Annotated in this window: 47 protein-coding genes; 24 read left to right on the top strand and 23 right to left on the bottom strand. The window is 73.0% G+C overall.

The annotated features are described in order from the left end of the window. Positions 1–100 precede the first annotated feature (100 nt). Complete coding sequence (locus tag ABZY57_RS08180; protein WP_356509355.1) at positions 101–1,465, bottom strand: MFS transporter; 1,365 nt, start codon at positions 1,463–1,465, stop codon at positions 101–103. 355 nt (positions 1,466–1,820) lie between these two features. On the opposite strand from ABZY57_RS08180, the gene ABZY57_RS08175 reads away from it, so the two are divergent. Further along, complete coding sequence (locus tag ABZY57_RS08175) at positions 1,821–2,729, top strand: DUF3027 domain-containing protein (protein ID WP_356509353.1); 909 nt, start codon at positions 1,821–1,823, stop codon at positions 2,727–2,729. A gap of 64 nt (positions 2,730–2,793) precedes the next feature. Here ABZY57_RS08175 and ABZY57_RS08170 read toward each other — a convergent pair whose 3' ends face one another. From ABZY57_RS08170 to ABZY57_RS08160, 3 genes are all read right to left on the bottom strand, one after another. Further along, positions 2,794–4,056: an acyltransferase gene (locus tag ABZY57_RS08170; RefSeq protein WP_356509351.1), complete on the bottom strand. Its 1,263-nt coding sequence runs from the start codon at positions 4,054–4,056 to the stop codon at positions 2,794–2,796. A gap of 91 nt (positions 4,057–4,147) precedes the next feature. Beyond that, entirely contained in the window at positions 4,148–5,101 is a 954-nt protein-coding gene (locus tag ABZY57_RS08165) for an NAD(P)-dependent oxidoreductase (RefSeq protein ID WP_356509349.1), read from the bottom strand. Between the two features lie 53 nt (positions 5,102–5,154). Beyond that, the gene (locus ABZY57_RS08160) at positions 5,155–6,051 is read right to left on the bottom strand and encodes a glycosyltransferase (protein ID WP_356509347.1); all 897 of its coding nucleotides are present in this window, start codon (positions 6,049–6,051) and stop codon (positions 5,155–5,157) included. A 239-nt stretch (positions 6,052–6,290) separates the two neighbouring features. Between ABZY57_RS08160 and rfbB the strand changes: the two genes are divergently transcribed. Beyond that, the gene (gene rfbB / locus ABZY57_RS08155; protein WP_356509345.1) at positions 6,291–7,268 is read left to right on the top strand and encodes a dTDP-glucose 4,6-dehydratase; all 978 of its coding nucleotides are present in this window, start codon (positions 6,291–6,293) and stop codon (positions 7,266–7,268) included. Next, on the top strand, positions 7,265–8,632 hold the full coding sequence (locus tag ABZY57_RS08150) for a hypothetical protein (protein WP_356509343.1): 1,368 nt from the start codon (positions 7,265–7,267) through the stop codon (positions 8,630–8,632). The genes rfbB and ABZY57_RS08150 overlap by 4 nt, the downstream gene beginning before the upstream one ends. A gap of 33 nt (positions 8,633–8,665) precedes the next feature. On the opposite strand, the gene ABZY57_RS08145 is transcribed toward ABZY57_RS08150, so the two are convergent. Next, a complete protein-coding gene (locus ABZY57_RS08145; RefSeq protein WP_356509341.1) occupies positions 8,666–9,673 on the bottom strand; it encodes a WD40 repeat domain-containing protein in 1,008 nt (335 codons plus the stop codon). A gap of 76 nt (positions 9,674–9,749) precedes the next feature. On the opposite strand from ABZY57_RS08145, the gene ABZY57_RS08140 reads away from it, so the two are divergent. Continuing rightward, on the top strand, positions 9,750–10,442 hold the full coding sequence (locus ABZY57_RS08140) for a GDSL-type esterase/lipase family protein (RefSeq protein WP_356509339.1): 693 nt from the start codon (positions 9,750–9,752) through the stop codon (positions 10,440–10,442). Between the two features lie 59 nt (positions 10,443–10,501). Next, the gene (locus ABZY57_RS08135; protein ID WP_356509337.1) at positions 10,502–11,491 is read left to right on the top strand and encodes an aldo/keto reductase; all 990 of its coding nucleotides are present in this window, start codon (positions 10,502–10,504) and stop codon (positions 11,489–11,491) included. Positions 11,492–11,602: 111 nt separating this feature from the next. Here the strand turns inward: ABZY57_RS08135 and thpR are convergent, their stop codons facing one another. The 3 genes from thpR to ABZY57_RS08120 form a co-directional block, all read right to left on the bottom strand. Continuing rightward, positions 11,603–12,193 carry an RNA 2',3'-cyclic phosphodiesterase gene (gene thpR, locus ABZY57_RS08130; RefSeq protein WP_356509335.1) on the bottom strand — a complete coding sequence of 197 codons (591 nt, stop codon included), beginning with the start codon at positions 12,191–12,193 and terminating at the stop codon, positions 11,603–11,605. Positions 12,194–12,362: 169 nt separating this feature from the next. Further along, positions 12,363–13,715: an MFS transporter gene (locus tag ABZY57_RS08125; RefSeq protein WP_356509333.1), complete on the bottom strand. Its 1,353-nt coding sequence runs from the start codon at positions 13,713–13,715 to the stop codon at positions 12,363–12,365. A 24-nt stretch (positions 13,716–13,739) separates the two neighbouring features. Further along, entirely contained in the window at positions 13,740–14,177 is a 438-nt protein-coding gene (locus ABZY57_RS08120) for a MarR family transcriptional regulator (protein WP_356509331.1), read from the bottom strand. A gap of 119 nt (positions 14,178–14,296) precedes the next feature. Here ABZY57_RS08120 and ABZY57_RS08115 point away from each other — a divergent pair, with 119 nt between their 5' ends. After that, positions 14,297–14,479 (top strand): ribbon-helix-helix protein, CopG family, encoded by a 183-nt coding sequence (locus tag ABZY57_RS08115; protein ID WP_150519118.1) that lies wholly within the window; start codon positions 14,297–14,299, stop codon positions 14,477–14,479. Positions 14,480–14,523: 44 nt separating this feature from the next. Here the strand turns inward: ABZY57_RS08115 and ABZY57_RS08110 are convergent, their stop codons facing one another. Then, entirely contained in the window at positions 14,524–15,930 is a 1,407-nt protein-coding gene (locus tag ABZY57_RS08110) for an NCS2 family permease (RefSeq protein ID WP_356509329.1), read from the bottom strand. 136 nt (positions 15,931–16,066) lie between these two features. Here ABZY57_RS08110 and ABZY57_RS08105 point away from each other — a divergent pair, with 136 nt between their 5' ends. Continuing rightward, the gene (locus tag ABZY57_RS08105) at positions 16,067–16,366 is read left to right on the top strand and encodes a DUF2530 domain-containing protein (RefSeq protein ID WP_356509327.1); all 300 of its coding nucleotides are present in this window, start codon (positions 16,067–16,069) and stop codon (positions 16,364–16,366) included. Positions 16,367–16,499: 133 nt separating this feature from the next. Next, entirely contained in the window at positions 16,500–18,974 is a 2,475-nt protein-coding gene (locus tag ABZY57_RS08100) for a cation-translocating P-type ATPase (RefSeq protein WP_356509325.1), read from the top strand. Positions 18,975–19,002: 28 nt separating this feature from the next. On the opposite strand, the gene ABZY57_RS08095 is transcribed toward ABZY57_RS08100, so the two are convergent. Beyond that, a complete protein-coding gene (locus tag ABZY57_RS08095) occupies positions 19,003–20,187 on the bottom strand; it encodes an MFS transporter (protein ID WP_356509323.1) in 1,185 nt (394 codons plus the stop codon). 108 nt (positions 20,188–20,295) lie between these two features. Here ABZY57_RS08095 and ABZY57_RS08090 point away from each other — a divergent pair, with 108 nt between their 5' ends. Continuing rightward, entirely contained in the window at positions 20,296–21,309 is a 1,014-nt protein-coding gene (locus ABZY57_RS08090) for a DUF5937 family protein (RefSeq protein ID WP_356509321.1), read from the top strand. A gap of 66 nt (positions 21,310–21,375) precedes the next feature. On the opposite strand, the gene ABZY57_RS08085 is transcribed toward ABZY57_RS08090, so the two are convergent. Beyond that, positions 21,376–24,528 (bottom strand): molecular chaperone Hsp90, encoded by a 3,153-nt coding sequence (locus ABZY57_RS08085; protein ID WP_356509319.1) that lies wholly within the window; start codon positions 24,526–24,528, stop codon positions 21,376–21,378. A gap of 167 nt (positions 24,529–24,695) precedes the next feature. On the opposite strand from ABZY57_RS08085, the gene ABZY57_RS08080 reads away from it, so the two are divergent. After that, positions 24,696–25,280, top strand: coding sequence for a TerD family protein (locus tag ABZY57_RS08080; protein ID WP_356509317.1), 585 nt, complete (start codon positions 24,696–24,698; stop codon positions 25,278–25,280). Positions 25,281–25,296: 16 nt separating this feature from the next. Here the strand turns inward: ABZY57_RS08080 and ABZY57_RS08075 are convergent, their stop codons facing one another. From ABZY57_RS08075 to serC, 3 genes are all read right to left on the bottom strand, one after another. Next, positions 25,297–25,950 carry a class F sortase gene (locus ABZY57_RS08075; protein WP_356509315.1) on the bottom strand — a complete coding sequence of 218 codons (654 nt, stop codon included), beginning with the start codon at positions 25,948–25,950 and terminating at the stop codon, positions 25,297–25,299. Further along, positions 25,943–26,740, bottom strand: a complete 798-nt coding sequence (locus ABZY57_RS08070) for a hypothetical protein (protein ID WP_356509313.1) — start codon at positions 26,738–26,740, stop codon at positions 25,943–25,945. Before ABZY57_RS08070 ends, ABZY57_RS08075 begins: the two co-directional genes overlap by 8 nt. 374 nt (positions 26,741–27,114) lie before the next feature. After that, positions 27,115–28,233 (bottom strand): phosphoserine transaminase, encoded by a 1,119-nt coding sequence (gene serC, locus ABZY57_RS08065; RefSeq protein ID WP_356509311.1) that lies wholly within the window; start codon positions 28,231–28,233, stop codon positions 27,115–27,117. Positions 28,234–28,328: 95 nt separating this feature from the next. On the opposite strand from serC, the gene ABZY57_RS08060 reads away from it, so the two are divergent. Together ABZY57_RS08060 and ABZY57_RS08055 are read left to right on the top strand one after the other, a co-directional pair. Further along, the gene (locus ABZY57_RS08060; RefSeq protein WP_356509309.1) at positions 28,329–31,064 is read left to right on the top strand and encodes an FAD-binding and (Fe-S)-binding domain-containing protein; all 2,736 of its coding nucleotides are present in this window, start codon (positions 28,329–28,331) and stop codon (positions 31,062–31,064) included. Between the two features lie 47 nt (positions 31,065–31,111). Continuing rightward, on the top strand, positions 31,112–32,122 hold the full coding sequence (locus ABZY57_RS08055; protein ID WP_356509307.1) for an EamA family transporter: 1,011 nt from the start codon (positions 31,112–31,114) through the stop codon (positions 32,120–32,122). On the opposite strand, the gene ABZY57_RS08050 is transcribed toward ABZY57_RS08055, so the two are convergent. The 4 genes from ABZY57_RS08050 to ABZY57_RS08035 form a co-directional block, all read right to left on the bottom strand. Continuing rightward, positions 32,083–32,898 carry a hypothetical protein gene (locus tag ABZY57_RS08050; RefSeq protein WP_356509305.1) on the bottom strand — a complete coding sequence of 272 codons (816 nt, stop codon included), beginning with the start codon at positions 32,896–32,898 and terminating at the stop codon, positions 32,083–32,085. The genes ABZY57_RS08055 and ABZY57_RS08050 overlap by 40 nt on opposite strands. A 124-nt stretch (positions 32,899–33,022) precedes the next feature. Next, positions 33,023–33,931, bottom strand: coding sequence for a hypothetical protein (locus tag ABZY57_RS08045; RefSeq protein WP_356509303.1), 909 nt, complete (start codon positions 33,929–33,931; stop codon positions 33,023–33,025). A 135-nt stretch (positions 33,932–34,066) separates the two neighbouring features. Beyond that, positions 34,067–34,309 (bottom strand): hypothetical protein, encoded by a 243-nt coding sequence (locus ABZY57_RS08040; RefSeq protein WP_356509301.1) that lies wholly within the window; start codon positions 34,307–34,309, stop codon positions 34,067–34,069. Positions 34,310–34,471: 162 nt separating this feature from the next. Further along, on the bottom strand, positions 34,472–35,554 hold the full coding sequence (locus tag ABZY57_RS08035; RefSeq protein WP_356509299.1) for a WYL domain-containing protein: 1,083 nt from the start codon (positions 35,552–35,554) through the stop codon (positions 34,472–34,474). Between the two features lie 95 nt (positions 35,555–35,649). Between ABZY57_RS08035 and ABZY57_RS08030 the strand changes: the two genes are divergently transcribed. Beyond that, positions 35,650–35,853 (top strand): hypothetical protein, encoded by a 204-nt coding sequence (locus ABZY57_RS08030; protein ID WP_356509297.1) that lies wholly within the window; start codon positions 35,650–35,652, stop codon positions 35,851–35,853. A 21-nt stretch (positions 35,854–35,874) separates the two neighbouring features. Here ABZY57_RS08030 and ABZY57_RS08025 read toward each other — a convergent pair whose 3' ends face one another. After that, positions 35,875–36,558, bottom strand: a complete 684-nt coding sequence (locus tag ABZY57_RS08025) for an HAD-IA family hydrolase (protein ID WP_356509396.1) — start codon at positions 36,556–36,558, stop codon at positions 35,875–35,877. A gap of 324 nt (positions 36,559–36,882) precedes the next feature. Between ABZY57_RS08025 and ABZY57_RS08020 the strand changes: the two genes are divergently transcribed. The 7 genes from ABZY57_RS08020 (at position 36,883) to ABZY57_RS07990 (ending at position 45,999) form a co-directional block, all read left to right on the top strand. Then, the gene (locus ABZY57_RS08020; protein WP_356509295.1) at positions 36,883–37,698 is read left to right on the top strand and encodes a TIGR03084 family metal-binding protein; all 816 of its coding nucleotides are present in this window, start codon (positions 36,883–36,885) and stop codon (positions 37,696–37,698) included. A gap of 68 nt (positions 37,699–37,766) precedes the next feature. Further along, positions 37,767–39,521 (top strand): acyclic terpene utilization AtuA family protein, encoded by a 1,755-nt coding sequence (locus ABZY57_RS08015; protein ID WP_356509395.1) that lies wholly within the window; start codon positions 37,767–37,769, stop codon positions 39,519–39,521. Further along, on the top strand, positions 39,518–41,116 hold the full coding sequence (locus tag ABZY57_RS08010) for a carboxyl transferase domain-containing protein (protein ID WP_356509293.1): 1,599 nt from the start codon (positions 39,518–39,520) through the stop codon (positions 41,114–41,116). Before ABZY57_RS08015 ends, ABZY57_RS08010 begins: the two co-directional genes overlap by 4 nt. 8 nt (positions 41,117–41,124) lie before the next feature. Then, positions 41,125–43,098 carry a biotin carboxylase N-terminal domain-containing protein gene (locus ABZY57_RS08005; RefSeq protein ID WP_356509291.1) on the top strand — a complete coding sequence of 658 codons (1,974 nt, stop codon included), beginning with the start codon at positions 41,125–41,127 and terminating at the stop codon, positions 43,096–43,098. Further along, on the top strand, positions 43,095–44,270 hold the full coding sequence (locus ABZY57_RS08000) for an acyl-CoA dehydrogenase family protein (RefSeq protein WP_356509289.1): 1,176 nt from the start codon (positions 43,095–43,097) through the stop codon (positions 44,268–44,270). Before ABZY57_RS08005 ends, ABZY57_RS08000 begins: the two co-directional genes overlap by 4 nt. 368 nt (positions 44,271–44,638) lie before the next feature. Beyond that, entirely contained in the window at positions 44,639–45,382 is a 744-nt protein-coding gene (locus ABZY57_RS07995; protein WP_356509287.1) for an enoyl-CoA hydratase family protein, read from the top strand. Beyond that, the gene (locus ABZY57_RS07990; RefSeq protein WP_356509285.1) at positions 45,370–45,999 is read left to right on the top strand and encodes a TetR/AcrR family transcriptional regulator; all 630 of its coding nucleotides are present in this window, start codon (positions 45,370–45,372) and stop codon (positions 45,997–45,999) included. Before ABZY57_RS07995 ends, ABZY57_RS07990 begins: the two co-directional genes overlap by 13 nt. Before the next feature lie 128 nt (positions 46,000–46,127). On the opposite strand, the gene ABZY57_RS07985 is transcribed toward ABZY57_RS07990, so the two are convergent. After that, positions 46,128–47,234, bottom strand: coding sequence for a citrate synthase 2 (locus tag ABZY57_RS07985; protein ID WP_356509283.1), 1,107 nt, complete (start codon positions 47,232–47,234; stop codon positions 46,128–46,130). A gap of 237 nt (positions 47,235–47,471) precedes the next feature. Here ABZY57_RS07985 and pdxH point away from each other — a divergent pair, with 237 nt between their 5' ends. Further along, a complete protein-coding gene (gene pdxH, locus ABZY57_RS07980; RefSeq protein ID WP_356509393.1) occupies positions 47,472–48,095 on the top strand; it encodes a pyridoxamine 5'-phosphate oxidase in 624 nt (207 codons plus the stop codon). 261 nt (positions 48,096–48,356) lie between these two features. Here pdxH and iscB read toward each other — a convergent pair whose 3' ends face one another. Continuing rightward, positions 48,357–49,925 carry an RNA-guided endonuclease IscB gene (gene iscB / locus ABZY57_RS07975; protein ID WP_356509391.1) on the bottom strand — a complete coding sequence of 523 codons (1,569 nt, stop codon included), beginning with the start codon at positions 49,923–49,925 and terminating at the stop codon, positions 48,357–48,359. Positions 49,926–50,229: 304 nt separating this feature from the next. Here iscB and ABZY57_RS07970 point away from each other — a divergent pair, with 304 nt between their 5' ends. Then, entirely contained in the window at positions 50,230–51,540 is a 1,311-nt protein-coding gene (locus ABZY57_RS07970) for a PAS domain-containing protein (protein ID WP_356509281.1), read from the top strand. 65 nt (positions 51,541–51,605) lie between these two features. On the opposite strand, the gene ABZY57_RS07965 is transcribed toward ABZY57_RS07970, so the two are convergent. Next, positions 51,606–52,361, bottom strand: coding sequence for an SIS domain-containing protein (locus ABZY57_RS07965; protein ID WP_356509279.1), 756 nt, complete (start codon positions 52,359–52,361; stop codon positions 51,606–51,608). A gap of 269 nt (positions 52,362–52,630) precedes the next feature. On the opposite strand from ABZY57_RS07965, the gene ABZY57_RS07960 reads away from it, so the two are divergent. Continuing rightward, complete coding sequence (locus ABZY57_RS07960; protein WP_356509277.1) at positions 52,631–53,323, top strand: metal-dependent transcriptional regulator; 693 nt, start codon at positions 52,631–52,633, stop codon at positions 53,321–53,323. Positions 53,324–53,651: 328 nt separating this feature from the next. Next, the gene (locus ABZY57_RS07955; RefSeq protein ID WP_356509275.1) at positions 53,652–54,557 is read left to right on the top strand and encodes an alpha/beta hydrolase; all 906 of its coding nucleotides are present in this window, start codon (positions 53,652–53,654) and stop codon (positions 54,555–54,557) included. Positions 54,558–54,756: 199 nt separating this feature from the next. Here ABZY57_RS07955 and ABZY57_RS07950 read toward each other — a convergent pair whose 3' ends face one another. Then, positions 54,757–57,102 (bottom strand): AfsR/SARP family transcriptional regulator, encoded by a 2,346-nt coding sequence (locus ABZY57_RS07950; RefSeq protein WP_356509273.1) that lies wholly within the window; start codon positions 57,100–57,102, stop codon positions 54,757–54,759. Positions 57,103–57,263 lie beyond the last annotated feature (161 nt).

Here is a 57,263-nt window from a genome sequence, read left to right as displayed (position 1 = left end):
CCGGGCCCCGCGCCTCACACGCCGGCGGGGCGGATTCGGCTGGTGCCCGTCCCCCTTCCGTGCGGGCAGCGCCCGCAGGGGCCCCGCGCAGCGGCCCCCGCTACGCCACCCGGGGCCGCGAGGACGTGGAGTGCTGGTGGCGCGGGGACGTGAGGAAGCCGCGCAGCGCCATCGTCGTGCCCATGGCCACCATCGCCGCGGCGACGCACATGCCGAGGACGCCGTTGAGGGGGAGGGCGATGCCGATCGCGCCGCCCAGCACCCAGGCCACCTGGAGCAGGGTCTCGGAGCGGGCGAAGGCCGACGTGCGGACGGCCTCGGGCACGTCGCGCTGGATCATCGCGTCCAGCGAGAGCTTCGCGAGGGCCTGGCAGAAGCCGGCCGTCGCGCCCAGGACGGCCATGAACACCCCGCTGAAGAAGACCGCCGCGAGGACGGCCACCGCGAGGGTCAGGGACAGGACGGCGGCGATGATCGCCTCGGGAGCCCGGGCCCGGAGCCAGGCCCCGACGGCGGTCCCGCAGGCGTTGCCGACGCCCGCCGAGACGCCCACGATGCCCAGGGACACCGCCGCGCTCTGCCCGGCGAGCGGGTGCTCGCGCAGCAGGAACGCCAGGAAGAAGATCAGGAACCCGGACAGCCCGCGCATCGAGGCGTTCGCCAGCAGTCCGCACAGCACCGGCCGGCTGACCGTCCGCAGCCCGGGCCGCTTCGAGTGCGCCTCGTGGGTGGAGAGCCGGGCCCGGCGTTCGCCCTTCGCCTCGTCCACCTTGTGCGGCAGCGTGAACGCCGCGAAGGTCCCCCAGATGAAGATCGCGCACGCCCCGTAGAGCGGCCACGGTGGACCGATCGTGTGCAGGGCGGCGCCCACGGGTGCGGCGGCGCCGGTGGCGAGCAGGCCGGCCAGGGTCACCCGGGAGTTCGCCTTGACCAGGGAGAACCCCGGTGGGAGGAGTCGGGGGACCACGGCGCTGCGCACCACCCCGTAGGCCTTGGAGGCGACGAGCACCCCGAGGGCGGCCGGGTACAGCTCCAGCCCGCCCGTGGCGACCGCCCCCGACATCATCACGGCCAGCAGGGCCCGGGTGAGCATCGCGCCGGCCATCGCGGCCCGCCGCCCGTGCGGCAGCCGGTCCAGCAGCGGGCCGATCACCGGGGCCAGCAGGGTGAAGGGGGCCATCGTGATGGCGAGGTACAGGGCCACCCGGCCGCGTGCCTCGTCCGTGGGGACGGAGAAGAAGACGGTGGAGGCGAGCGCGACTGTGATCATCACATCACCGGCGCCGTTGATCGCGTGCAGCTCGATCAGTTTGCCGAGGCCCGATTCACCCGCCCCGTGGGCGTGGGTGGCCCGCCGGATCCCGCGCGCCGTACCGGTGAACGGCAGGTGCAGGGCACGCCCGACGGCCCGGCCGGCCCGCCTGGCCGGTCCCGAGCCGTCATCGGACGACCGTACGGGTGCCACGTGGCCATAGTGCCCCACTCGGCCCCCCGGGACCCTTCCCGGCGCGTCGCGGGGACCCGGCCGGGCGTCGGGCCGGCCGCGGGTGTCCGCGAATCGGACCTTGCATGTGGGCCGAAGGCTCCGGAGGAGGTAGCGTGCGTAGCGCGCCACCGGCGGCTGCTCCTGGCCGCGCGCCTCTTCGCGATCCCGCAGAATGGATCGCAGGTAGGTGCGCCCTGGAACCCGATCGGGCGCGGACGTCGACGCGGCCCCCTGGTCCGCTCCGCCCGCGCTACGTAGGGACAGCCGACGGGTCGTTGTGGACGACAAGTACGGACGGCGCACTCGTGAGACGGCGTAGGAGAGAACGAGACCTGTGAGTGCTGCGACGACGCGAAGCCGTACCCCCGACCGCCTGTGCGTCGAGGCGGTAGCCCTCGCCCGAGCGGCGGCCGAAGAGGCCGCCCACCCCGGAGTGGTGGGCGAGCACACCGCCGCCGTCGCGGAGGGTGACCGGGTCGTCACGCACTTCTTCGAGTGCAAGGACCCCGGTTACCGCGGCTGGCGCTGGGCCGTGACGGTGACGCGTGCGGCCCGTGCGAAGAACGTCACCCTCGACGAAACGGTGCTGCTGCCGGGCGACGACGCCCTGCTGGCACCCGAGTGGGTGCCGTGGAGCGAGCGGCTGCGGCCGGGCGACATGGGCCCGGGGGACCTGCTCCCCACGGACGCCGAGGACCTGCGGCTGGAAGCCGGCTGGTCGGGCGAGGACGCCCCGCCGCCGAACTCGGTGGTGTCCACCGAGATGGCCGAGCTGGTCGAGGCGGAGGACGCCGACGTCACCGACCGCGCGGTGGTGCCCGTGCGCGGCTCCATCACCTCGGTGGCGGAGGAACTGGGCATGCGCAGGGCGCGGGTGCTCTCGCGCTACGGACTGCACAGTGCGGCCGACCGCTGGGACGAGTCCTTCGGCGCGAAGACCCCGATGGCGCAGGCGGCCCCGGCCTCGTGCGTCTCCTGTGGCTTCCTCGTCGCCATCGGCGGGTCCCTGGGCCAGGCCTTCGGCATCTGCGCGAACGAGTTCGGACCGGCGGACGGCCGGCTGGTCTCCCTGTCCTACGGCTGTGGCGGCCACTCGGAGGCCGCGGTCATGCCGAAGCCGCCGCGACCGGCGCCGCCCGTCCTGGACTCCGTGGGCTCGGACGAGTTCCAGCTGCGCCCGGCCCCCGACTCCGGCTCGGTCCTCATCACGGACCCCCTGGCCCCGGACCTCGGCCACTCCTGACCGTAGAGGGCGGCGGCGGGCCCGCTCGGGTCCGGCCGCCGACCACGCCGGTCCTCCCACCGCGTCAGCCGGTGGTGGCCGTCGGGGCGGGCTCCGGTTCGCCGACGGCGGGACGGGGCTCCGGCCGTGGCCGCACCGCGGTGCTCCCGCGCCGCCCCGGTCCGCGGACGAACCGCGGCGTCCAGTTCTTCAGCTTCATGGCCTGCGACTCGACCAGGTGCCACGACAGCGCCGCCAGCAGCAGCGTGCCGGCCATGGCCAGCAGCAGGAAGACGGGCTTGCCGTACCTGGCGTAGCCCAGCAGGGCCAGCGCCTGCTCCACCGTGAAGCCGTAGATGTAGATCCCGTACGAGTAGTCCCGCTCGCGCCCGATCCTGCGGAACGGCCGCGGCAGCCGGATCGCCAGCCACAGCAGCAGGTACGCGAACGCGGGGTAGCCGAGGACGAAGACCCCGCCGCAGACCAGCGTGCCGCCGAGCACCGCAGCGCAGATCAGCGCCAGCCCGTCGTGGACCGGCACCCGGTCGCGGTACAGCTGGAACGTGGCGCCGATCAGGAACACGAAGCACAGGTGGATGAGGAAGTGCACCGACATGGAGCCCAGCAGCGGCACCTGCACCGCGGCCCTCATGTCACCGGGGATGCCGCGCGGCGAGGGGGCGGTGACCCAGTCCCGCAGGATCAGGAGGCCGAGGACGGCCGCCGTCAGCGGGACGAGCCTGCGGGCCCGCCGGAGCGCACCGGAGGCGGCCAGCAGGCCGACCATCACGTAGCAGAAGACCTCGTACTTGAGCGACCACAGGGCGCCGTTGACGCCGGGGTCGAAGTTGGTTCCGCGGGCCTTTCCCTCGCTCAGCACACCGGAGATGTCCCAGTGGGTGCTGACCGAGGTGTTCCACGTGCCCTGGAGGTAACTGACCGGTCCCTCGCGGTGGTTCCAGTACCCGTCCGTCGTGCCGTGCAGGTGCGCGTACAGCAGCGGGAGGACGACCAGCGCGGAGACGAGGAGCGATCCCCACAGACCGGGCAGGATGCGCAGGGCGCGGTGCCAGGCGTAGCGGCCGCAGGTGCCGCGGGCGCCACTTCCCGTGATCATGAATCCCGACAGGACGAAGAAGCCGACGACGGCCATCTTGCCGACGTCGGTCTGTGCACCGCTGTACGTCCACAGCGGGTCCAGGGGCCCCCACCCGATCGGCCACACGTGGGAGAGCACGACCGACGAGGCGAGGACCAGGCGCAGTACGCCGAAGCTGTTGGCCCGCGGCGAGTACAGCTCGCCGAGGGTTCCGCGCCGGCCGGGCAGGACGGGTGCGCTGCGAGACATGGGGGAGTCAGACTTCCTTGGAGGAGGTGCGCGCCGGGTGCTCGGCGGCGTGCCTACGGGGACGTCCCGGCCCGGGGACCGGCGGTCCCGCTCAGACGCCGACCGGGCACACGGCGGCCCACAGTTCGGCGACGGCGTCGCGCAGGCCGCGGCCCGGTTTCCAGCCCAACGCCCGCTCGGTGGCGGTGATGTCGAGCTGCTGCCACTCGGTCTCCGGGCCGCTTCCGGCCGGGGCGGGCACCTCCACGATCCGCGTCGGTACGCGGCTCTCCTCGATCAGGAGCTCGACCATCTCGCGGGCGGACGTGGCCCGGCCGAACCCGAGGTTGAGGACCGGAGGGCAGGTGCGCGCCGGGGCGAGGGCGGCGGCCACGGCCTCCACGGCGTCCAGGAGGTGGAGGAACTCGCGCCGGGCGGTGAGGGGCATCAGCGACAGCTCCGCGCCGCCGGCCGCCCGGCCTTCGGCCAGTTTGCCCGCCATGACGCCGAGGAGGCTGTGGACGGGCTGGCCCGCTCCGACGACGTTGCCCAGGCGCAGCACGAGGGCGTCCAGGCCGCGGTCGCGGACGGCTTCGGTGATCAGCTCGGTGGCCCGGAGCTTGAGCTGTCCGTAGACCGTCGAGGGGCGTGCGGGGGAGTCCTCGGTGTAGGTCGTGCCGACCGGGAAGAGGCCGTACTCGTGCACCGATCCGATGTGCACCAGCCGCGGCGGCTCCGCCATGCCCGTGAGCGTCTCCAGCAGGCGCTCGACCATGCCGAGGTTGGCCGGGACCATCTGTTCGTCGGTCAGGCCCCAGTCGCCGCCGGCCGCGTTGACGATGACGTCGATCCGGTGTGCGTCGAGGAACACGGCCAGCTCGGCCGGCGGGTCGAGGGTGAGGTCGAAGGGCACGAACGCGCCCGGCAGCGTGACGGCCGGCTGCCTGCGGGCGATGGCGAGCAGGCCGTGGCCGCGTTGGTCGAGCGTGGCGCACAGGGCCCGGCCGATGAAGCCGGTGGCTCCGAGGACGGCGACACGGGGCAGGGGCTGGCTGGTGAGCGACATGGGCGTGGGCTCCGGACGGGTCGGGAGAGGGGGCGGCTGTCGGGGGTGTGCCGTCAGCGGTGATCGGCGCCGGTGACGTGCCGCAGCAGGGTGCGGGCGCCCCCGCTCTGCTTGTTCCTCAGCGCGCCGGGGAGCATCGTCAGGGCGTGGATCCGGGAGGACAGGTGAAGCCGGGAGGCCTTGGCGGCCTTCGTCCAGCCCGTGCGCTCCAGCCGGTCCGCGACGTCCATGAAGAAGCGGCTCGCTTCTTCGAAGCGGACGCCGGTGAAGGCCTGCCGGGAGGAGATGCTGACGGCGTGCCGGCGGTACTGGAAGCACAGGGTGTCCGACAGGAGCATCTGCTCACCGGCCTGGAGCACGTCGATGACCAGGGCGAGGTCCTGGGTGACCTCCAGGCCGTCCCGGAAGCCGGCCGTGCGGACGGCCTCGGTGCGCCAGCAGATGGAGGGGAAGAACAGCCAGTTCCCGCGCAGCAGGCTCGTGGCGAGCGCCTCGCCGCCCATCAGGACCTCACCCTTGAACGCGGGCTTGTACAGGCGGCGTTTGGACTGGTCGACGAGTCCCTCGGTGGGCCTGCCCGCGCCGTCGACGACCTCGACGCCCGGCTGGATCATGCCGATGCCGGGGTGCTTGGCGAGCGCGGCCCGGATGGTGGCCACGTACGCGGGCAGCATGATGTCGTCGGTGCCCATCAGCACGAAGTGCTCTTCGCGGACCAGTCCCAGGCACGTGCGGTAGTTGCCGGTGACGCCGAGGTTCCGCTCGTTGCGCCGGTAGGAGACGCGAGGGTCGCCGAGCTCCGCGAACCAGCCGGGAACGGACGGCTCCTTGCCGTCGTCCACCACCGTGAGCCGCCAGTTCGGGTCGGTCTGGGCCAGCACGCTCCGCACCGCGGCCTGCATCAGGCCCACGTCACCGTAGTAGGGCAGCATGATGTCGAGAGTGGTCATGGAGGGTGCACCGGAGCCTTCGCAGGGGACGGACGGGAGGTGTCGGTGGCCGTCGCTCGGTGACCGACGGGGGCCAGGAATTCTTCATGGTCGGGCAGCATGCCGGACTCGATCGCATCGGCCGGAGGGCCGGCGGGATACCACTTCGTGAACAGTCGGTGCGGGTCCCCACGGCGGGCCAGGACCGGTTCGCCGAGCGCGGGTTCCGCGCCGGACGGGGCCAGTAGAGTGACCGCACTATGCGCATTCTCGTGACCGGTGGCGCCGGTTTCATAGGTTCGCAGTTCGTCCGCTCCCTCCTCTCGACAGACCCCGCCGCACGCCTCACGGTCTTCGACAAGCTGACCTACTCGGGTGTCGAGGAGAACCTCGCGCCCGTGGCGGGCCACCCCGGTTACGCGTTCGTCCGCGGTGACATCTGTGACGTCGACGCCGTCGACCAGGTCATGGCCGGCCACGACGCGGTGGTGCACTTCGCCGCGGAGTCCCACGTGGACCGTTCCATCGCCGGTGCGGGCCCCTTCGTGATGACCAACGTCGTGGGCACGCAGGTGCTGTTGGACGCCGCCCGCAAGCACGGTGTCGGCCGCTTCGTCCACGTCTCCACCGACGAGGTGTACGGCTCGATCAGCGAGGGCTCCTGGACCGAGGACTGGCCGCTCGCGCCGAACTCCCCGTACTCCTCCTCCAAGGCGGGATCCGACCTGCTGGTGCTGGCCTACCACCGCACGCACGGCATGGACGTCGTGGTGACGCGCTGCTCCAACAACTACGGGCCCTACCAGTTCCCCGAGAAGGTCATCCCGCTCTTCACCACCAACCTGATCGACGGCAAGAAGGTCCCGCTCTACGGCACCGGCGGCAACATCCGCGACTGGCTGCACGTCGCGGACCACTGCCGCGGCATCGAGCTGGCGCTGCACAAGGGCCGCGCCGGCCACGTCTACAACATCGGCGGCGGCGTCGAACTCACCAACAAGGAGCTCACCGGCCTCCTGCTGGACGCCGCCGGAGCCGACTGGGACAGGGTCGAGCCGGTGGAGGACCGCAAGGGCCACGACCTGCGCTACTCCCTCGACATCACCAAGATCAGCGAGGAGCTCGGCTACGCGCCGCAGGTCGGCTTCGCCGAGGGCCTGGCCTCGACGATCGACTGGTACCGCCAGAACCGCGCCTGGTGGGAGCCGCTCAAGGTGAAGGCCGCCCGGCAGCCGTGAGCGCTCCCGACGCGGCGGCGACCGTGAAGCGGCCGCCGCCGGCGAGGTTCGCGGGCACCCTGCCCCCCGGCACCCTGCTGGTGATCAGCGGCACGGTCGTCCTGGGCGCGGCCTCGTACGTCCACCTGATGGCGGCGGGCCACAGCCTCGACACCGACGGCATGGCCGCCCTCTCGGTGCTCTGGACGGTCCTCATGTCGGTGGGCATCGGCCTCTTCTTCCCCGTGGAGCAGGAACTCACCCGGATCGTCGCCGCGCACCGCGTCGCCGGCACGGGGGTCTCCGGCATCCTGCGCCAGATCGCCGGGCTCACCCTCGGCATGCTCGTCCTGCTCGCGGCCGGGCTGGCCTGGGCCACCCCGCTCCTCGCCGACGCGTTCTTCTCCGGGCACACCGAGATGGTCGGCGCGCTCGGCCTGGCCTTCGCCGCCATGGGCCTCGGCAACATCAGCCGCGGGGTCCTGGCGGGCCTCGGCCGGTTCGGCCCGTTCGGCCGGCAGCTGGGCATCGACGGGGCCTTGCGCATCGGCCTCGCCGTGGGCTTCGCCCTTGCCGGAGTCCGCTCCCCGCTGGCCTTCGCCCTGATCCTCACGGTCGCCCCGCTCGTCGCCGCCCTGGCCACCTCGGCGCCCGCGCTCCGGGGGCTCGGCAAGGGGCCGTTCGACCGGTGGTCCCGGCTGCTCGGCGGGCTCGGCCCGCTCGTCGTCTCCACCCTGCTGTCCCAGGCCGTCGTCAACGCCGCCGTGGTCAGCACCAAGCTGCTCGCCCCCCGGGACGGCGCGCTCGTCGCGGGTCTGCTGAACGCGATCGTGCTGGCCCGGGTACCGCTCTTCGTCTTCGGCTCGCTCCAGGCCTCGCTGCTCTCCGGCCTGTCCACCGCGGCCGCCGCAGGCGACCGCGCCGGCTTCTCCCGGCTGCTCGGGCGGACCTCCCTGGTCGTCATCGCCCTCGGCGTGGCCGGGGGCGTCCCGGCCACCCTGTTCGGCCCGTGGCTCGTCGAGGTGCTCTTCAAGGCCGAGGCGGAGCTCGGCCATGCCGTGTTCTTCCGGATCTCCGCCGGCACGCTCCTCTACATGCTCGCCATGGTGTTCGGCCAGGCCCTCCTGGTCCTGCACGAGCACCGCCTGCAACTGCTCGGCTGGGCCGCGGCCGCCCTGGTCCTCACCGGCGCGACCCTGCTCCCCGGCGAGGTCTCCACCCGCGTGAGCCTCGCCTACGCCCTGGCCTCGCTCGCGGCGGTCATCGGCATGGCGGCGGCCCTGTGGCTGACCTTCCTGCGCCGCCCCCCGGCCACCCCCGCGGGGCGCGCGGACACCGCGGACACCGAGGACTACCGCCTCGACGAGGACCCCGTCCGGGGATAGCCCGGACCGGGAGCCGTCCGAGGACGGCGGGCGTCAGGCCTTGGGGCGGCGGCGCAGGAGCCGCTTCGCGGCCAGGGTCAGGGTGATGGCCGCCACCAGGACGAACGCGCCCTTCGTGAAGCTCCCGTCCTCGGGAGTGGCGGGCGCCCCCGGGGAGGGAGCGGGAGCGCCGGTGGCGGACGAGGACGGCGAGGGCTTCGCCGCGGAGGCCACCGGGACGGCGACGACCCGGCTGTCGGCCCCCTCCGCCCCGAACATCAGCGTCGTCCCGTCCGCCGTGTACGTCACGGACTCCGCCTGCCCCTGCCACGGCGCGGCCACCGCCTCCCCGTCCCCGGACGGCCGGCCGTCCTTCCACGGGTAGGTCTTCGCCCACAAGTAGCCCCGCAGTGCGAGCCGCCCCCCGTCCGGGGAGAACGCCCCGTCCGTGACCCACGGGACGTCCCCGATCCGCCGGAAGGTGTTCGTACCGGAGGCGGACAGCGTCTCCGGGCCCTCGTAGAGCCCGCCGGCCCGTTCGTCCTTGCTCGCGATGTACACCCGCCCCGTCACCGGGTGCACCATCAGCGCCTCCGCGTTCCGCGGCCCGTCGGCGTACTTCACCGTGAACTGCTCGGCCTTGAGCGTGGCGTCCCGGAGCGTCTTCGGCTCGGCGAAGCGGTAGATCCACACGTGGTTCCAGGAGCCGCCCCGGTTGTCCCCGATGTCACCGACGTACAGCCGCCCGTCCGGGCCCAGCGAGATCCCCTCGATGTCCCGCGGCGTGCCGATGCCCGTCAGGGTGATCCGCGCGACCGTCTTGCCGGTCGCGGAGTCCACGGCGTACACGTACGGGCCGTCGTCGCTGTCGTTGTGCGTCCAGTAGACACCCGGGTGGATCCGGCTGGCCGCGAGCCCGCTCGACTCCTTGATCCGGGGGTCGGTGATCGTGAACCCGGAAGCGGCGGAGCCGGACGCGACGGCACCCGACGCGGAGGCGGCCGAGGGCAGCAGGGCGAGAGCGGCGGCGGCGGCGGTCAGGTGCAGCAGGTGCGGGCGCATCCCCCTACCCTGCCAGCCCTCCCCGCGTGTCCGGCATCACAGGGGCCGCGGCCCGGTGATCCGCGAAGATGTCCGGATGCGTTTCATGTTCGTCGGGGACTCCATGACCGTCGGATGCGCCGGCGACTACACCTGGCGCTACCGGATGTGGCAGCACCTCGACACCACCTACGGCGGCCCGTACGAGATCGTCGGCCCCCGCGACCGGCTGTACGACGCCCTCGCGGACGCGCCGACCAGCGACGCCTACGCCGACCCCGGCTTCCCCGCCGGGGCGCGCCGCCACCTGGCCGGCTGGGGCGAGGGCTGGCAGCACATGGCCCCGCTCATCGGGCCCGCCGTCCGCTCCTGCCAAGCCGACGTCCTGCTGGTCTCCCTCGGACTGATCGACCTGGGCTTCTACACCGCCGCCGAGGGAACCGCCGCCAACGTCCGCCGGTTCGTCGCGGAGGCCCGCGCCGCCCGGCCCGGCATACGGATGGTCCTGCTGCCCGTCATACCCAACGTCCGGGCCCGGGACGACGCGCCCTTCGCGCAGCAGGTCGAGCTCTTCAACGAGCTGCTCGCCAAGGCGGTCGCCGACCTGTCGACCCCCGCCTCGCCGATCCTGCTGGCCGCGCGCCCGGAGGCGTACGAGCTGGACCGCGACACCTACGACGGCACGCACCCCAACGCCTCCGGCGAGCACCGCCTGGCCGGGGAGTTCGCGGCGGTCCTCCACCAGGCCTGGGGCATCGGCGGCCCGTACCGGCCCCGGCAGGACACGTAACACGCCCTTCACGGGCGGGTCTTGCCTCGAGCGCACTCCAGGCAGTTGGCTAGTGGCCCATGGAGTACACGCAGCTCGGACGCACCGGTCTCAAGGTCAGCCGACTTGTCCTCGGCACCATGAACTTCGGCCCCCAGACGGGCGAGCCGGAGAGCCACGCCCTCATGGACACGGCCCTCGACGCCGGTATCAACTATTTCGACACGGCCAACGTGTACGGGTGGGGCCCGAACAAGGGCCGTACCGAGGAGATCATCGGAACCTGGTTCGGCCAGGGCGGCGGCCGCCGCGAGAAGACGGTCCTCGCCACCAAGGTCTACGGGAGCATGGCCGCCGAGGGCGACCCGTGGCCCAACTACGACCGCCTGTCGGCGCTGAACATCCGGCGGGCCGTCGACGCCAGCCTCAAGCGCCTGAACACCGACTACATCGACATCTACCAGTTCCACCACGTCGACCGGCTGACGCCCTTCGAGGAGATCTGGCAGGCCGTCGAGGTCCTGATCCAGCAGGGCAAGATCCTCTACGCCGGGTCCTCGAACTTCCCCGGCTGGAAGATCGCCCAGGCCAACGAGGCCGCGGCGCGCCAGGGGCGGCTCGGCCTGGTCAGCGAGCAGTGCCTCTACAACCTCGCCGAGCGGCGGGCGGAGCTGGAGATCATCCCGGCGGCCGAGGCGTACGGGCTCGGCGTCATCCCGTGGTCCCCGCTGCACGGCGGGCTGCTGGGCGGAGCCATCCGCAAGGCGTCGGAGTCGGGGCGGACGGCGAGCGGCCGCTCGGCGGACGCGCTCGCGAACAGTTCCGTACGGGCGCAGGTGCAGGCGTACGAGGACCTGCTGGACAAGCACGGACTGGAGCCCGGCGAGGTCGCCCTGGCCTGGCTGCTGACGCGTCCCGGGGTCACGGGCCCGATCGTCGGTCCGCGTACGCCGGAGCAGCTCGCGTCCGCGCTGCGGGCGGTGGAGCTGGAGCTGTCGCCGGAGGTGCTGGCCGGGCTGGACGAGGTCTTCCCGGGGCCGGGGCCGGCTCCGGAGGCGTTCGCCTGGTAGGCGGCGCCGGGCCTACTGGCCTACCGCGGCGGCCACCGCCACCACGAGGAACATCAGTACGAGCACACCGGCCATGACACGGTTTCTGGTCTTGGGATCCACCCGTCGAGCCTAACGCGACCGGGCCCGCCCTTCGTACGGAGGGGCGGGCTCTCCCAGTTCCCAGGACCCGACGACCTCGTAGCGGGGCTGCTCGCCGGGGACTCCGGAGTCGGGCAGATTGCTGCGGACCAGGCTGAGCTCGCCGACCTGCCAGGCGGTGCCCTCGAAGGAGGCCAGGGCCGTGCAGTAGGGGCGGACGTCGTGGCGCTCGTCGCGGAGCCGGCCCAGGGTGAGGTGGGGGGTGTAGCGGTGGTGCTGGTCCATGGGCACTCCGGAGCGCCGGGCGGCGGCGTCGGCGCGCTCGGCGAGCATGCGCAGGGCGTCGAGGTCCCCGGCGGCGCCGACCCACAGGGAGCGGTGGCCGAAGTGGCCGGAGCCGTGGATCCGGAGCCGGAAGGGCGTGCTCCGGGCCGCGGCGCGCGCGAGGCGGGTGTGGAGCTCGGGGAGCAGTTCCTCCTGCACCTCGCCCATGAAGGCGAGCGTGAAGTGCCAGCCCGCTTCCGCGGTCCATCGCAGGCGGTCGTCCTGCAGGCCGCGGACGGCCCCGGCCAGTTCCGAGATGGCCGCCTCGGGCGGGATGACGGCTGCGAACAGTCTCATGGTGCCGAGCCTAGCGGGGGTGCCCGGTGCGGCGCCGTTGCCGCAGGCCGACCCCCGGACCCCCGCTCCTCACACGCCGGAGGGGCTGGATCCGGCTGCCGCCGGCCTGCACGGGAACGCCGCGGGGCCGGAGAATCCGGCCCCGCGGCGTTCGAGGCCCCGCGAGGCGCTACGCCGCCGTGGCCAGCTGGCGGGGGCGGTCCGAGGGGACGAAGGCCACGCCGCGGCGGTTCACGCTGAGGCGGAGGTTGCCGATGCGGCACAGGACGAGGCCGATCGCGACGGCGGCGGCCAGGGAGACCAGTCCGCCCGCGGCCATGCCGATCCGCGCGCCGTACGTGTCCGTGACCCATCCGACCAGCGGGGCCCCGATCGGGGTGCCGCCGGTGAAGACCATCATGAACAGGGCCATCACCCGGCCCCGCATCTCGGGGTCGGTGGCCATCTGGACGCTGGAGTTGGCGGTGACGTTCACCGTCAGGCCGAAGACCCCGAGCGGCACCAGCAGCGCCGCGAACAGCCAGAAGCCCGGTGCGAAGGCCGTCACCACCAGGAGGACGGAGAAGAGCACCGCCGCCGCGACCAGCAGCCGCAGGCGCGAGAGGCCGCGCCGGGCCGCCAGCAGTGCGCCCGCCAGGGAGCCCGCCGCGATCAGGGTGTTGAAGAGCCCGTACGTGCCCGCGTCGCCGTGGAAGACCTTGCTGACGAAGGCGGACAGCCAGATCGGGAAGTTGAAGCCGAAGGTGCCGATGAAGCCGACGAGCACGATCGGCCAGATCAGCTCGGGCCGCCCGGCGACGTACCGCAGGCCTTCCCGGAGCTGGCCCTTCGCGCGGGGCTGGACCTCGACCTGGTGCAGTTCGCGCGTCCGCATCAGCATGAGGGCCGCGATCGGCGCCGCGAAGGACAGGCCGTTGAGGAGGAAGGCCCAGCCGGAGCCGACGGCGGTGATGAGGACACCCGCGATGGCGGGGCCGACCAGTCGCGCGGACTGGAAGTTGGCCGAGTTCAGGCTGACCGCGTTGGCCACCTGGTCCTTGCCGACCATCTCCGAGACGAAGGTCTGCCGGGCCGGGTTGTCCACGACGGTGACCAGGCCGAGGAGGAAGGCGGCGAGGTAGACGTGCCAGACGTTGACGTGGCCGGCGAGGGTGAGGACACCGAGCGCGAGGCCGGTGAGGCCCATGGCCGCCTGGGTGCAGAGCAGCAGCGGCCGCTTGGGGAGCCGGTCGGCGAGTACGCCTCCGTAGAGCCCGAACAGCAGCATCGGCAGGAACTGCAGCGCGATGGTGATGCCGACCGCGGAGGCGGAGCCGGTCAGTGACAGCACCAGCCAGTCCTGGGCGATGCGCTGCATCCAGGTGCCGGTGTTCGAGACGACCTGGCCCGTGGCGAAGAGCCGGTAGTTCCGGATCTTCAGCGAGCTGAACATCGAGTTCTTGTTCTTCGGGGTGGTGCCCGGCGTGCGCGTAGTGGTGGGTGTGTGGCCGGGGGCGGAGTCTGCTCCGGGTCCCGTACTCAAAAGGTTCGCCTCCTGGCGTCGTTCCTACAGGTGCGCGAGCTTGTCCAGGACGGGCGCCGCTTCGCGCAGCTTCGCCCATTCGTCCTCGGTCAGCTCGGCCGCGAGCCCGGCGAGGAAGGCGTTGCGCTTGCGACGGCTCTCTTCGAGCATCGCTTCGGCCTCCTCCGTCTGGCGGACCACCTTCTGGCGGCGGTCGTCGGGGTGCGGTTCCAGCGTGACCAGTCCCTTGGCTTCCAGCAACGCGACGATGCGCGTCATGGACGGCGGCTGCACGTGCTCGCGCCGGGCCAGCTCACCGGGGGTGGCATGGCCGCAGCGGGCGAGGGTGCCGAGCACCGACATCTCGGTCGGGCTCAGCGATTCGTCGACGCGCTGGTGCTTGAGGCGTCGGCCCAGCCGCATGACGGCGGAGCGGAGGTCGTTCACGGCGGCTGCGTCGTCACCCTGGGAAAGGTCATGCATGTATTTAGAATAACTCATTACCCTGCCTAAGGAACACCACTTATCTGGCGTCACTCGTACGGGTGAGTCGGCTCCGGAAAGCGACACGCGTCCATGCCCTGTGCCCCGACCCTTTCGGCATGGGGACACATGTGCTGAGCATGCGCATAGACGGGGAGCTCCTCGACAGGCTCCGGACTCATGCCGCCAAACGCGGAATGAGCGTCCAGGACTATGTGGTCCGGACGCTCATTCGCGACGATTTCGACGAGCGCTTCAAGACGGCCGTCGACGAAACGGAGAAGTTCTACGGGCTCACCTGAGCCCGGGTACCGGCTCCGGGTGCCAGCAGGGCCTCTGACGGGGTCTACGTGAGGCCCAGTGCGGGCATCGCGTAGTAGAAGACGAAGACCGCGGACACGACGTACATGGCCACCGGGACCTCGCGGCCCCGGCCGGTCGCCAGTCGCAGTACGGAGAAGGCCACGAAGCCGATGCCGATGCCGTTGGTGATCGAGTACGTGAACGGCATCATCACCATGGCCAGGAAGGCCGGGACGGCGATGGTGAAGTCGTCCCAGTCGATGTCCCTGACCGAGCCGGCCATGATCAGGAAGCCGACCGCGATGAGGGCGGGGGTGGCGGCCTGCGAGGGGACCATCGTGGCGAGCGGCGTGAGGAACAGCGACACGGCGAAGAGGCCGCCCGTCACGATGTTCGCGAGGCCCGTCCTGGCCCCCTCGCCGACGCCGGCCGTGGACTCCACGAAGCAGGTGGTGGCCGAGGAGGAGGAGGCGCCGCCCGCGGCGACGGCCATGCCGTCCACGAACAGGACCCGGTTGATGCCGGGGAAGGAGCCGTCCGGCTTCGTCAGCTTCGCCTCGTCGCCGACGCCGAGGATGGTGCCCATCGCGTCGAAGAAGCAGGACAGCAGCACGGTGAAGACGAACAGGACGCCGGTCAGCATGCCGACCTTGCCGAAGCCGCCGAACAGGCTGACCTGACCGATGAGGCCGAAGTCGGGCGCGGCCACCGGGTTGCCCGGCCACTCCGGGACCGTCAGGCCCCAGGCCGTGGCCGGGAGGTCGGCGATCAGCTGGATCACCAGGGCGGCGACCGTCATGGCCACGATGGAGATCAGGATCGCGCCGGGGGTCTTGCGGATGATCAGGGTCAGCGTCAGCAGGACGCCGACCACGAAGACCAGGACGGGCCAGCCGTGCAGGTGACCGTCGCTGCCGAGCTGGATCGGGACCGTGGTGTGCGCGAGGTCCGGGATGCGGCTGACGAAGCCCGAGTCGACCAGGCCGATCAGCATGATGAAGAGGCCGATGCCGATCGCGATGCCCTTGCGCAGGCCGAGCGGGACGGCGTTCATGACCCGCTCGCGCAGGCCGGTGGCGACCAGCAGCATCACCACGAAGCCCGCCAGGACCACCATGCCCATGGCGTCGGGCCAGCTCATGCGGGGGGCGAGCTGGAGGGCGACGACGGTGTTGACGCCGAGCCCGGCCGCGAGCGCGATCGGGACGTTGCCGATCACGCCCATGAGGAGGGTGGTGAAGGCGGCGGTCAGAACGGTGGCGGTGACGAGCTGGCCGCCGTCGAGCTGGTGCCCGTACATGTCCTTCGCGTTGCCCAGGATGATCGGGTTCAGCACGATGATGTAGGCCATCGCGAAGAAGGTGGCGAAACCACCGCGGACCTCGCGGCCGATGGTCGAGCCGCGCTCGGAGATCTTGAAGTAGCGGTCCACGGGGGCCGACGTGCTCATGGGGGTCCTGGTCCTCAGTGGTGGTTTCATACGACGAAAACGGGCCAAGCCCAAACCGTTTCAGTATGAACACATGAACGAAGGGGCGTCTATCTCCGCGCGTAGACCATCCGCCGACCGGCCTAGACTTGTCCTCATGGCGAAATGGACTGCGCAGCACGAGGCTCCCGAGCCCCTCGAGGGTCCGATCGTCGGCACCGTCGCCGGTGGCACGATCATCTGGTTCGCCCTCTTCCTCTTCCAGCTCCCCTTCTACGGGTGGTTCGCCGACCGGGGCATGCTGTGGTGGGTCTGGACCTGCGCGGTCGGCGGGTTCCTCGGCCTGATCGGCCTCTGGTACGTCCGCGGCCGCGATGCGGCGCTGAAGCGGCACGCCGCCGCCCTGGCCGCGCGGGACGAGGGCGCCGCGCCGGGACCGTCTCCCCGGGCGGGCTAGCCCGCCCGCCCCGAGGGGGGCCACCCGCCGGTCCGCCGGAAGGGCTACCAGGGGAGGATTCCGCTCATCCCGAAGTCGGATCTTCGGACCTTTCGGCGGGTGAACCGTTGAATCGCCCATTACCGTCGAAAGCATGACTCAGCGGGCGAGGATCGAACCAGACGGACCGGAGCCGGCCGGCGGTGGCGGGACGGCCGCCGGGACCGCCATCGACGCGGGGGCCGAACTCGATCCCGTCCACCCGGTCCGACCGCCCGCACCCCGGTTCAAGCCGGGCGGGCTGACCACCGCCGAAGTCGCCGAGCGCGTCGCCCGCGGAGCCGTCAACGACGTCCCCGTCCGCAGCAGCCGCTCCACCACCGACATCGTCCGCGCCAACGTCTTCACCCGCTTCAACGCCATCATCGGCGTCCTGTGGGTGGTCATGTTCTTCGTCGCCCCGATCCAGGACAGCCTCTTCGGCTTCGTGATCATCGCGAACACCGGCATCGGCATCATCCAGGAGATGCGCGCCAAGAAGACCCTGGACAGCCTCGCCGTCATCGGCGAGGCCAAACCCAGCGTCCGCCGCGACGGCCGCACCGCCGGGATCTCCACCTCCGAGATCGTCCTCGACGACGTCATCGAGCTCGGTCCCGGCGACAAGGTCGTCGTCGACGGGCTCGTCGGCGAGGCCGACGGCCTGGAGATCGACGAATCCCTCCTCACCGGCGAGGCCGACCCGGTCCTGAAGAAGCCCGGCGACCCGGTCATGTCCGGCTCGTTCGTCGTCGCCGGCGGCGGCGCCTTCACGGCCACCAAGGTCGGCCGCGAGGCCTACGCCGCCCAGCTCGCCGAAGAGGCCTCCCGCTTCACGCTCGTCCACTCCGAGCTGCGTTCCGGCATCTCCACCATCCTCAAGTACGTCACCTGGATGATGATCCCGACCTCCATCGGCCTGATCATCAGCCAGCTGATCGTCAAGGACAACAACCTCAAGGACGCCATCGCCCGCACCGTCGGCGGCATCGTCCCGATGATTCCCGAAGGCCTCGTCCTCCTCACCTCCGTGGCCTTCGCCATCGGCGTCATCCGACTCGGCCGCAAGCAGTGCCTGGTGCAGGAGCTGCCCGCCATCGAGGGGCTCGCCCGCGTGGACGTGGTCTGCCTCGACAAGACCGGCACCCTCACCGAGGGCGGCATGGACGTCACCGAGTGCCGCCCGCTCGGCGGCGCGGACGCCCCGTACGTCAAGAAGGTCCTCGGCGCGCTCGGCGAGAGCGACCCGCGCCCCAACGCCAGCCTCCAGGCGATCATCGACGCCTACCCCGACAGCGCCGACTGGCGCTGCACCGAATCGCTGCCCTTCTCCTCCGCCCGCAAGTACAGCGGCGCCAGCTTCAGCGAGGGCGACGGCGAGAACAACACCTGGCTGCTGGGCGCCCCCGACGTGCTGCTCCCGGCCGGGGACCCGGCCCTGGAGGAGATCAACGAGCTCAACGAACAGGGCCTACGGGTCCTCCTGCTGGGCCGTGCCGCCCGTGAACTCGACGACCCGGCCGTGGCCACAGGGGTCAGACCGACCGCCCTCGTCGTCCTGGAGCAGCGGCTGCGCCCCGACGCCGCCGACACCCTGCGCTACTTCGGGGACCAGGACGTCAAGGCCAAGGTCATCTCCGGGGACAACGCCGTCTCGGTCGGCGCGGTCGCCGGGAAGCTGGGCCTTCCCGGCGCCGGGAACACCGTCGACGCGCGGAAGCTCCCCACCGACCAGGACGCCATGGCCGAGGTCCTCGACGAGAACGCCGTCTTCGGGCGGGTCACCCCGCAGCAGAAGCGCGACATGGTCGCCGCCCTGCAGTCCAGGGGCCACACCGTCGCGATGACCGGCGACGGGGTCAACGACGTGCTGGCCCTCAAGGACGCCGACATCGGCGTCTCGATGGGCTCCGGCTCGGAGGCCACCCGGGCCGTCGCGCAGATCGTCCTCCTCAACAACAGCTTCTCCACCCTGCCCTCGGTGGTGGCCGAGGGCCGCCGGGTCATCGGCAACATCACCCGCGTCGCCACCCTCTTCCTCACGAAGACGGTCTACTCGGTGCTGCTGGCCGTCCTGGTGGTCTGCTCCCAGGTCGAGTACCCGTTCCTGCCGCGCCACCTGACGCTGCTGTCCACGCTGACCATCGGCGTCCCGGCCTTCTTCCTGGCGCTCGCGCCCAACAAGGAGCGGGCCAAGCCGCACTTCGTGAAACGCGTGATGCGGTACGCGATCCCGGGCGGGGTCATCGCCGCCGTCGCCACCTTCGTGACGTACGTGATCGCCCGCCACTACTACACCGGCCCCGACGCCCTCAAGGCCGAGACCAGCGCCGCGACGCTCGCGCTGTTCCTGACCTCGATGTGGGTCCTGGTGATCATCGCCCGCCCCTACACCTGGTGGCGGGTCGGCCTGGTCGGCGCGATGGGCGGGGCGTTCCTGATCGTGCTCGTCGTGCCCTGGCTCCAGGACTTCTTCCAGCTCAAACTGGAGGGCGCCGTGATGCCGTGGACGGCCGTGGGCATCGCCGCCGTCGCGGCCGCCCTCATCGAGTTCACCTTCCGGTGGGTGGACCGCAAGTTCCCGGCGTAGCCGGCGCCGGCCGCCCGACCCGGCCCGGTCAGGCGGCCAGCGCGTGTTCCGCACGGGCCGCGATCCGGGTGCGCAGGCCCAGGACCGTCACCGCCGCGAGCAGCCCGGCGACGAGGGCCCCCCACCACAGGGCGCCCGCCCCGACCCCGGTGTAGAGGGCGACGCCCACGGTGAGGGCGGAGAAGCGGGCCACGCCCCAGGTCCAGCTGAAGGCGCCCTGGTAGCGGCCCCGGGCGTCGGCCGGGGCCAGGTCGGCCACCAGCGAGGCCGCGATGCCGGCCACGGCCACCTCGCCGAGGGACCAGACGACCACCGAGACCACGTACCCGGTCACGGAGTCCGCGAGCCCGGTCAGCGCCACCCCGGTGGCGATCAGGACACTGCCCGCGGCCTGTACCGGGAGCTGCGGCAGTCCCGACAGCTTGGCCGTCACGAACGGCTGCAGGGCCACCACCAGGACGGCGTTGACCGCGGCCAGGGCTCCGTACACGGCCGGCGAGAGCCCGCTGTCGCGGACGGCCAGCGGCAGCGCCACCTCGGTCAGCGAGTACACGAACAGCTGGATCCCGAACAGCGGGAGCAGCAGGAGCAGCAGCCGGTCGCGCAGGACGACCCCGTAGCCCAGGCCGGCGGCCTTGGCCGGAGCGGTGCGGGCCGGCTCGCGCAGCCGGGTCGCGACCACGGTGGCGTAGACGAGTGCCGAACCGGCGTCGACGGCGAACAGCAGCCAGTACCCGTGCGCGGCGAGGAAGCCGCCGAGGACGCCGGCGACGGCCGTGCCGATGTTGACGCCCCAGCCGAACAGGGCGAATGCCCTCTGCCGCCATCCCGTGTCCACCGCGTCGGCCAGCAGCGCGTACGCGGCGGGCGGGACGGTGGCTCCGGCGGTGCTGAGCAGCAGCGCGGAGGCGGCCAACGTCCAGAGTCCGGGGGCCAGGAACAGCGCGCCCTGGGCGACGGCGGAGCCGATGAGCCCGATCAGCATCGTCGGACGGCGGCCGATCCGGTCGGCGAGCAGCCCGCCGACGGCCGGGCCGAGCAGGTGGCCGGCGCCGAGCGCGCCGAGCACGAAGGAGATGTCGGATCCGGTGATGCCCCGGTCGGCGAGGAGGAACACCAGGAACGGGGTGACGAGGTAGCCGATCCGGTTGACGATCGAACCGGCGAACAGGGTCCAGACGAGGGGCGGGAGACCGCGGAAGGAGGAGGGCATGGAAGGAGCCTGCGCCCGGGCGGCCGCGGGTCCTATTGATTAAGGTGGAGCCGAATCCACCGGCAATGGGGAACGGCCGGCGGGGACACCGGCAATGGGGGCAGCGCCATGGAATACGAACTGAACTTCTCCGCCGCGGACCTGGCGCAGACGCGCTTCGCGGTGTCTCCGATGTGGGAGGTCGTCACCAGCTACCGGCTGCTGAACGTCGAGACCGATCCACCGCTGCACCGCCGCTGGGCCGAGCAGGTCAGGCCCCGGCTGCTGAGCGCCGGCCTGGACCGGGGCTGGCTCGCCGCGCTGATCCCGGGCTCCGGCTACCTCGCGGACTTCCTCAACCCGACGCCGGCCGGCCCCTTCCCGGAACTGGCCACCGAACTGGCGGCCATCCGCGACAGCAGCCCGCAGAACGTGCGCGCCGACCTCGCCACGATCGCGGCCAAGTCCGGAGGTGGACGTGCCCGCGGTGATGGCGCCCGCCCGGCGGCGCGCCTGCGGCTGCTCCACGAGGACCCCGAAGCCGTACTGGAGAAGGTCACCGACGAGATCCAGACCTACTGGGAACTCGCGCTCGCGCCCTACTGGCCCCGGATCCGCCAACTCCTCGAAGCCGACGTGTTCCACCGGGCCCGGCAGGTCGCCGAACACGGATCGGCGCACGTCCTCAACGAGCTCCACGACACCGTCAGCTGGGACGCAGGAACCCTGCGCATGGTCCGCACGCACTGCGCGCTGACCCGCGACCAGACCGGCCCCGGGCTGCTGCTGGTGCCCTCCGCCTTCGCCTGGCCCCGGGTCCTGACCCGCTCGGTGGCCCCCGACCCCCTCCAACTGGCCTACCCGGCCCGGGGCATCGGCAGCCTCTGGGAGCCCCGCGCCACCAAGGCCACCGACGCGGTGGCCGCCGTACTGGGCCGCTCCCGCACCCTGCTGCTCGCCGAACTGGACTCCCCGGCCTCCACCACCCAACTGGCCCGGCACAGCGGCCTGTCCGCCGCCGCGGTCTCCCAGCACCTCACGGCCCTGCGCGACGCGGGCCTGGTCACCGGCCACCGCGCCGGCCGCTCGGTCCTGTACGCCCGGACGGCCATCGCGGACGCCCTGCTCACACCGGTGGGCTGACGGTCACCCGCAGACCTCGTGGCCACGGGACGGCGGCGACCTCGTCCCCGCGGCTCCCCGGGGCTTTCAGTCGAACCAGCGGTCGCGGGCCAGCTCCGCCGTCCGGGACGGGTCCTCCAGCAGGGCCGCCACCTCGAAGCGGCGCGGCCACTGGCCCGCCGCCCACGCGAGGGCCGCCGCGACGCCCTCCAGGGTGGAGGCGTGCAGGGTGCCGTCCGGGGTGCGGCGCCAGTCGAGCTCGATGCCGCCCGCCAGGAGTTCCTCGTGCTCCACGTAGCTCTTCGGGGTGGCCGGGCCCAGGAGCTGGTGCACCGACTCGGGGACCTCGTGCTCCTCGCCCTCGGTGGTCACCTCCGCCGGAACCGTCTCCGAGAGGCGCCGGACCTGGAACAGCTCCGCCAGGTCGGCGGCCCGGGAAGGGGCCACGGGCAGCAGCGGGAGGCCCGCCGTCAGCGGCAGCAGGTCGGGGGCGTCCGCGATCAGCGCCTCGGCCGCGTCCACCACGACGACCTCGCCGTCCACGACCGCGCGCAGCTCGTCGGGCAGGGTGACCTGCTCGGGGTCCAGCTCGGCCAGCGCCCCGTACAGGCCGTGCAGTTGGCGTCCGCCGACTTCCCGGTCCGGGTCGGCGAGGCGGCCCAGCAGCTCGGCGGCGCCGCCCGGCTCCTCCAGCAGGGCGGGCACGGTGGTGCGTACGCCCAGGGCCCGCAGGACCTGCTCGTCCTCGAAGCCGGTGGCGTCCGCCGGGGTGTAGAGGCCCGCCAGCAGCGGGTCGCCGCCCGCCGAGCGCAGGCCGGCCGGGCGGCGGCCGTCCAGGACCGGGTGGTCGCGCAGCCACCACGCGGTGTACGAGCGCACGGACCGGGTGGTGCCGTCCGGGAGCAGGACCCGCACGGGCTGGGTCAGGGCGTCGCGCAGCGGAGGCTGGGCCAGCATGGCCAGGGCCCGGGGCCAGCAGTCGTCGTCGACCAGGTCGAGGTCCCGTACGGCGACGAGCTCGGTGGCGACCGGCGGCACGGGGGTGTCGGGGAGCTGGTCCAGGAGGTCCTCGCACCACACGTCGACGGCGTCGAGCAGACCGGCGTCGTCGGGCTCCGCGAAGTCCCCGTCGCGGGGCTCCAGTTCGTCGGGATCCAGGACCACGTCGGTGGCGCGGACCAGCTGGAAGGTGGCGAGGACGCCCACGGCGGTGAGGGTCCGCTCGTCCCAGCGTTCCACCAGCTCGGCGTCCAGGTAGGGGATCTCGTCCTCGCGGACCACGGAGGCCAGGGGAGAGCCGGGAAGCAGCAGTTCGCCGGCCGGGGTCGGCTCGCCGTCCTCGTCGGGCAGGGCGAGCGCGCCCAGCCACGGCTCGTCGCCGGGGGAGAGCTCGGCGCCCTGGACCAGGCCGAGGACGATGTCGGCCAGTTCCTCCGGGTCCAGGGCGTCCTCGTCCCAGATCTCCCCGGAGTCGAGGGAGGCCGCGACGGCCGCCCGCACCTGCGGGGTGGTCAGGACGGCGCGCGGGCTCGCCGGGAGCGCGCCGAGCTTCTCCAGCAGCGGGTGCACCGCGTCCGGGTGGGCCACCTTCAGGCCGAGCCGGGCCAGGCTCTCGGGGGTGCCCGCCCGCGGGGCGTCCGCGCCGGGCAGCAGCAGGTGCCGGGGCCCGATCGCGGTGCGGCCGTCGGCCAGCGGCACGGGGAGGCCGGAGAGCCGGTCCGGGTCCACCCCGGCGAGGCTGTCGTAGAGCCGGTACCACCATTCCGGGGTCCGCTCGATGCCCGCGATCCGCTCGATGGCCTCGCCCAGCGGCAGCCGGCCCACACCCAGCGTGCGCAGTTCGGGGCGGCGTTCGAGCCCGGCCGGGAGGAGGGTCGGCAGCACCTCCGCGAGGACCCGTACGGTGTCGGCGCCCGCGCCCTCGACCACCTCGGCCTCGAAGGGGCGCAGGGCGGCCCGCTCCTCGGGTTCCTCGGCGGGGGCGGCGGGCGCGAGGAACGCCGTACGGGGCAGACGTGCGATGACGGCGGCGCGCAGGGCCCCGTCGAGCTCGCCCTTGCCGAGCGGGCCGGGTACGAGGTCCACGAGCGCGGTGCTCACCGGGTCCCAGGAGCCGAGCAGTTCGGCATAGGCGTCGGCCGCGCGCTCCACGAGGAAGTCGGTCAGCGGTCCCGGCGCGGGGTGCCGGCGGGTGGTGTCCAGCGGCAGGGTCGCGATGAGCAGCGCGGGGATGCCGAGCGGTTCGTCGGTCGGGGTCGGCGCGTGCACCACGGCGGCGGTCACGGGGCGGACCGGGGCGCCTTCGGCGTCGACGGGCACGGACCAGGACACCGCCCAGACGGGCCGCAGCCGCTCCTCGACGGGCCGGTCGGCGAGCAGCGCCTTCTCGATGGGCCCCGAGTGGCGGACGGTGCGCCAACGCCTGCGGCCGGACGCGGTGTCCGAGGCGGAGTCGGCGATGACGGTGTACGGGCCTTCGACGCGGCGCGTCAGCGTCCGCACGCCGCCGGTGGGGGTGTCCACGACGACCTCGGCGAGTCCCGGCAGCGTCAGCAGCAGGGCGTCGTCCACGGCGGCGAGCAGCCGCCCGGCCAGTTCCTCGGCGGCGGCGTCGCGCAGCGGCAGGACCACGACGGTGTCGTAGCCCTCGGGTGCGGTCCCCTCGGCGGGCAGCGGGAGGCGCAGCAGCGGGACGTGGCCGTCGCGGCGGCGCAGTTCCTCGCCGAGCCCGGAGCTGCCGACGGCAGCGCCGCGGGCCAGCTCCCGGGCCTCGGCCAGGGACCAGCGCACCCCGCCGTGCCGGCCGAGGACGGCGGGCTCGTCGGAGACGGCCAGGACGGCGGCGAAGCCGACGCCGAAGCGGCCGACGCTCCCGGAGGAGTCGTCGCGCTTGGCGGAGGCGCGCAGCGTGGACAGGGATTCCACGCCGGTGGCGTCCAGTGGGGAGCCGGTGTTGGAGACGGCGAGCAGTGCGTGCCCGTCGGGCTGGTCGGCGCCCGCGTGCAGGGTGAGCCGCAGCCGGCCGGGGACCCCGGCGCGGGCGGCCGCGTCGGCGGCGTTCTGCGCGAGCTCGACGACGAGCCGGTCGCGGTAGCCGCCGAGCGCCAGGTCCTCCTCGGCGTTGGCGTCCTCGCGGAAGCGGGCCGGGCCGGCGCCCCAGGCGTCGAGCACCCCGCGTCGCAGCCGGGCCGTGCCGAAGGGGTCCACGCCGTCCTGGGCCGCCGTCACTCGCACGCTCACGCTGCTGCCTCCAAGCTGTACTGCGCTGTACTGCGCTGTACGGCATCCACGGAACGCCGGATGCCGAGGCCCTGAAGGTATCGCGTGCGTCGAGCGGCTCCGCAAACGAACCGGCTTCAGGCAGACTTCATGAGTCGGTATCGCACAGCTATTTGTGAGGATTGCGCATGATCACGCTCACCAAGGAAGACGGCCCCGCGGACCTGGGCGGCGTAACCCACCTGTCCATCGGGGTCTCGTGGGACCCCACCGTGGGCAGCAGCGGCGGCCTGATGGGCAAGTTCAAGCGGAAGATCGGGACCGACCTGGACCTGATCGCGATCGCGATGCAGGGATCGGACCCGGTCCGGCTCGCGGGTCTCGACTCCCTGGACCCCATGGGCAACGGCTCGCTGCTCCACAGCGGGGACAACCAGACCGGCCACGGCGACGGCGACGACGAGACGGTGACCGTCGAGTTCGCCCGGGTTCCGGGCAACGTCACGTCCATCGTCTTCGTCGCCGCCGCGTACAAGAAGGGCAGTTCCTTCCAGAGCGCCCGCAACATCAGCTTCAAGGTGTACGACGGCACGGGCGGCAGCACCCAGCAGGTCGCCGACATCTGGCCGAGCCTGCTCGGCAGCGACAACGGCTGCGCCGTGGCCAAGGCGGTCCGGGACGGGGCCGGCTGGAAGCTCCACGTCATCAACGAGACCGGCAAGATCAAGCCGGGCGACGAGCAGGCCCTGATGCGCTTCGCCGTGGCGAAGTAAGCGGCCCGCTCCGGGGCTACCGGGGCTGTTCCTGCCCGACGAGGTGGGCGAACACCACGACGTTGGCGTCCCAGTGGCGGTCCTTGGTGAGGTTGCCGCCGCAGGTGATGACGCGGAGCTCGGCCTTGCCGTGGGTGTCGCCGTAGACCTTGTCGGTCGGGAACCGGTCCTTCTTGAACGTGTCGACCTCGTCCACGGCGAAGACCGCGGTGGAGCCGTCGTCGCGGTGGACCTCGATCTTCTCGTCCTTCTTCAGCTTCTTGAGGTTGTAGAAGACGGCCTCGGGCGCCTTTGGGGTGTCCATGTGCCCGACGATGGCGGCCGCGCCCTTCTCCCCGGGGGTCGGGCCCTCCTTGTACCAGGCCGCGTCCTCGGGCTTGGCGAAGTCGGGCTCCTGCATGGCGCCCTGGGCGTCGAGCCCGACGGTGTCGAGCGGGGCGTCGACCTTGATGTCCGGGATCACGATGCGGTCCGGGACGGAGGCGCTCAGCACCGAGGCGGCCTTGGCGTCGGCCGGGTCGTTCTCGGCGGTGCCGGCGGCGGCGTCACCGCCGGAGGAGCAGGAGGAGATCAGGACGACGGTGAGCGCCGAGGCGCCCGCCAGGGCGGCCACGCGCAGCGCGCGGCCGCTCCGGCGGGGGGCGCGTTCAGGGGCGGACCGCTCAGCCATGGTCTGCCGCGTCCGAGGGGACCCAGCCGAGCGGGGCCCGTCCGGTGTTCACGGAGCCCTTGGGGGTCTTGTGGTGGCTCGGGTCGACCGGGGCCGGCTTCGGCTTCGGGTTGACCGGGCCGGTGGCGTCGGTGGAGAACTTGACGGTGTCGAACTTCTTGCCGCCCGCGTAGGCCTCGACGCCGTAGTAGCCGGACGTGACGTCCCTGGCGACGACCGTGGTGCCGGTCCAGACGCCCTTGCCGTTGCTCTTCAGGTCGACCTGGCCGCCGAAGGCATCGGACCTGACGAACGCGCTCTTCTCGTCCGGCGCCGTCCTGATGGTGACGTCGATCTTGTCGCCGGGCTTGCCGTGGTCCTGGGACAGGCTCAGCGTGGAGGCGGTCGGGGTCGGCGTCGGGGTGGGCTTGCCCTCCTTGACCGTGATCTGGGCGGTGGCCTGGAGCTTCTTGCCGTCGGGGCCCGTGCCGGTGAGGGAGATGCCGTAGTTGCCGTCGGCGACCTTGGCGATGGTGGCGGTGGCGCCGCGCCCGTCGGTCATCTCGACGTCGTTCAGGGCCTTGGAGGAGATGGACAGGTTCGTCGAGCCGTCCGGGACCTCCATCGACATCCGGACGGAGTCGCCCGGCTTGCCGGAGGAGACCGACAGCTTCAGGGCCACCGGGGCCGCCTCGGGGCTCGCGCTGCTGTGCGCGGTCGGAACGGAGTCGGCGGCGAACGCGACGGCGGGGGCTGCCAGTGCCATAGACGAGGCGAGGGCGATCGCCGAGAGGGTAAGTGCCTTGCGCATGGGGTTCCTCCTGAACGGGCCGGGGTTCGTTCCCGGCACACCAGACATGAGGGACATCCTGGGGCGGTCGGTTGCAGCCCTCGGAGGGGCCGGTGAGGGCCCCTGCCGAAGGTCCCGGGGCGCAAAACCGCAGGCGGTGGAGGGGGTGTGGATCTCCTGTTGGCCGGCCCTTTGCCCCGATTTTTGGGACCAACGTCCCGGGGTTGCGGGACGTACGGCGGACTTCGTCCTTCAGGGGTCGTTCAGGACTGCCTCGGAACCGACTCGGAACTGACCCGGGACGCTGTCGGGCGGGTGCGGACAACGCGGAGCCCCCGGTGACGAAGTGTCACCGGGGGCTCCGGAGCGTGTCGGACGGGCTCGGTCGGGCTCGGTCAGAGGGCTTCGATCACGAAGTCGACGCACGCGGTGAGCGCCTGCACGTCCGCCGGGTCGATCGCCGGGAACATCGCGATGCGGAGCTGGTTGCGGCCGAGCTTGCGGTAGGGCTCGGTGTCCACGATGCCGTTGGCGCGCAGCACCTTGGCGACCGCGGCCGCGTCGATGTCGTCCGAGAAGTCGATCGTGCCGATGACGGCCGAGCGCTTGGCGGCGTCCGCGACGAAGGGGCTGGCGTACTTCGACGCCTCGGCCCAGCCGTACAGGTGGGCCGCGCTGGCCGACGTACGGCCGGTCGTGAACTCCAGACCGCCCTGGCTGTTCATCCACTCCAGCTGCTGGTCCAGCAGGAAGAGGGTGGAGAGCGCCGGGGTGTTGTACGTCTGGTTCTTCAGCGAGTTGTCGATCGCCGTCGGCAGCGAGAAGAACTCCGGGATGTGCCGGCCGGAAGCGTGCACGCGGGCCGCGCGCTCCAGGGCCGCCGGGGAGAACGCCGCCAGCCACAGACCGCCGTCGGAGGCGAAGGACTTCTGCGGGGCGAAGTAGTAGACGTCGGTCTCGGTGATGTCCACCGGCAGGCCGCCGGCGCCCGACGTCGCGTCCACCAGAACGAGGGACCCCTCGTCGGCGCCCGCGACGCGCTTGATCGGCGCCGCGACACCCGTCGAGGTCTCGTTGTGGGTGTACGCGTACACGTCCACGCCCGCCTCGGCCACCGGGTCCGGGTGGGTCCCCGGGTCGGAGGAGATCACCGAAGGAGCGTCCAGCCACGGCGCGAGCTTCGCGGCGCTGGCGAACTTGGAGGAGAACTCACCGAAGGTGAGGTGCTGCGACTTCCGCTCGATGAGACCGGCGGTCGCGATGTCCCAGAAGGCGGTGGAGCCGCCGTTGCCCAGGATCACCTCGTAGCCCTCGGGGAGGGAGAAGAGGTCCCGGAGGCCCTGGCGCACGGAGCCGACCAGGTTCTTGACCGGAGCCTGGCGGTGGGAGGTTCCGAGCAGGGAGGTACCGGTGGCGGCGAGGGCGTCCAGCGCCTCGGTCCGCACCTTGGAGGGGCCCGCGCCGAAGCGTCCGTCGGCGGGCTTGATGTCAGCGGGAATCTGGATCTCGGCCACAAGCGGAGCGTATCGGGTCCGGGTCCGCCCCTTGGAGCCGCGTCCACCCGATGAGATGACGCGGACGGGCGGGAGCCGGTGGGAGGCTGTCCGCCGTGACGTCACCCGGTGAACTCGAACGGACCCTGAGGAAGAACCTGCGCGGAGAGGTCGACTTCGGCGCCGCCGCCCGTGCCCTGACGACGATGGACGCCTCGAACTACCGCCGCGTCCCGGTCGGCGTGGTCGCCCCGCGCGACGCCGAGGACGTGGCGGCCGCGCTCGCGGTGTGCGCCGGGGCCGGGGTCCCGGTCGTGCCGCGCGGCGGCGGCACCTCCATCGCGGGCCAGGCGACGGGCACCGGCGTGGTGCTGGACCTCACCCGCCACATGGACGCCCTCGTCTCCCTGGACCCGGACTCCCGCACCGCCGTGGTCCAGCCCGGCCTCGTCCTCGACCGGCTGCGTGACGCGGCCCGCCCGCACGGGCTGACCTTCGGGCCGGACCCCTCCACGCACTCCCGGTGCACGCTCGGCGGGATGATCGGCAACAACGCCTGCGGGGCCCACTCGGTGGCCTGGGGGACCACCGCCGACAACGTCGCCGAGCTGGCGGTGACGGCGTACGGGGGAGCCTCCTACCGGCTCGGCACGGGCTGGGAGGGCGCACCGGACGGGCTGCGGGAGCTGGTGTCGGGGAACCTGGCCGTCCTGCGCACCGGCATGGCGGACGGCTTCTCGCGGCGGATCTCCGGCTACGGGGGCCTGGACGCACTCCTCCCCGAGCGGGGCACCGGGGTGGCCCGGGCGTTCTGCGGGAGCGAGGGCACGCTCGGGGTGGTGACCGAGGCGCTGGTACGGCTCGTGGAGCTGCCGCCCGCCCCGGCGCTGGCCGTCCTCGGGTACGCCGACGAGAGCGCGGCGGCGCAGGCAGCGGTGGGGCTGCTCGGGTACGGGCCGCTGACCGTGGAGGGGATGGCCGCCGACCTGGTCGGGGGAACGGCGGCGGCCGCCGGGCTCCCCGGGGGCGGGGCGTGGCTGTTCGCGGAGATGCGCGACGAGGGCGCGGCGCGGGCCCTGCTGCGGGCCTCGGACGCCGTCGACACCCTGCTGCTCACCGACCCGGCGGCGCAGCGGGCCCTGTGGCGGATCCGCGAGGACGCCGCGGGCACGGCCACCCGGATGCCCGACGGGACCATGGCCTGGCCCGGGTGGGAGGACTGCGCGGTACCGCCCGCCCGGCTCGGCGCCTACCTGCGCGCCTTCCGGGCCCTGCTGGCGGAGCACGGGCTGCGCGGATCCCCGTACGGCCACTTCGGCGAGGGCTGCGTCCACGTGCGGATCGACTTCGACCTGGTCACCGAGCCGGGCGTGGCCCGCTTCCGGGCCTTCTCCTCGGACCTCGCCGACCTGGTCGTCGCGCACGGGGGATCCCTGTCGGGGGAGCACGGGGACGGGCAGGCGCGGGCGGAGCTGCTGCCGCGGATGTACGGGCCCTCGGTGATCGGGCTCTTCGCGTCCTACAAGCGGGTCTGGGACCCGGCGGGAGGCATGAACCCCGGCATCCTGGTCCGCCCGGCACGCCTCGACGAGAACCTCCGCTTCGCGGTCCTCCCGGCGTCACCGCTGGCGGGAGAGGTCGCGCGCTGCGTCGGCGTGGCGAAGTGCCGGTCGACGGAGGTCGGGGGGCCGGGGGTGATGTGCCCGTCGTACCGGGCCACGGGGGAGGAACGCCACTCCACGCGGGGGCGGGCCCGGCTGCTGCACGAGATGCTGGCCGGGGAGATCGTCACCGACGGCTGGCGTTCGGCGGAGGTCGCCGAGGCACTGGATCTCTGCCTCGGCTGCAAGGGCTGCCTCAGCGACTGCCCGGTGGGGGTCGACATGGCCTCCTACAAAGCGGAGTTCCTCCACCGCCACTGGGCGGGCCGGCTGCGCCCGCTCTCCCACTACGCCCTCGGCGGGCTGCCGGGGTGGCTCCGCCTGATCGCGGCGCTGCGGCTGGCCCGCCCCCTGAACCTCCTGTCCCGCTTCCTCCGCGTCCCGGGCCTGGAGCCGTCCCGGCCCCTGCCCCGGCTGGCCCGGACCCCGTTCACCCGCGGCCGCCCGCAGGGCACGCCCGGGGTCGGGTCCGGGGGCGGGACGCGGGTGACGGTGTGGCCGGACACGTTCACGGAGTACCTCGCTCCCGAGGCCGGGCACGCCGCCCTGCGGGTGCTGCGGGCCGCCGGCCTGGAGCCGGGGGTGCAGACGGGCCGCGTCTGCTGCGGACTGACCTACCTCTCCACCGGCCGCCTCGACGCCGCCCGCAGGGTCCTGCGCCGCACCCTGGACGCCGTGGGCGACCCGCAGGGGCCCGTCACCGTCCTCGAACCGAGCTGCGCGGCGTCGCTCCGCACCGATCTGCCCGCCCTCCTCCCGGAGGACCCCCGCGCACCCCGTCTCGCGGCGGCCGTCCGAACCTTCGCCGAGACCCTGGAGGAGTACGCCCCCCAGTGGCAGCCGCCCCGCCTCGACCGGCCGGTCGCCGGCCAGACCCACTGCCACCAGCACGCCGTCCTCGGCGACGCCCCCGACCGCCGGCTGCGCGAGCGCGCCGGGCTGACGGGAGAGCTCAGCGGCGGCTGCTGCGGCCTCGCGGGCAACTTCGGCTTCGAGCCCGGCCACCACGAGGTCTCCGTGGCGTGCGCCGAGGAACAGCTCCTGCCGTCACTGCGGGCGGCCGCTCCGGGTACGGAGGTGCTGGCGGACGGGTTCTCCTGCCGGACCCAGATCGCGCAGCTGGCCGGCGGCCGGGCCCGCCACCTGGCGGAGGTCCTGGCGGAGGGCTTGCCGGACGAACCTCGGATGTAAGGCAAAACACGGACGCATGGTCCTTACGCACCCCCTAATCTGGATAAATGCCCGCACCCTCCTCACCCACGAGCACCGCCACGAGCACGGCCACGAGCACCCCCGCGCCCACGGAGCCCGTACGCACGACGGCCACCGCCCCCGCAGACGGCTCCTTCCGGGCCCGCTTCGGCCCCGTGTCCCTGGTGGTCACGGCGGGCGTCTCGGTGCAGTTCGGCGCCGCCCTCGCGGTGATGCTCATGCCGCGGGCGGGCGCGGCCGGCGTGGTCACGCTGCGGCTGGCCGCGGCCGCGCTGGTGCTGCTGCTCGTCTGCCGGCCCAAGGTGCGCGGGTACGCGCGCGCGGACTGGTCGACCGTCGTGTGGTTCGGCGTGGCCATGGCCGGCATGAACGGGTTCATCTACCAGGCCATCGACCGCATCCCCCTCGGCCCCGCCGTCACCCTGGAGGTCCTGGGCCCGCTGGTGCTCTCCGTCGTGGTCTCCCGCCGCCTGCTGAACCTGCTGTGGGCCGGGCTGGCACTGGCCGGGGTCGTCCTGCTGTCCACCCACGGCGGAGGCGGCCTCGGCGGGCTCGACCCGCTGGGCGTGGCCTTCGCCCTCGCGGCGGGCGGCATGTGGGCGGCGTACATCGTGTTCAGCGCGCGGACCGGACGCCGGTTCCCGCAGGCCGACGGGCTGGCGCTGGCGATGGCCGTGGCCGCCGTCCTGTCCCTGCCGCTCGGCGTGATCGAGGCCGGCTCGGCCCTGCTGCACCCCAGCACCCTGCTCCTGGGCCTCGGCGTGGCGCTGCTCTCCTCGGTCCTGCCCTACACGCTGGAACTGCTCGCCCTGCGCAGGCTCCCCGCGCCGACCTTCGCGATCCTGATGAGCCTGGAGCCCGCGATCGCCGCGACCGCCGGGTTCCTGATCCTGAACCAGGCGCTGTCGGCGCTCGACGCGGCGGCGATCGCGCTGGTCATCGTGGCGAGCATGGGCGCGGTCCGCTCGCAGACCCGCCCGAAGCCGCCGTCCGGGGCTCAGCCCGCCGTCGAGGGCGCCGGCACCGGCAGGAACTGATCGTAGAAGCGGGCCTTGAGGAGCAGCGCCCGTTCCTCGGTCTCCCTGAAGGCGTCCGCACCCGCCGTCCCGCCCGCCCCGTCCGCACGGGCGAGGAGCTCGGTCACCCGGGCGGCCAGCCGGTCGGAGTGGGTGTCGGAGAGCATGGACACGGTCGCGAGCGAGTGCGTCTTCGCGTCGTGGACCAGGTGCGGGTGGTAGAAGCGGGAACGGTTGCGGCCGTCGCCCCCGCTCGTGAACAGCGGCCCCATGCGTTCCCACAGCCGCCCGTACTCGACGGAGACCAGCACCTCGCCCCAGAAGCGCAGGAAGGTCAGCAGCCGCAGGTCGGCGTCGGCGTGGCCGCCCGCGTCCGCGATCAGTTCGAGGGTGTCGGTGATGGCGCGCTTCGTCGCGGCCGTGGGCCTCGACGCCACCAGGGCCTCCCTCGACACCCCGAGCCGGCGCAGGTCCTCCGTCATGTCCTCGCGGTGCGAGGGCGCGTGCCCCGTGGCGCCCGGGTACTCCTCGCGCAGGATGAACCGGGCGATCCGCAGCCCCTCCGCGTCGCGCAGCAGGTCGATGGCCAGGTCGTAGGACGGGGTGAACGCGAGCGATACGTAGCGCCGCTGGAGCAGGAGCGCGGTGAAGTCCTCGTCGGGCAGCCGGGTGATGTTCGCGAGGACCGGATGCTCCTCGAAGCGCTCGATCAGCCCGTTCTCGAACCCGTCCAGCTCGCGCAGCCCGTCCGGTCCGTCCAGCCCGTCGTGCCGGCCCCGGGCGCCCAAGTCGTGCATGGCCGTACCTTTCCGTGGTCCTGGTCCTGGTCCTGGTCCTGGTCCTGGTTCTGGTTCTGGTCCTGGTTCTTTTGGATCTGGTCCTTGTTCGGGTTCCGGATCCGGATCCGCGCCCGGATCCGGGTCACCAAGTGATGTTCCTGAGCGACTCGCGCCAGTCGCCCAGGGCCACGTCGCGGCCGATCGACCACAGCGTGTCCAGCTCCCTCTGGACCTGCCGGCCCATCGTCGTGTCACATCCGTCGATCTCGGTCTGGGCGGAGTGGACCGCGAGCTGGCGGTGCAGGAACGAACTGACCAAAAAGTGCTCGTCGGCCTTGTGCACGGCGATGGACGGCAGGGAGTTGTACACCCGCACGCTGAGCAGTTCCCGGCCCGTCGGCCCGACCGCCCTGTGCAGTTCCGCGAGGCCGGCCAGGCACATCTCCACCCGGGCCTTCACGTCCAGCGCGAGGGCGGGGTCCCGTACGGAGCGCAGCGCCTCGTCGCGCAGTCCCGCCACCGGGGAGGACGGGTAGAGGAGCATGATGCGCACGGGGACCCCGTGGTCCACCAGCGCCTTCTCCAGCGCGGGCTGGAGGTGGTCCAGATTGGGAATGAAGGTCTGCAGGATGGCCACCTCCTGGGTGGCGCCCTCCACGTACGCGTTGAACTGGTCGTCGGGGAACTCCGCGTGGACCCGGATCACACCGAGGTAGTTCTCCTGCTTGAGCTGCTGCGCCACGGTGTCGATGTCCAGCTTGGCGAGCTGCGCCTGGAAGCTGCTGTCGAGCCGGGCGACCTGCGTCCTGAGGGTGTCGTCGAGCCGGGTGACCTGCGCTTCGACCACGTCGAGCTTGCGCAGGCGGTCGATCTCCAGCAGCAGGAACACGGTGACCGTGCTCAGGATGAGCAGGGTCACCTTGGGGAGCGCACCCCCGGGAGCGAGTGCGTCGAGCCACCCGAGGAGGTCCGCGATCAGCACCACGACGCCCGATGTGGACATCAGGGCCAGCGCGATCCGTTCCACCCGATAGCGAACGTCGACACTCATGTCGCTCCAGCCCCCGTGCCCCGTACCTCGTGCCCGTCGTGGTCGGCGACGACGCTATACCGACTCCCTTTGTTCCAGGGAGGTTTGGGTGGTGCTTCGGGGTGGGAGGGGTGAGTTCAGGCCAAGCGGGCCCCGTCAGTTCCAGATGATGTCGCCGGCCGGCCGGGGCGTCACGTCGGCGTGCTGGACGTTCGCCTCGACGTGCGTCGCCCCGGACGCCCAGTCCGCCGCCCAGGCGGAGAGCGAGAAGCCGGAGCCGGACGCCGAGCCGTGCGATTCCCCGTCCGGGAAGTCCTGGCCCCAGCCGCTGGCCATGGCCACGCCCAGCGCGAGGGCGCTCAGGGCGGCCGTGGCGAAGTACATCCGAGGAGGCGTCATGCGGGGAGCATCCCAGCCGCCCGCACCGGAGGGAAGGCCTCACCCCGACTCGTCCACGGCCCTGTTCCCCTCCACGGCCCCGCCCTTCCCCTCCGCGGCCCCGCCCTTCCCCTCCACGGCCCCGCCCTCCCCTCCACGGCCCCGCCCTTCCCGTCCTCCGCCTCAGCCCTTGCCGTCCGTGGCCAGGTCCGTGTCCCCCGCCGTCCCGTAGCGCGCCGCCGTCGCGGCGGCTGCCGCTCCGATGCGCCGGCGCAGGGCAGGAGGGGCGAGTACCTCCGCGTCCGCGCCGAGCTGCAGGAACTGCGCCTCCGCGTGGTCCTGCGACTCGATCGGCAGGACCGCCCGGGTCCACCCGGGCAGTCCCGGGTCCGGGGTCCCGGTGGCGGTCAGGGCCCGGGCCTGGGCACCGGTCAGCCGGGCGGCCGCGCGCGCGGAGACCCGTACCTCCGCCTCCTCGGGGTACAGCCGCTCGTGGAACTCCGCCTGGCTGCGCCGCCAGTGGGCGGCCAGCTCGAAGCCGTCGGGGAGCGCGCACTCCTCGCCGGTCTCCCGTACCGCCAGGATCTGGTCCACCCGGTAGGTGCGCGGGGACGGGGTGCTCCCGGTTCCCTCCGCGCCCTCCGCGCTCTCCGCCTCCATCGACCCCGTAGCCGTAGCCGTAGTCGCCTCCGTCTCCACGGCGCCCGCGACCAGGTACCAGCGCCCCGCCTTCAGGACCAGGCCGTACGGGGCCAGCCGCCGGTCCACCTCGTGGGGTGCCTTCCAGCGCCGGTAGCGGACCTCGACGACCCGCCCCCGCCACACCGCGTCGGCGACCTGCCCCAGGTACGGGGTCTCCCCGTGCTCCGCGTACCAGCCGGGCGCGTCCAGGTGGAACCGCAGCCGCATCCGGTCGGCCTGCGCACGCAGCTCCGCGGGCAGGGCGGCGCGCAGCTTCAGCTGGGCGGTGGACAGGGCGCGGCCGAGGCCCAGTTCGGCGGCCGGTCCCGGCATCGAGGTGAGGAAGAGGGCCTCCGCCTCGCCCGGGGCCAGCCCGGTGAGGCGGGTGCGGTAGCCGTCGAGGAGCTGGTAGCCGCCGCTGTGCCCGGCGTCGCCGTACAGCGGGACACCGGCGGCGGCCAGGGCCTCCGCGTCGCGGTAGACCGTACGGACCGACACCTCCAGCTCCCCGGCGAGCTCGGTGGCGGTCATCCGGCCGCGGGTCTGGAGCAGGAGCAGGATCGAGAGCAGTCGGCTGGACTTCACGTGGACTTCACTGCCACAGGATGTCAGTGGAGCGCTCCTACGGTTCCCCCATCAGCGCAAAGCACAGCAGAGAACAGTTGTTGGGGAGAGCGCACATGAACGACTTCGACTGCCTCGTCGGCACCTGGGACGTGTCCAACCGGTGGCTAGCCGACTTCCTGGACGCGGACAGCGGCTGGGAGGCGTTTCCGGCGGTTTCCCGGGCCACCCGCCACTTCGACGGCGCCGCGAGCTTCGACGAGATCGAGTTCCCGACGAAGGGCTTCGCGGGGATGACCCCGGCCGGCAGCGCCGCTTGATCCCAGCCGCCCGGCCGCGCCTCAGAGGAGCCCGAGCGCCCCGAGCGCCGAGCTCAGTCCGCCCGGCCGCTGGTCGACGGGCAGGTGCTCGACCAGCCGGACCGGGCAGCCCAGCGCCGCGGCCCCCGTATCCGCGACGGCGTCGTCGCCGACCATGAGCACCTCCGCGGGCGCCGCCCCGAGGGCGTCGCAGGCGACCCGGAACAGGCGGGGATCGGGCTTCTGGACCCCGTGCTCGAAGGAGAGCACGTACGCGTCGACGAACCGGTCCAGCCCGTGGGCGCGGAAGACGGGCCGCAGGTCCCAGCCGATGTTGCTGACGACGGCGACGGGGATGCCCCGTGCGCGCAGTGCGGCGAGCGCGGCCGCGGTATCGGGGTACGGCCGCCAGGCCGCGGGGATCCGGTGCCGTTCGTAGAGGGCGTCGGCCAGCTCCGCGGAGGGCAGCGGCACCTCCCGGGTGAGGGCGGTGTACGCGGCCCGGTGCTGCTCGGGACTCAGGTCCCGCTCCCGCCACAGCGGCTCCAGCCGGTCCGGCAGCCGCCGCGGCGAGGCGCCGCCAGGAAGGGCGCCCGCCTCTTCCAGCAGGGCCGCACAGGCGGTGAGTTCGGCCTCGGAAAGGTCGATCCCGGCGTCCGACACGACCGCGCGCAGCCAGTCCTCGGTGGGCTCGATGTGGAAGAGGGTGCCGGAGAAGTCGAACATCACGCCTCGGACGGAGCCCGCGCGTGCGCCTTCGTCCTTGGCCGCGCCGCTGTCCGCGTCTGCGTCCACATCCCTGCCTGCATCCGTGCTCGCGTCCCTGCCTGCGTTCCTGCCTGCGTCCCTGCCCACGTCGCTGTTCCTGCGCTCGGCCATGACGTGGATCCTCGCCGCGGGCGTGCGCCCCGCGCAAGACCGGCCGGATGAACCCTCCAAGTCCCCGGCCACCCAACCCCTTTCACCTCTCGCAAAAATAATGCAAGCACGCTTGATTGTTTTCCTGCCTGCTGCCACGCTTCCCCTCACGCCGAGAAGGGGAGCGCACCCGTGCCCGATCCGTCCGCTGTCGAGAACGTCGTCTCCGTCTTCGCCGATCTCCGCGAGGAGGGGCGGGAACTCGACTCATTGGTCGGGGAGTTGTCCGCCGTCGACTGGGCGAGACCCACGCCCGCGCCCGGCTGGAGCCTCGCCCACCAGATCGCCCACCTGCACTGGACCGACCGGGCCTCGCTGCTCGCCCTCACCGACGCCACGGCTTTCGCGGGGCTGGTCGAGGAGGCCCTGAAAGCCCCCGACTCCTTCGTCGACGCGGGCGCCGAGGAGGGCGCCGCGATGGCCCCCGCCGAGCTGCTGGCCCGCTGGCGGGAGGGCCGTGCCGCACTCGACGAGGCCCTCGCCGCGGCCTCGCCCGACGCCATATTCCCCTGGTACGGGCCGCCGATGAAGGCGGCGTCGATGGCGAGCGCCCGCCTGATGGAGACCTGGGCGCACGGCCAGGACGTCGCCGACGCACTCGGGGTGCGCCGCGTACCGACGGCCAGGCTGCGGCACGTGGCGCGGATCGGAGTGCGGGCGCGCGACTACGCGTACGCGGTACGGGGACTGGCCGCGCCGACGGGGGAGTTCCGGGTGGAGCTGACGGCTCCGGGGGACGGCTCCGAGGTGTGGACGTACGGCCCCGAGGGCGCGCCGCAGCGGGTCACGGGCCCGGCGCTCGACTTCTCCCTGCTGGTGACCCAGCGCGCCCACCGCGCCGACCTGTCCCTGACGGCGTCCGGCCCCGACGCCGACCGCTGGCTCGACATCGCCCAGGCCTTCGCCGGCCCGGCGGGCCCGGGGCGCGAGCCGGGGGCCTCCCGGTGACCCGGCGCCCCCTGCTGATCGGCAACGCGTCGGGCTTCTACGGAGACCGCTTCGAGGCCGTGCGCGAGATGCTGACGGACGGCCCCCTCGACGTACTGACCGGGGACTACCTGGCCGAGCTGACCATGCTGATCCTCGGCCGTGACCGGCTGAAGAACCCGGAACTCGGCTATGCCAAAACCTTCCTGCGCCAACTGGAGGAGTGCCTCGGCCTCGCCCACGAACGGGGCGTACGGATCGTCGTGAACGCGGGCGGCCTGAACCCGGCGGGACTCGCCGGAGCGGTGCGCGCGCTGGCCGCGAAGCTGTCCGTCCCCGTGTCGGTCGCGCACGTGGAGGGCGACGACCTGATGCCGTACGCCCTGCCCTCCGGAGAGGGCGCGCTCACCGCCAACGCCTACCTCGGCGGCGCCGGGATCACGGCCTGCCTGCGGGCGGGCGCGGACGTGGTGGTCACCGGCCGGGTCACCGACGCGGCACTGGTGAGCGGGCCCGCGGCATGGTGGTTCGACTGGGCGCCGGACGACCACGACCGGCTGGCGGGGGCGGTGGTCGCGGGCCACGTACTGGAGTGCGGCACCCAGGCCACGGGCGGCAACTACGCCTTCTTCACCCGGCACGACGTGTCCCGGCCGGGGTTCCCGCTGGCCGAGATCGCGCAGGACGGCTCTTCGGTCATCACGAAGCACCCGGGCACGGGCGGAGTCGTCTCCGTCGGTACGGTCACGGCGCAACTCCTCTACGAGACCCAGGGAGTCCGCTACCTCGGCCCCGACGTGACGGCCCGCCTGGACACGGTCCGGCTGACCCAGGCCGGCCCCGACCGGGTGGCGGTCTCGGCCACCCGGGGGGAAGCCCCGCCCGCCACCCTCAAAGTGGGCGTGACCCGCATCGGGGGCTGGCGCAACGAGGTCGTCTTCGTCCTGACGGGCCTGGACGTGGACGCGAAGGCGGCGCTGGTGCGGCAGCAGCTGTCCGCGCTGCTCGCGCCGGTGGAGTCGGTCACCTGGACGCTGGCCCGTACGGACCACGAGGACGCCCCGACCGAGGAGTCGGCGAGCGCGCTGCTGCGCCTGGTGGTCCGCGACCCGTCCCCCGACCGCGTCGGCCGGGCCCTCACCTCGGCCGCGATCGAGCTGGCACTCGCCAGCTACCCCGGCTTCCACGTCACGGCCCCGCCCTCCCCGGCCCAGCCGTACGGAGTGTTCACGTCGACCACCGCCCCCGCCGCGTCGACCCCCCACACGGCGGTCCTCGCGGACGGCACCCGGCTGCCGGTCCGGGTGGACCCCGGCCCCGGGGGCCCGGGGGCGGAGCCTGTGGTTTCGGGAAGGGGTGGGGTGGGGGCGAGCCCCGCAGGACCCGCCGCCCCCGAGCCACCGGCTCCGGCCGGCCCCGGCCCCGGCCCCGGCCCTGCCCCCGGCGAGCAGGGGGCCGCGCCCACCCGCCGGGTGCCGCTCGGCGCCATCCTCGGGGCCCGCAGCGGAGACAAGGGCGGCGACGCCAACGTCGGGGTATGGGCCGAGACCGACCCCGCCTGGGAATGGCTCCGCGACACCCTCACCGTCGACGCCTTCAAGGCCCTGCTCCCCGAGGCGGCCCCCCTGGAGGTGACCCGCCACGCACTCCCCAACCTCCGCTCCCTCAACTTCACCATCACCCGGATCCTCGGCGACGGCGTAGCCTCCGGCCACCGTTTCGACCCCCAGGCCAAGGCCCTCGGCGAATGGCTCCGCTCCCGCCACGTGGACATCCCCGCAGCCCTGCTGGAACCGCCCGCGGGGTTCCCCGTACCCGCCACCACCCCGGAGGGGACCCCGTGACCCGCCTCAAGAGCGCCGTCGACCCGCTCGCCCCCGAGCACGCGCAGGCCCGTACCGCCGCCCTGGAACGCCTCGCCGAGCTCGATGCCGCACACGCCACCGCCCTCGCCGGCGGCGGCGAGAAGTACACCGCCCGCCACAGGACCCGCGGCAAGCTCCTCGCCCGCGAGCGGGTCGAGCTGCTCCTCGACCCGGACACCCCCTTCCTGGAGCTGTCCCCGCTCGCCGCCTGGGGCAGCGACTATCCGGTCGGCGCCTCCATGGTCACCGGCATCGGCACCGTCGAGGGCGTCGAGTGCCTGGTCACCGCCAACGACCCCACCGTCCGCGGCGGCGCCTCCAACCCCTGGACGCTCAAGAAGGCCCTGCGGGCCAACGAGATCGCCCGCCAGAACCGGCTCCCCTGCATCAGCCTCGTCGAGTCCGGCGGCGCCGATCTCCCCTCCCAGAAGGAGATCTTCATCCCGGGCGGCGCCATCTTCCGCGACCTCACCCGGCTCTCCGCCGACGGCGTCCCCACCATCGCGGTCGTCTTCGGCAACTCCACCGCCGGAGGCGCGTACATCCCCGGCATGTCCGACCACACCATCATGATCAAGGACCGATCCAAGGTGTTCCTGGGCGGCCCGCCCCTCGTGAAGATGGCCACCGGCGAGGAGAGCGACGACGAGTCCCTCGGCGGAGCCGACATGCACGCCCGGACCTCCGGCCTCGCCGACTACTACGCCCTCGACGAGCACGACGCCATCCGCCAGGCCCGCCGCGTCGTCGCCCGGCTCAACCACCGCAAGGCCCGACCGGAGCCGGCGCGCGCCGAGGAACCCCTCCACGATCCCGAGGAACTCCTCGGGATCGTCCCGGCCGACCTCAAGACGCCCTTCGACCCCCGCGAGGTCATCGCCCGCATCGTCGACGCCTCCGACTTCGACGAGTTCAAGCCCCTCTACGGCACCAGCCTGGTCACCGGCTGGGCCAGCCTCCACGGCTACCCGGTCGGCATCCTCGCCAACGCCCAAGGCGTGCTGTTCAGCGCGGAATCGCAGAAGGCGGCCCAGTTCATCCAGCTCGCCAACCAGCGCGACATCCCGCTCCTCTTCCTCCACAACACCACCGGCTACATGGTCGGAAAGGAGTACGAGCAGGGCGGCATCATCAAACACGGCTCGATGATGATCAACGCGGTCTCGAACTCGAAGGTCCCCCACCTCTCCGTCCTCATCGGCGCCAGCTACGGCGCCGGCCACTACGGCATGTGCGGCCGCGCCTACGAGCCCCGCTTCCTCTTCGCCTGGCCCAGCGCCAAGTCCGCGGTCATGGGCCCCGCCCAGCTCGCCGGCGTGCTCTCGATCGTCTCCCGCCAGTCGGCCGCGGCGAAGGGACAGCCCTACGACGAAGAAGCCGACGCCGGCATGCGTGCCTTCGTGGAGGCGCAGATCGAGTCCGAGTCCCTGCCGATGTTCCTGTCCGGACGGCTGTACGACGACGGGGTCATCGACCCGCGCGACACCCGCACCGTCCTCGGCCTGTGCCTGTCGGCCGTCCACAACGCCCCTGTCGAGGGCGCCCGTGGCGGCTTCGGCGTCTTCCGGATGTGAGCCCGCACATGACTCTGAACGCTCTGAACGCTCTGAACGCCCTGAACTCACCGACCCCCCTCACCTCCCTCCTCGTCGCCAACCGCGGCGAGATCGCCGTCCGCGTCTTCCGCACGGCCCGCGCGCTGGGCCTGGCCACCGTCGCCGTGCACTCCGACCCCGACGCCGACGCCCTGCACGTCCGCGCTGCCGACGCGGCCGTACGGCTGCCCGGCGCGTCACCCGCCGACACCTACCTGCGCGGCGACCTGGTCATCGGAGCCGCCCTCGCGGCGGGCGCCGACGCCGTCCACCCCGGCTACGGCTTCCTCTCCGAGAACGCCGACTTCGCCCGCGCCGTCCGCGCCGCTGGACTTACCTGGGTCGGCCCGCCGCCCGAGGCCATGGAGGCCATGGCCTCCAAGACCCGGGCCAAGGAGCTGATGCGCGCCGCCGGAGTCCCACTGCTCGACCCCGTCGACCCGCACGCGGCCACCAGCGCCGACCTCCCGCTGCTCCTCAAGGCCGCGGCGGGCGGTGGCGGCCGCGGGATGCGGGTGGTCCGGGACCTCGACTCCCTCAAGGAATCCCTCGAAGCCGCCTCCGCCGAGGCCCTGTCCGCCTTCGGTGACGGCGAGGTCTTCGCCGAGCCCTACGTGGAGCGCGGCCGTCACGTCGAGGTGCAGATCCTCGCCGACGCCCACGGCACCGTCTGGGCGCTCGGCACCCGCGACTGCTCCCTGCAACGCCGCCACCAGAAGGTCATCGAGGAAGCCCCCGCGCCCGGCCTCCCCGAAGCCCTGAGCAGCACCCTCCACGAGGCTGCCGTGGCCGCCGCCCGCGCGGTCTCGTACGAGGGCGCGGGCACGGTCGAGTTCCTCGTCACCGCCGACGGCCGCCCGTACTTCCTGGAGATGAACACCCGCCTCCAGGTGGAACACCCCGTCACCGAAGCGGTCTTCGGGGTCGACCTCGTCGCACTGCAACTGCGGATCGCCGAGGGCGCGGCCCTGCCCCCGCACCCGCCCGCGCCCGACGGACACGCCGTGGAGGCCCGCCTCTACGCCGAGGACCCGGCTCAGGACTGGCGTCCGCAGACCGGGACCCTGCACACCCTCGCCGTCCCCGGCGATATTCGCGTGGACACCGGTTTCACCGACGGGGACACCGTCTCCATCCACTACGACCCCATGCTCGCCAAGGTCGTCGCCCATGCCCCGACCCGCGCCGAGGCGGTCCGCGCCCTGGCCCACGCGCTCGCCGGAGCCCGGATCCACGGGCTGATCACCAACCGCGAGCTCCTCGTACGCTCCCTGCGGCACCCGGAGTTCGCGGCGGCCCGGCTCGACACCGGCTTCTACGAACGCCACCTGCCCGCCCTCACCGAGACGGCCCCCGACGACCCGGCCCCCGCGCTCTGCGCACTCGCCGCCGCCCTCGCCGAGGCCGCCCCCGCCCCGGACGCCTCCCTCGCCACCCGCCTCGGCGGCTGGCGCAACCTCCGCTCCCAGCCGCAGAGCCGCCGCTACACGGCCGCCGGGACCGAGTACGACGTCCGGTACCACCCGTCCCGCAGCGGCCCCCCGGAGCTCCCCGACCATCCCGGTGTGCGCATCCTGTCCACCGAGCGCCACCTGGTGACCCTCGAAGTGGACGGCGTCCGGCGGCTGTTCCACGTGAAACAAAAATCGAACACGGCGTACGTGGACTCCGTGCTCGGCTCCCACGCCCTGACCCCCGTGCCCCGGTTCGCGGACCCGCAGGACCGCACCGAACCGGGATCCCTGCTCGCCCCCATGCCCGGCACCGTCGTCCGCGTCGCCGAGGGGCTCACCCCCGGCAGCACCGTCACCGCCGGGCAGCCCCTGCTCTGGCTGGAGGCCATGAAGATGGAACACCGCATCCTCGCGCCCGCCTCCGGCACGCTCACCGCGCTCCACGCCGCCACCGGCCAACAGGTCGAATTCGGCGCCCTGCTCGCCGTAGTCCAGGAGGAAGCATGAGCTCCACCCCCGGCACCACGACGCTCGAAACCGAAGAACACCAGGCCCTGCGCGCGGCGGTCGCCGCCCTCGGCCGCAAGTATGGCCGCGAGTACCTCGCCCGCATCGCCCGGGAGGGCGGCCACCCCGACGAACTGTGGGCGGACGCCGCCAAGCTGGGCTACCTCGGGGTCAACCTCCCGGAGGAGTACGGCGGCGGAGGCGGCGGCATCGCCGAGCTCTCCATCGTCCTCGAAGAACTCGGCGCCGCGGGCTGCCCCCTCCTCATGATGGTCGTCTCACCCGCCATCTGCGGCACGGTCATCGCCCGCTTCGGCACCGAGGCCCAGAAGCAGGCCTGGCTCCCCGGACTCGCGGACGGCACCCGCACGATGGCCTTCGGCATCACCGAACCCGACGCCGGATCCAACTCCCACCGCATCACCACCACCGCCCGCCGCGACGGCGACGACTGGATCCTCACCGGCCGCAAGGTCTTCATCTCCGGCGTCGACATCGCCGACGCCACCCTCGTCGTGGGCCGCACGGAAGACGCCCGGACGGGCAGCCTCAAGCCCTGCCTCTTCATCGTCCCCCGCGAGACCACCGGCTTCACCCACACCCCGATCGACATGGAACTCCAGGCGGCGGAAAAGCAGTTCGAGCTGGTCCTGGACGACGTACGCCTCCCCTCCTCCGCCCTGGTCGGCGACGAGGACGCGGGACTGCTCCAGCTCTTCGCGGGCCTCAACCCCGAGCGCGTCATGACCGCCGCCTTCGCCATCGGCATGGGCCGCTACGCCCTCGCCCAGGCCGTCGACTACGCGAAGACCCGACAGGTCTGGAAGGCCCCCATCGGCGCCCACCAGGCCATCGCGCACCCCCTGGCGGCCATCCACATAGAACTGGAGCTGGCCCGCCTGATGATGCAGAAGGCGGCCCACCTCTACGACGCCGGCGACGACATGGGAGCGGGCGAGGCCGCGAACATGGCGAAGTACGCGGCGGGGGAGGCCTGCGTCCGGGCGGTGGACCAGTCCGTCCACACCCTGGGCGGCAACGGCCTCACCCGCGAGTACGGCCTGGCCGCGCTGATCGTCGCCTCCCGGGTGTCCCGGATCGCCCCGGTCAGCCGGGAGATGATCCTCAACTTCATCTCCCACCAGACCCTGGGCCTCCCCAAGTCCTACTGACCGGGCCCCCACCCCGAATCACCGCTGCGCGGGGGCCGTCCGGCCCCGTTTCGGGGTGCGGCGCCGCTGCCGGGGGCCGGGGCGCAGCCCGGTACCCCTTCCCAGCCCGTCCGGCGCTTGAGGACCAGGCTCCGGGCAGCGCCCGCGGGCATCCCCAGCCCCGCCGGTGCTTGAGGCGCGGGCTCCGGGCAGCGCCCGGGGGAAGGGCGGGTAGGGGACCCCGCGCCCCGCGCAGCGGCACACCCGCACCCACAGGCCCACCGGAGCCCGCCGCAGGCCATCGCAGCCCACTGCGCCCCGCCGCAGGCGACCCGCATACCCTCCCCGGAGGGGATCCCGACCGCCCGACCACCCCCTCCGGAGGAGACATGCCCCCACTGGTCCACGCCGCGCGCACGCCCGGCCTCACCACCCTGACCCTCGACTCCCCGGCCAACCGCAACGCCCTCTCCGCAGCCCTGGTCCAGGAACTCCGCGCAGCCCTGGCCGCCGAAGCCACCACACCGGCGACCCGTGCCGTCGTCCTCACCCACACCGGCACCACCTTCTGCGCCGGAGCCGACCTCAAGTCCCCCTGCGACCCGGCCGACTTCCTGGCCCTGCTCCGGGAGATCGCCGAACATCCCAAGCCCGTCGTGGCCCGGGTCACCGGCCACGTCCGCGCGGGCGGCCTCGGGCTGCTCGGCGTCTGCGACATCGCCGCCGCCGGGCCCGGGTCCACGTACGCCTTCACCGAGACCCACCTCGGCGTGGTTCCGGCCGTGATCTCGGCGCCGCTGCTTCCGCGCCTGGACCCCCGTGCCGCCGCCCGCTACTTCCTGACCGCCGAGGTCTTCGACGCCGCCGAAGCCACCCGCATGGGCCTGCTCACCCTCCACACCGCGGACGCCGACGTCGACAAGGTCCTGGCCCCCGTCCTGGAAGGCCTCCTCAAGGCCGGCCCCGAGGCCCTGACCGCGACGAAACGGCTGGTCACCGCCCCGGTACGGGCCGCCCTGGAGCGGGACGGAGCCGCCCTCACCGAGCTGTCGGCCCGGCACTTCGCCTCCGCCGAGGCCCGCGAGGGCATCAGCGCCCGCTTCGAACGACGGGCCCCGTCATGGCTACGCTGACCACGGACACCGGCGAAGCCGGCCAGACGGGCCCGACCGGCCCCAAGCAGGCCCGCAGCCGGGTCACCCGCCGCCACCTCCTGGAAGCGGCCGTCTCCTGCCTCGCCGAACAGGGCTGGGCCGGATCGACCGTCGCCGTGGTCGCCGAACGCGCCGGCGTTTCGCGCGGGGCGGCCCAGCACCACTTCCGCACCCGCGAGGAACTGTTCACCGCGGCCGTCGAGTACATGGCCGAGGTGCGCTCGACGGCCCTCCTGGACCTCTTCCCGCGCGGCGGTCCCGCGGCGGCCCGCGCCGAGGTGGTCGGGGCGCTCATCGACCTGTACACCGGCCCGATGTTCCGTGCCGCACTCCAGCTGTGGGTCGCGGCCTCCCACGAGGAGCAGTTGCGGCCCCGCGTGGCCGAGCTGGAGGCCCGCGTCGGCCGCGAGACCCACCGCATCGCCGTGGAACTCCTGGGCGCGGACGAGTCCGTACCGGGCGTACGGGAGACCGTGCAGGGCATGCTCGACATGGCCCGCGGCCTGGGCCTGGCCAACGTCCTCACCGACGACACCGCCCGCCGGGCGCGGGTGGTCGCCCAGTGGGCCCGGATCCTCGACTCGGAACTGGGCTGACGCCCCCCGCGAACGCGACGGGCGCCGCACCCCCGGGGGATACGGCGCCCGTCGTCACGAGCGGCGGCCCTGTGCGGGGACGACCGACGCGGCAGACACACTCGGACCACTCACACGGCTCGAACCGCTCAGGCGGTCTCCGCCATGTCCTCGTAGCCGGCGATCTCGCGCGGGTTGCGCACGCCCGGGCCGGTGTAGCGGGCCGAGGGGCGGACCAGGCGGCCCGTGCGCTTCTGCTCCAGGATGTGCGCGGACCAGCCGGCGGTACGGGCACACGTGAACATCGAGGTGAACATGTGCGCCGGGACCTCCGCGAAGTCCAGCATGATCGCGGCCCAGAACTCCACGTTCGTCGCGAGCACCCGGTCGGGACGGCGCGCGTGCAGCTCCTCCAGGGCGGCCTTCTCCAGCGCGGCGGCCACCTCGTAGCGCGGGGCGTCCAGCTCCTTGGCCGTACGCCGCAGCACGCGGGCGCGCGGGTCCTCGGCGCGGTAGACGCGGTGGCCGAAGCCCATCAGCCGCTCGCCCTTGTCCAGGGCCTTCTTCACGTACGCCACGGCGTCGCCGGTGCGCTCGATCTCCTCGATCATGCCGAGGACGCGCGAGGGCGCCCCGCCGTGCAGCGGACCGGACATCGCGCCGACCGCGCCCGACAGCGCGGCCGCGACGTCCGCGCCGGTGGAGGCGATGACGCGCGCGGTGAAGGTCGACGCGTTCATTCCGTGCTCGGCGGCCGAGGTCCAGTAGGCGTCGACGGCCTTGACGTGACGCGGGTCGGGCTCGCCCCGCCAGCGGATCATGAACCGCTCGACCACGGACTCGGCCTTGTCGATCTCGCTCTGCGGGACCATCGGCCGTCCCTGGCCGCGCGCGGACTGGGCGACGTACGACAGCGCCATCACAGCCGCCCGTGCCAGATCGTCACGGGCGGTCTGCTCATCGATGTCGAGGAGCGGTTTCAGCCCCCACACGGGGGCGAGCATGGCGAGCGCGGACTGCACGTCGACCCGGATGTCACCGGAGTGCACCGGGATCGGGAAGGGCTCGGCGGCCGGCAGGCCGGGGTTGAAGGCACCGTCGACCAGCAGGCCCCAGACGTTCCCGAAGGAGACGTGGCCCACGAGGTCTTCGATGTCGACGCCCCGGTATCGCAGCGACCCACCCTCCTTGTCGGGTTCGGCGATCTCCGTTTCGAACGCGACGACTCCCTCGAGACCGGGTACGAAGTCGGACATCATGCGGCTCCTCAAATAGTGCGAACACGCGCGGTTCCCGGCGTGATTCGCGGTCCGGCGCGGTCATCCCCGTTGATGCCCGGCACGGCCGATGGTCATCCGTTCGGGACCGTCGGACCGGCCCCAAGATTTTGTCCGTTCCGCTTGGCGCGGGGAAGCGTGACATACGGCACAGTGGCGGACGAGCCGCTGGGGCAGGATGACTGCGTGACCGATCAGCACCTTGACCCTGCCGACATGCGCAAGCAGTACCGCTCCCACCTCGTCGACGAGGAGAGCCTCGCCGAGGAGCCGATGGGCCAGTTCGCGCGCTGGTTCCGCGACGCTGCGGAGGCGAACGTCTTCGAACCCAACGCGATGGTCGTCGCCACCGCAACCCCGGAGGGCCGCCCCAGCTCGCGCACGGTGCTCCTGAAGCAGTTCGACGCGCACGGATTCGTCTTCTACACGAACTACGACTCCCGCAAGGGCCGAGAACTGGCGGCCAACCCCTTCGTCTCCCTGCTCTTCCCCTGGCACCCCATCGCCCGCCAGGTCATCGTCACGGGCACGGCCTCCCGGGTCGGCCGGGACGAGACGGCGGCGTACTTCCGCTCCCGCCCGCACGGCTCCAAGCTGGGCGCCTGGGCCAGCGACCAGTCCACGGTGATCGCCTCCCGCGCGGAACTGGACCGCCGCTACGCGGAACTCGAAGCCCGCTACCCCGAGGGCGAACAGGTTCCGGTTCCCCCGCAGTGGGGCGGGATCCGGGTGGTCCCCGACGCGGTGGAATTCTGGCAGGGCCACGAGAACCGCCTCCACGACCGCCTGAGGTACGTCCTGGAGGACGGGAAGTGGCACGTGGAACGCCTCTGCCCGTAGCCGGGCCGCTACGGGCGCCGACAACGCAGACGACCCGCGAGCTCGGGATTCCCCCCTGCAGTGGGGGAAGCCGGCCGGACGTACCGGCGAGCTCGCGGGTCGGGTGACTGCTTGGGATTGGCCGACGCTTGCGCCGGCACCGCACTGGGTGCGTGGACGACGGGCGTTAGCCCGCAGTCACCTCGCTTGTCCGAGTGGAAATCACTTCGGAGCACCTCCTTTCTGAGCGTGGCGTCAGCCTAGGAGCGTGTGGGCCCCGGCTCAACCGATTATTTCCGGAGAGATTGTGTACGTGTAGCCGTCGCCGCGTTGCAGGAGGCGCAGGTTCCTGTGGCTGACGTCGAACCTGCAGGTCGCAGTGGTCAGGCGATGCTGGCCACTGGCCCGCACGGCGATCTTCCCGACCCAGCGGCCCGGCCATTTGCCCCGTGCGAGGTCCGCCCGGACGAGATCGCCCGTAGCGAAGCCGTAGTGCTGCTTGACCCGGGGGCGGAGCAGACGAGGGAATCCGTACCGGTCCGGAGTGGTCCGGGCATACGAGCCACGGCCGGTCGCCGTCACCACCAGAACCTGCTGCGGTACGCGGACCAGCACGGCACCGTTCTCGTGGTCCAGATGTCCGGTCAGGAGCGCATCGAGCGTATGGCTCTTCGGCAGCGCCATCGCCGTCCGGTTCCAGTGGGTGCGGGCTCCGGACCAGCAGTGCAAGGGCCGCTGCAGCGTGGACAGGGCCTCGACGAGCCGATTGCGGGTCGTGTTCATGGCGGCAGCGTCGTGGAGGTCCGCTTGCGTCTGGGCCAGGAGGCGCCGGAGCCGCGCCGGCCGGCTGGCGAGGAACACTTCGACGGGCAGCGTCCCCTTGGCCTTGTTGCAGGGGACGCAGGAAAGGGTCAGGTTCGAGATTCGCCCGGATCCTCCTTGGCTGCGCGGCCGGATGTGCTCGATGTTGAGGGGCACACCGGAGGCCCCGCAGTAGGCGCAGGCCCGCTCCCACGAGTCACGCAGGTAGGCGCGGATCTCGGTGCCCGCGAGTGTCCCCTCCCGGTACTCCGCCCCAGCCATGGCGCAGGTGTCGAAAGCCACCCGTTCGACATGGATCGCGGTGACGGGCGCATACCGGCACAGGCGGCGTACGAGGGACAGCGTGGAGTCCACCCGGTGCAGGAGGGAGGGTGGGAGCCAGTCGCGCGGCCTGGTGCGGTTCCCGCTCCGCGGTGCCCGGTACCTAAGGTTGGCCGAACGGCGTCGCCGGCGGTAGCCCGCGCGACGCAGCATCCCGTCCCGGATCTGCGTACCGCGGTGGCGGAGCTCGACCGTCACCAGTCCCCGGCGGACGGAGACGCTCCTACCGTCCCTGCGCGTCTGTGTCCTGTCCTCGGAGAGAGCGATGCCGGTCCGCTTGGACCCCGGGTCGATACGGACCTCCACCCCGTCCACCTGGGATTCGCTGTGGGTCCTGTGGGTTAGTCGGATGACGAAGGGCGCACGGCGGGCCACTACGGCCCGCCCGCCGGCGAGCAGCTCGCGGGCGCGGGCCGGATGGCAGGGCATCAGAGGTTCGCCGCCCTTGGCGAGGACGAAGACCCGGCCCAACCCGAGGGGAACGTCACCGCTCCCATGTTCTGCCGTTCCCGCGGCCTCGGCCGCAGGAACGGCGTGTCGCCGACGAGGCTTGGTGTGGGCCCCGCCGGTCTCCCCTCGCTCATGTTCCCTGCCGGTTCCCCGCCGTGCGGCGGGGAGTCCGTGAGCCGTTTCGTCCCTGCTCCCAGGGGTGTCTGCTCCCACGGATTCCAGAGCGGCCTGCTGAGGAAGCACAGACCGGTGGGTCATCTCGCCCGCAGGAAACGTAGTCATCGATGCACACCCCATCTGATCGGTGATCGTGATGACTTGAGCTGGCCACTCAGCGCGATACGGAGCGAGTGGCCTCCCTTCTCGTGTGACCGCGACGCTACGGGACGAACCAGGTGCTGGTTCGACGTGGAGTCGAGGTTCCCTCGAACGTGTGTCATCGGCGCGGCACAAAGTTCGGGCGGGCGTTTCCGGAGAATTCGGAGAATGCAGTGTGGGCTGCGTCACGTTCCAGTTCAATGACGTGACGTGCCGCACACGCGAACACCTGTAGGGGGCCCAGGTGACTGCATCCGGACGTGATGAGACCGCCGACGATCTGCTCGCAGCGCTGCTGGACGGGATGGACGCGGCGTTGTGCGCGTTCGACGCCGATGGCGTCATCACCCACTGGAACCGCGAGGCCGAGCGGATCCTGGGGTGGTCGGCGATCGAGGCCGTGGGGCGCAAGGGGTTCGCGGGGTGGGCCGTGCGCGCCGCGGACGCGCAGGACGTGCAGGACAGACTCATGGCCGCCCAGGACGTGCCGGGTCGGCAGGTGCACGAGTTCGCGCTGCTGACCAAGGACGGCGGGCGGGTGCTCGTGCGGACCCAGTCGGCGGGGGTGCCGGGCGCCGACGGGAAACCGGCCGGGGTGTACTGCGCCTTCAGCGAGGTACACGCGCAGATCGACCTGGAGCGTTCCATCGCGCTGAGCGAGGCGTTGATGGAGGACGCCTCCTGGGGGGTGGTGCTCGTCGACGTGGATCTGCGTCCGGCCGTGGTCAACGCCCATGCCGCCCGCGCCTTCGGATCCGGCCGCACCGTGCTGCTCGGGCGGCCCCTGGGGGAGCTGCTGGCGCAGGGGGTGGAGGAGCTGGAGGGGGCCCTGCAGCACGTGCTGGCCGAGGGGGCGCCCCCGGCTCCGACGGAGCTGTGGGTGTCCGTGCGCGGCCCCGAGGGGGTGCGGCGGCGTTGCTGGCGGTGCGGGTTCCTGCGTCTGGCGTCGCCGCTCGCGGAGGAACCCGTACCGCTCGGGGTCGCCCTGCTGTTCCAGGACGTGACCGAGGCCCGCCAGGCGCAGTTGGACACGGCGCAGCTCCGGTTCCGGTCCCATCAGCTGTACCGGGCCGGGCGGGCCGCCGCCGAGTGCGAGGACCCGGCCGAGGCGGCGGCCGTACGGCTGGAGTTCGCGCTGGCGGGCTTCGCCGAGCACGTGCTGGTGGACGTACTGGAGCCGCTACGGGACCCCGCGCCCGCGCGGCTGCTGCGCTGGGCGGCGTCCCCGCCCGGCCTGCCGGGGCTGCCGGAGCCCGGGGCGATCCCGGTGCGCTACGAGGCCGGCCACCCGGCGCTGCAGGCGCTGGACCGGGCCGGGTCGGTGCGGGCCAGCTCGCCGCGCGGGCAGGCCGACGGGGATTGGGCGGGCACCCGGCGCTGGCCCGAGGGTTCGGCGCACGCCCTGTGCACGGTCCTGCGCAGCCGGGGCCGGAGCCTGGGGACGCTGACGTTCCTGCGGGGGCCGTCCCGGGCCGCCTTCGAGCGCGCGGACGCGGCGTACGCGGAGGAGGTGGCGGCCCGCGTCGCGGCGGATCTGGACCTGGCGTGGCGCTGAGGAGCCCCCGGGCCGGAGCGGCCGGTGTGCCGGGGGCGCCGGAGCGGCCGGTGTGCCGCGTGTGCCTAGTGGCGGAAGAAGATGCGGTCGCCGTACTCCTGCATGACGCGGCCGTTCCACTCGTGGCCGCCGTCGACGTTGCCCGAGCGCAGGAGCGGCGGCTCGACCCCGCGGGCGACGAGTTCGCCGGCCGCGGCGGCCATGACCGCCTGCATGATCGCGCTGGTGACGACGGTGGAGGCGGGGGCGAAGGGGGCTTCGATTCCGTCGAGGGTGAGCTCGGCGTCGCCGACCGCGATCTTGCTGTCGAGGACGATGTCGCAGTGGTCCTTGAGGAAGGTCCCGGAGACGTGTCGGGACCTGGTGCCGGTCGCGTAGGCCACCGAGGTGACGCCGATGACCTTGAGGCCGATCGCGCGGGCGTTCATGGCCATCTCGACCGGCAGTGCGTTGCGCCCGGAGAGGGAGATGATCACGAGGACGTCGCCGTCGCCGGCGGGGCTGCTGTCCAGGACCGCGCCGGCGAGGCCGTCGACTCGCTCCAGGGCGCTGCCGAGGGTGGCGGGCATGACGTCGATGCCGACGGTGCCGGGGACGGCGAGGAAGTTCATCAGGGCGAGTCCGCCGGCCCGGTAGACCACGTCCTGGGCGGGGAGCGAGGAGTGCCCGGCGCCGAAGGCGAAGAGCTTGTTCCCCGTGGCCACTGCCTCCGCGATGACGGTCCCGGCCTCGTTGATGCGGGCGGACTCCTCGTCCCGCACCCGCTCCAGGAGGCCGATCGCGGCGTCGAAGAACTGACCGGCCAGCTTGCTCTCGCTCATACGCCGATGGCCTTCCGGGGTGGGAGTTGGGTGAGGTGGTCGTCCGTGTCCGCCGCTCACCGTGCGGTCTGGACCAAGGGCGTGTCAATACGAACTTCCATCCAGAGGGCGAAAGGCCCGGTGGGCGGTGTAATAAGAAGTGCCCAGAGGGGCGCGAGGGGCGTTTCGGTGCAGTCCGGTACGGCCCTTGACGTCCTACACGGGACGGTTGTCGGCGCGATGGGTCAGAATTGGGGGCAGGGCCAGCGCACGCAATCCGAGGGGCACGAATGTCCGGACTGATCGATACCACGGAGATGTACCTCCGCACCATCCTCGAACTGGAAGAGGAAGGTGTGGTCCCCATGCGCGCCCGTATCGCCGAGCGGCTCGACCAGAGCGGTCCGACGGTGAGCCAGACGGTGGCGCGGATGGAGCGCGACGGCCTGGTGGCGGTCGCCAGCGACCGGCACCTGGAGCTGACCGACGAGGGGCGCAAGCTGGCGACGCGCGTGATGCGCAAGCACCGCCTCGCGGAGTGCCTGCTCGTCGACGTCATCGGTCTGGAGTGGGAGCAGGTGCACGCCGAGGCCTGCCGTTGGGAGCACGTGATGAGCGAGGCGGTGGAGCGGCGGGTGCTGGAGCTGCTGCGCCACCCGACCGAATCGCCGTACGGGAACCCGATCCCGGGGCTGGAGGAGCTGGGGGAGAAGGCCGAGGCCGATCCGTTCCTGGAGGAGGGCATGGTCAGCCTCTCCGAGCTGGACCCGGGCGTCGAGGGCAAGACGGTGGTGATCCGCCGGATCGGTGAGCCGATCCAGACGGACGCGCAGCTGATGTACACGCTGCGACGGGCGGGCGTGCAGCCCGGTTCGGTGGTCAGCGTGACCGAGTCGCCCGGCGGCGTGCTGGTCGGCAGCGGGGGCGAGGCCGCGGAGCTGGAGGCGGACATCGCCTCCCACGTGTTCGTCGCGAAGCGCTGACGCACGGACGTTCGAACGGGTCGCCGCTGCGAGCGAATCCGACTGGTGTCGGCCGATGCGGACCGGTGTGGATCTGTATGGATGGTCCCGGCGCCTTTACGGCGCCGGGACCGGTCCTCCCCTGCTTGACCTGGAGCCCCGAGCTCTCAAGGTCATCCCTTCGGACCGTCTTCCCCGAGCGGCCCGCCTCCCTGTTGAAAGGATCTCCATCGGCAGCGGCGGTCAATCCTTGAGCAAGGTCACTCGAAAGAGCGGTGTTGTCGGTGAGAACCCGGTTTTCGAATACGGGTTCGATACTGTGGCCGGGAGCGAAGGGGGTGCATCTGCGGTGGTACGACGCCTCGATGTGACGGGGGCCGACGGCGTACGCCTGGCGGCCTGGGAGTTCCACGAAGCGGCCGCGGAGCCGCAGTCGCGGGCGGAGCCGTCACGGTCGCCGTCGGGTGAGCCCGCGGCCCTCTTACTGCACGGCCTGATGGGCCGCGCCTTCCACTGGACGGGCACCGCCCGCTGGCTCGGCGCGAGCCGCCGCGTGGTGGCCCTCGACCAGCGCGGCCACGGCCAGAGCGAGCGCCCCCCGAACACCGGCCCCGGCAGCTCCGTCGCCTACGGGCGCGAGGCCTTCGTGGCCGACGCCGAAGCGGCCGTCGAGCAGCTCGGCCTCGCGCCGGTGACGCTGATCGGCCATTCCATGGGCGCCCTCACCGCCTGGCAGCTCGCGGCCCGCCGCCCCGATCTCGTGGCGGCCCTGGTCATCTGCGACATGCGGGCGTCCGCGCTGGGGGAGGCCTCGCAGCAGGAATGGGAGGAATGGTTCCGCCACTGGCCGCTGCCGTTCCCCACCCAGGACGCCGCGCGGCGCTGGTTCGGCGAGGACGACCCGCGGGTGGAGCGCCCGGACCCCGGCCGGGGCGAGTTCTTCGCGGAGGTCATGCACGAGGCCGACGACGGCTGGCGCCCGCTGTTCTCGCGCCGCCAGATGCTGACCGCGCGGGAGACGTGGGTGCACGACGCGCACTGGGAGGAGCTCGCCCAGGTGCGCTGCCCGACGCTGGTCGTCCGCGGCCTGGACGGCGAGCTGGGCCGGGCCGAGGCGCAGGAGATGGTCCGCGTCCTGCCGGCCGGGCAGTACGCGGAGATCCCGGACGCCGGCCACTACCTCCACTACGACCACCCGGCGGCTTGGCGGGCGGCGGTGGAGCCGTTCCTGGAGGGCATCAAGGCGTCGGCGTGAGGGGCGCTCCGGGCTCGGACAGGACCCGGTGAGCCGGTAAGGGCGGCTGGGGGCCCGGGTGGTGGCTGGATGCTCCCCGTGGTCGCGCGGCCGCCCGAGGGGCCGTGTGAGGCCCTACGGGGCCCTGCGCAGCCGGGTGCTGCGGGCGGCCGGCGGCCGACAGCCGCCGGACGGCGTTCTAGGCGCGGGGCCGGCCAGGTCAGCGGGCGTTCAGGAGGATGAGCTGTTCCTCCAGGGGCAGGGCTTCGCCCGTCGTGAAGGCGGCCGCGAAGGCCTGCGGGCCCAGCGCCGCGCGGGCGCGGGCCGCCGCCCGGTCGGTGTCGGTGCGCTCCGCCTGGGGGCGCGGGGTGCCCACCGAGGCGCGCAGCGCCGTCGCCGTGCCCAGCAGGGAGGCCGCCCGGGCGGGCGGGAGTATCCCCGCCAGGCCTTCCAGCGCCAGGGCGAGCGCGCGGGGGTCCCCGGTGCGGCGGGCCGCCGCGAGGCCTTCCCGGTGGAGGGACTCCGCCGTGACCGGGTCGGCCCGCAACTCCGCCACGTACCCCAGCTCCGCCAGGATCAGCGCCGCTCCGGAGTCCACCCCGAGCCGCCGGTTCCAGTCGAGCCACGGCCGCAGCCGGGCTTCGGCGCCGTCCAGGTCGCCGCCGCGCCGCGCGCCGAGGGCGAGCCCGATCGCCGCGAACTGCTCGGCCGGGCGGTGGCATTGCTCCTCCGCCAGCAGCAGGGCCTGTTCGTGCAGCGCGGCCGCGCGTGCCAGGTCACCGGTCAGCAGCGCGACGCGGCCCTGGCGGGCCAGCCGGAAGGAGGCGTGCGTCCACAACTCCAGTTCCCGCGCGTCCCGTACGCCGTCCTCGTGCAGCCGCGCCGCGGCCGGGTAGTCCCCGGTCACCTCGGCGAGGATGCCGAGCTGCTCCGACGTCTGCAACTGGCCCCAGCGGTCTCCGAGTTCGGTGAACACCGCGGCGGCCGCCTCCGCGTGGCGGCGCAGTTCCGCGAGGTCGCCGTCGTAGAGCGCCCGCGTCGAGAGGGTGAGCAGCGCGACCGCTTCGCCCCACCGGTCGCCGGTTGCGCGGAACCGATCGGGGAAGAGGATGAGCTCGTCCTCCAGGACGCCGGATCCGAAGCCGCACCGGGCGTAGGCCAGCAGCCACTGTCCCCGCAGGTCGGCGCCGGAGAAGTCGGCGTCCAGGTGGCTGTCGTCCCCGCCGAGCAGCGCGAAGGCGGCGTGCAGGGCCGTGGCCCCCGCCGCTGCGGTGGCTTCGGTGGCTTCCTGGATCCGGCCGCGCAGGAACCAGTACCAGGACTGAGCGCCGACCAGCCGCCGCCCCGATTCCCCGGCCCCCGTGTGCTCCAGCGCGGCCCGGGTGTTGAGGCCCTCCCGGTCGAGCCGGCGCAGCCACTCGCCCTGCCCGGGTCCGTGCAGGTGCTCGGCCGCGCGCTCGGCGAACCCGGTGTAGTACTCCGCGTGCCGCTGCCGGATCGCGGCCGTCTCCCCGGCGGCTTCGAGCCGCTCCAGCCCGTACGCGGCCACCGACTCCAGCAGCCGCAGGCGCGCGTCCCCTTGGGCCGCGCCCCCGGCGGCGTGTGTCCCGTGGGCCGGGCCCGTGGACGTCGACGCCCCGTACGCCGGGCCGCCGTCGGTGGACGTCCCGTACGCCACCGCCACCAGCGAGCAGTCCACCAGTCGTGTGACCAGGTCGAGGACCTCCCCGGCCGGGATTTCGCCGCCCGCGCACACCTCCTCGGCCGCCTCCAGCGTGAACCCGCCCGCGAACACCGCCAGCCGGCGCAGCACGGTCGCCTCCGCCGGGGACAGCAGATCCCAGCTCCAGTCGATCGTCGCGCGCAGCGTTCGCTGCCGCGCCGGGGCGTCCCGGCGCACCTGGTTGAGCAGCCGGAACCGGTCGTGCAGCCGCTCCGCCAGCGCCTCCACCCCCAGCACCCGCACCCGCGTCGCGGCCAGCTCCAGCGCGAGCGGGATGCCGTCCAGCCGGCGGCAGATGAGAGCGACGGCCTCGGCGGTACCGGGTCCGAGGACGAAGCCGGGGGCGGCGGCCGCCGCCCGGGCCGCGAACAGCTCCACGGCCTGACGCTCCGCGAGCGGCGCGACCACTTCGAGCACCTCGCCCGAGAGCGCGAGCGGCTCCTGGCTGGTGGCCAGGACGCGCAGGCCGGGGGCCTGGCGCAGCAGCCGCTCGGCAAGGGCGGCGACGGCCGGGAGGACGTGTTCGCAGTTGTCGAGTACGAGCAGCGCCGAGCGCCGCCGGAAGGCCTCGGCGAGCCGTTCCTCCAGGGAGCCGCCGTCCGCGCCGTCCTCACGCACCCTGAGCGCGACGGCCACCGCCTCGGCCACCGACCCTTCGTGGACGCCTGCCAGTTCGACGAACCACACTCCGTCGGGGTGGGACGCTTCGCGTCGCACCGCCGCCGCGAGCGCGAGCCGCGTCTTGCCGACGCCGCCGGGCCCGGTGAGCGTCACCAGCCGGCCGGCCCCGAGCGCCGCGCAGACCCGGGCGACGGCCTCCTCGCGGCCCACGAGGGAGCTCACGGGGGCGGGCAGGTTGCCGACCCGCCCGCGAGGCCCGGGCCCCTCCACGGGGCCGGTCGCACCGGCGGGCGCGGCCCGGCCCGGGGGGGGGGCCGGGGCCCCGGCCCCGGGCCCGGCCCGGGGGGGGGGCGGGGCGGGCGGGGGCGGGGGGGGCCGCGGGG

The organism is Streptomyces sp. NPDC006450 (genome assembly GCF_040612195.1).
In the GTDB taxonomy this organism is placed as follows: Bacteria; Actinomycetota; Actinomycetes; order Streptomycetales; family Streptomycetaceae; genus Streptomyces.
This window is presented reverse-complemented; position numbering and strand designations above follow the sequence as displayed.

Excerpts from the sequence above, each read along its gene's own strand:
- ABZY57_RS08170 (WP_356509351.1), bottom strand. The coding sequence starts at position 4,056 with ATGTCTCGCAGCGCACCCGTCCTGCCCGGCCGGCGCGGAACCCTCGGC.
- ABZY57_RS08165 (WP_356509349.1), bottom strand. The coding sequence starts at position 5,101 with ATGTCGCTCACCAGCCAGCCCCTGCCCCGTGTCGCCGTCCTCGGAGCC.
- ABZY57_RS08160 (WP_356509347.1), bottom strand. The coding sequence starts at position 6,051 with ATGACCACTCTCGACATCATGCTGCCCTACTACGGTGACGTGGGCCTG.
- rfbB (WP_356509345.1), top strand. The coding sequence starts at position 6,291 with ATGCGCATTCTCGTGACCGGTGGCGCCGGTTTCATAGGTTCGCAGTTC.
- ABZY57_RS08145 (WP_356509341.1), bottom strand. The coding sequence starts at position 9,673 with ATGCGCCCGCACCTGCTGCACCTGACCGCCGCCGCCGCCGCTCTCGCC.
- ABZY57_RS08140 (WP_356509339.1), top strand. The coding sequence starts at position 9,750 with ATGCGTTTCATGTTCGTCGGGGACTCCATGACCGTCGGATGCGCCGGC.
- ABZY57_RS08135 (WP_356509337.1), top strand. The coding sequence starts at position 10,502 with ATGGAGTACACGCAGCTCGGACGCACCGGTCTCAAGGTCAGCCGACTT.
- thpR (WP_356509335.1), bottom strand. The coding sequence starts at position 12,193 with ATGAGACTGTTCGCAGCCGTCATCCCGCCCGAGGCGGCCATCTCGGAA.
- ABZY57_RS08120 (WP_356509331.1), bottom strand. The coding sequence starts at position 14,177 with ATGCATGACCTTTCCCAGGGTGACGACGCAGCCGCCGTGAACGACCTC.
- ABZY57_RS08115 (WP_150519118.1), top strand. The coding sequence starts at position 14,297 with ATGGGGACACATGTGCTGAGCATGCGCATAGACGGGGAGCTCCTCGAC.
- ABZY57_RS08110 (WP_356509329.1), bottom strand. The coding sequence starts at position 15,930 with ATGAGCACGTCGGCCCCCGTGGACCGCTACTTCAAGATCTCCGAGCGC.
- ABZY57_RS08105 (WP_356509327.1), top strand. The coding sequence starts at position 16,067 with ATGGCGAAATGGACTGCGCAGCACGAGGCTCCCGAGCCCCTCGAGGGT.
- ABZY57_RS08100 (WP_356509325.1), top strand. The coding sequence starts at position 16,500 with ATGACTCAGCGGGCGAGGATCGAACCAGACGGACCGGAGCCGGCCGGC.
- ABZY57_RS08095 (WP_356509323.1), bottom strand. The coding sequence starts at position 20,187 with ATGCCCTCCTCCTTCCGCGGTCTCCCGCCCCTCGTCTGGACCCTGTTC.
- ABZY57_RS08090 (WP_356509321.1), top strand. The coding sequence starts at position 20,296 with ATGGAATACGAACTGAACTTCTCCGCCGCGGACCTGGCGCAGACGCGC.
- ABZY57_RS08080 (WP_356509317.1), top strand. The coding sequence starts at position 24,696 with ATGATCACGCTCACCAAGGAAGACGGCCCCGCGGACCTGGGCGGCGTA.
- ABZY57_RS08075 (WP_356509315.1), bottom strand. The coding sequence starts at position 25,950 with ATGGCTGAGCGGTCCGCCCCTGAACGCGCCCCCCGCCGGAGCGGCCGC.
- ABZY57_RS08070 (WP_356509313.1), bottom strand. The coding sequence starts at position 26,740 with ATGCGCAAGGCACTTACCCTCTCGGCGATCGCCCTCGCCTCGTCTATG.
- ABZY57_RS08055 (WP_356509307.1), top strand. The coding sequence starts at position 31,112 with ATGCCCGCACCCTCCTCACCCACGAGCACCGCCACGAGCACGGCCACG.
- ABZY57_RS08050 (WP_356509305.1), bottom strand. The coding sequence starts at position 32,898 with ATGCACGACTTGGGCGCCCGGGGCCGGCACGACGGGCTGGACGGACCG.
- ABZY57_RS08045 (WP_356509303.1), bottom strand. The coding sequence starts at position 33,931 with ATGAGTGTCGACGTTCGCTATCGGGTGGAACGGATCGCGCTGGCCCTG.
- ABZY57_RS08040 (WP_356509301.1), bottom strand. The coding sequence starts at position 34,309 with ATGACGCCTCCTCGGATGTACTTCGCCACGGCCGCCCTGAGCGCCCTC.
- ABZY57_RS08030 (WP_356509297.1), top strand. The coding sequence starts at position 35,650 with ATGAACGACTTCGACTGCCTCGTCGGCACCTGGGACGTGTCCAACCGG.
- ABZY57_RS08025 (WP_356509396.1), bottom strand. The coding sequence starts at position 36,558 with ATGTTCGACTTCTCCGGCACCCTCTTCCACATCGAGCCCACCGAGGAC.
- ABZY57_RS08015 (WP_356509395.1), top strand. The coding sequence starts at position 37,767 with ATGCTGACGGACGGCCCCCTCGACGTACTGACCGGGGACTACCTGGCC.
- ABZY57_RS08005 (WP_356509291.1), top strand. The coding sequence starts at position 41,125 with ATGACTCTGAACGCTCTGAACGCTCTGAACGCCCTGAACTCACCGACC.
- ABZY57_RS08000 (WP_356509289.1), top strand. The coding sequence starts at position 43,095 with ATGAGCTCCACCCCCGGCACCACGACGCTCGAAACCGAAGAACACCAG.
- ABZY57_RS07995 (WP_356509287.1), top strand. The coding sequence starts at position 44,639 with ATGCCCCCACTGGTCCACGCCGCGCGCACGCCCGGCCTCACCACCCTG.
- ABZY57_RS07990 (WP_356509285.1), top strand. The coding sequence starts at position 45,370 with ATGGCTACGCTGACCACGGACACCGGCGAAGCCGGCCAGACGGGCCCG.
- ABZY57_RS07985 (WP_356509283.1), bottom strand. The coding sequence starts at position 47,234 with ATGTCCGACTTCGTACCCGGTCTCGAGGGAGTCGTCGCGTTCGAAACG.
- pdxH (WP_356509393.1), top strand. The coding sequence starts at position 47,472 with ATGCGCAAGCAGTACCGCTCCCACCTCGTCGACGAGGAGAGCCTCGCC.
- iscB (WP_356509391.1), bottom strand. The coding sequence starts at position 49,925 with ATGACCCACCGGTCTGTGCTTCCTCAGCAGGCCGCTCTGGAATCCGTG.
- ABZY57_RS07965 (WP_356509279.1), bottom strand. The coding sequence starts at position 52,361 with ATGAGCGAGAGCAAGCTGGCCGGTCAGTTCTTCGACGCCGCGATCGGC.
- ABZY57_RS07960 (WP_356509277.1), top strand. The coding sequence starts at position 52,631 with ATGTCCGGACTGATCGATACCACGGAGATGTACCTCCGCACCATCCTC.